Genomic DNA, 55752 nt, shown 5'->3' with positions numbered 1-55752 from the left:
GAGGCCGGCCAGGAAGTCAGCCCCGCACGCTTCTCATCGCTCCGTAGAACTCGTTGTAACGGGCCAGCTCGCGCTCGACGGGTTCGATCACCATGCCCTCGGCGACCGAGCCGATCCTGCGGCGCATCTCGCGCTCGAGACGGTCGCGCTCGTTCGCCGCCCCCAGGACCACCACGTTCCTGGAGGCCACGGCCGTGAGCACTCCCAGGCCGAGAACGGAGAGCATCATCAGCCCGACCCACGGCAGGGAGGCCGCGTCGCCGAACATCTCCAGGCTCTCCGGGAGGGTGCCGATCTCGAACACCCCGTAGGCCAGGGCCGTACCGACCCAGACGAGACCGGCGACGAACAGCAGGACCAGCAGGTACTGCCAGACCAGCAGCAGCCGCCACCACGCGGGGACCCGGTCCAGGGAGGGGGCCACCTCGGTCAGCTCCTCCGAGAGCACCTGGGGCAGCTGGGCCGAGCGGGAGCGCGCGGCGTCCCGGACGCCGTTCTGCCAGGCCTCGTGCATGCCGGTGGTGAGCCCGTCGGCCAGGGCCTGGATCGCGTTGTCCACCTCGGCGGGCTGCGCGCTGACCGAACCGCCGGTCAGGCCGCGGATCTCGTCCTTGAGGTCGCCCAGGCGCAGGCTGCTGAGCGGGTCACGGCGGAGCCTCTTGCCCCAGCGGGCGTACGGCCAGCCGACCCACTCCACGGACCGCACGCCGTACACGTTCTCCATCGCCTCGCCGACGGCGGGCACGCCGACGGCGTCGCACAGGGCGTCGGTCAGGCCGATCCTGCGGGCGTCGTCGATGGCGGCCGGCGGGGGCGGGGCGTCGTCGTCGGGCATGACCTTGCCCAGGCGCCGGGTCAGCCGGTCGAGGTCGGCCTCAAGACGCTGGATCGCCGCCCGGCGCCTGCTCACGGTGTCGGCCAGGACGGCCTTGAGGTTGTCCACTCCCTTGCCCGTGACCGCGGAGGTGGTCACGATGACGGGGTTCTCGACGCCCTCGCGGCGCAGCAGGTCGTCCAGGTCCGCGACGCACTCGGCCAGTTCCTCCGGGGCCAGCCGGTCGGCCTGGTTGAGCACGAAGACCGTCACCGCGTCGTGCCCGGCCAGTTCGGTCACGTAGCGCCGGTGGGTGGACGCGTCGGCGTACTTCTGCGGGTCGAGCACCCACACCACCAGGTCGGCGACCTGGATCAACCGGTCGGCCTCGGTGTCGGTGAGGGCCCGGATCGAGTCGTGGTCGGGCAGGTCGAGCAGGATCAGGCCGTGCAGCCGGCTCTCTCCCTTGTCCAGCGCGCTGGCCCTGGCGAACCGGTGCCGCCACTGGATCTGCAGCCAGTCGAGCAGCGGCCCGGCCCCCTCCAGGCCCCACACGCAGGCGTGGGTACGGGCGGTGGTCGGGCGGCGCACTCCGGTCGGCGACAGGTCGAGCCCGGAGATGGAGTTGAACAGCGACGACTTTCCGCTGCCCGTCCCCCCGGCGAGGGCGACGACCGTGTGGTCGGAGGAGAGCTTCAGGCGGTCACCGGCGCGCAGCAGCAGCTGGCCGGACTCGGTGAGGAGTTTGGGGTCGACTCTGCCCGGTCCGAGTTCCACGATCCGGGTCAGCGCCGCGAGCCTGCTTCCGAGGCCCTGGCGCGTCTGGGTGGGGGTGGTGCCTACGGTGGTCATCGGTCGCCTGCCACTCCTTGTTCCTCACACGCCGCCGTGCCGGGGGCACGTACGGCGCGCACCGCGCTCGCCGCGCCGGGCTCGCTCCTCATCGGGCCACCTCGAGGTTGTACGTCGCCTGGTAGAGACGGGTGGCGGCGGCCTCGTCGGGGATGCCCGCGCTGTCGAGGGCCTGGATGTAACGCGACGTCTCGTCGTCGAACAGCATGCCGATCCGGGCCCGCAGGTCGTTGCGCGCCTTGGCGGAGATGTTGCGCAGGGACTCGGCGCCGAGCAGCGCGTGCAGCAGCCGCTGGGGCAGCGCGCCCTTGCCCGCGACCTCGATCTCCGCGGTGCCGTACCCCAGCAGCCCGATCGCGAAGATCAGGGCCAGGGACTCGACGTCGAAGGAGACCAGGCGGGCCACCGTCCGCTTCGTGACGCCCTCGGTGCGGATGAGCTGGACGATGTGCTCCTGCCAGGCGGCGACCGTACGGCCGGCGCGGCGCACGAAGTCCTCCGACGGGCGGCCCAGGCCCGGCGTGGCGGCCAGTGTCTCGCCCGCCCCGGGGCGGTTGAGCCAGCGCGCCACCGCCTCCTCGGCGGCCCGCTGCGCGGCCGAGACGATGACCGACTCCAGGGCCGTACGGAGGGCGGTCTTCAGCGCGCTGAGCCGTTCGGGACCCTGGTGGCCGGCCTTGCCCGCGAACCGGCCGGGCCGGCGCAGGTGCAGGGTGCGCATGAGGTCGCCCGACCCGGTGAAGTCCTGCCACCTGGCGAGCACCTCCCCGCGCAGCAGCGAGCCGTCACCGGTGGCCTCGTCGATCTCGACCATCGCGGCGGCGTAGGCGGCGTCGACGTCGCGGCGCAACTCGGTCCTGAAGGCCACCTGGGCCTCCAGGTGCCTGGCCAGGGCCGGGACCCGCGTCCGGAAGCTGTCGAGCACACCGGTCAGCGTCGACCGCACGGCCTGCGCCCGGCGCTGGTCGTCCACCGACAGCTCGGCCAGCCAGAGCCGCAGCTCGGTGACCTCGTGGTCGGGCAGCATGCCGTCGGTGACCTTGCTCTCGTTGATGACGAACCGCTCGACGTCGCCGAGGCCGTACTCGGTGAGCATCCGGACGAAGTGCTTGGTGACCACCTCGCGCGACTTGGGCGGGACGCGCGACAGCACGATCGCCAGCCGGGCGCCGCGCTCCTTGGCCAGCCGCAGCAGCCTCCAGGCCGGGGCGTCGGCGTAACGGGCGGCGGTGGTGACGAAGATCCACAGATCGGCGGCGTCGAGCATGCGGTGCGCGATCTCGTGGTGGGTCTCGACGACCGAGTCGATGTCGGGGGTGTCGAGCAGCGCCACGCTCTGCGGCAGGCGCTCGGTGGAGACGAGGACGAGCCCGTCCGTCCCGGTCTTGTGGCTGGGCGCCTCCAGTCGCTCCAGGCCGCCGAGCAGGTCGCCCTTGGCGAACCACTCGTGGTCGTCGGGGTGGCAGGCGAGCACCGGGGTGGCGGTGGTCGGGCGGCGCACGCCGGTGGCGCTGACCCGCGCGTTGGCCAGCGTGTTGAGAAGCGTGGACTTGCCCGCCCCGGTGGAGCCCGCGACGACGATGAGCGCCGGCGCGGTGCTCATGTGGATCCGCGGGATCACGTAGTCGTCGAGCTGCGTCAGGATCTCGGCCTGGGCCCGCCTGGCCTCCTCCACGCCGGGGAGGTCCAGCCCGAAGCTCAGCCCGGTGACGCTCTCCCGCAGGGCCGTCAGGGCCCTGGTCAGCGCCTCGGAGACCTCCTCGGGCACCGGGGCCTCGCGGACACGCGCCCCGTCGGAGACCGCCGCGGTCGGCCAGAAGGCGTCCTCGTCCTCCTCCGCCGGATCGTCGTCCTCGGCGCTCTCGTCGGCGCCGGAGTCCTCGCCGGAACCGGCGGGGCGGATCGACAGCCCGGGGGTGGCGTCCCCGTCCTCAGAGGCGTCCTCGTCCTCGGAGCCGTCGCCGCCCTCGGCGCTCTCGTCGGCGCCGGAGTCCTCCTCGCCGGAACCGGCGGGCCGGATCGACAGCTCGGGGGCCGCGTCGTCCTCGGCCGGGGACTCCACCTCACCGTCATCGCGGCCGTCGTCATCCGCGGCGGGCCGGATCGACGGCTCAGGAGCCGCGTCGTCCTCACCCGAGGACTCCGCGTCACCGGCATCGGCGCCCTCGTCACCACCGCCGGGGGCGGCGGCGTCACCGTCCTCGCCGGGGCCGTCGGGGGACGCCTCGTCGTCCTGCACGGACTCGTCCTGTTCGTCCCGCACCGGCTCGTCGTCCTCGACCGAGACCACGTCGTCGTCGCGGATGGCGCGGAAGGCCACGGTCTGCTCGCCCAGGGACTCCGGGTGCTCTTCGGGCGCGCCGCCGGACGCCTGCGGGGCGGCGTCGTCGAGCCGGGGGTCGCCCTCGCCCGGGTGCGCGGGCCTGTTGGCAGCCGATTTCACGGAACCCGCTCCGCTCGAACCATCTCGACCTCCTGGCCGACCTTCACGACGTCGCCGACGATCACGATCGCCGGTGGCCGAATCCCAGCCGCGGTCACGCGCTCCGCCACATCGGTGAGCGTGGCGTAAAGAGCTCGCTGGGTGGGAAGAGTACCGTCCTGTACCACCATTACGGGAGTTTCCGGCGAACGTCCTTCGCGGATCAGCGTCTCGGCGATCACCGCGATCCGCTCGACCGCCATCATCAGGACCAGGGTTCCGGCGGAATGCGCCAGGTTGGGCCAGTTCACAGTGGATGCGGGGTCGCCCGGCGGGACGTGCACCGAGATCACATGGAACTCCTGGCTGACGCCCCGATGCGTCACCGGGACCCCCGCCGCGCCGGGCACCGCGACCGGGCTGGTGATCCCGGGCACCACGACGACCGGGATGCCCTCGCGGGCGCAGGCGAGCATCTCCTCGCCGCCCCGGCCGAAGACGAACGGGTCGCCGCCCTTGAGCCGGACCACGAACTTGCCCTGCTTGGCGTGCTCGACCAGCAGCTCGTTGATCCGCTCCTGGGCCAGGTAACGGCCATAGGGGATCTTCGCCGCGTCGATCAGCTCGACGTCCGGGGCCAGCTCGTCGAGCAGGGCCTGCGGGGCCAGGCGGTCGGCGATGACCACGTCGGCCTGGGCGAGCAGCTGCCGCCCGCGGACCGTGATCAGGCCGGGGTCGCCGGGGCCGCCGCCGACCAGGGCGACGCCGACCGGCTTGGTACGGCTGCGCCGGGCGTCGACCGTGCCGTCGCGCAGCGCCTCCACCACGGCGTCCCGGATCCCGGCGGCCCGCTGCGGGTCGCCGCCGGCGGTGATCGCCACCCCGATCTCGCCGACCCGCCCGCTGGCCGGGGTCCACGCGGCCGAGGCGTCCTTGTCGTCGGCGCGCACGCACCAGATCCGCTTGGCCTCCGCCTCGGCGGCGATCGCGGTGTTCACGGCTCTGTCGTCGGTGCAGGCCTGCACCAGCCAGGCGCCGTCCACGTCTCCCACCTGGTACGGCCGGGCCTCCCAGGTGACGCGTCCGCTCGCGATGAGGTCGTCGAGTGCGTGCGTGACGCTGGTGGAGACGATGGTGACCAGGGCTCCGGCGTCCAGCAGGGCCGGCACACGCCGCTGGGCGACGCGACCTCCGCCGACGACGAGCACCCGCCGCCCGGAGAGGCGCAGACCGAGCAGGTAGGGCGACATAGCGACAGATCTCCTGTTCGCGACGAACGGTGAAGCGGGGCGTGTTCGGAGGTAAACCTACCGGCTTGCAGGACGCCGTTTGATGTCACTGTGTTAACAAGCTTGACATCATCACCACCCTGAAGAGGCGAAATCGTGTCAAGCCGTATCCACCTGGTGAGATCGCGGGCCGGCCGCCTCCCGCGTACGGGATCCGGCCCGCGACTCCACCGGGTCAGACCTCCTTCTCGCTGACCCCCGCCGAGTCGAACGTCGCCACCTCGTGCATGACCCGGACCGCCGCGCACACCAGAGGGTGGGCGAGCAGTCCGCCGGTGCCCTCGCCGAGCCGGAGCTCCAGCTCGACCAGGGGGCGCAGGCCCAGGTGCGCGAGCGCGAGGGCGTGGCCCGGCTCGGCCGAGCGGTGCCCCGCCACGCAGTGGTCGACCACGTCGGGCGCCAGCGCCGCAGCGGCGAGCGCCGCCGAACCCGAGATCACGCCGTCGAGGATGACCGGCACCCGCAGCGCGGCCCCGCCCAGGATGAACCCGGCGATGGCCGCGTGCTCCAGCCCGCCGACCGCCGCCAGCGCCCGCAGCGCGGGCGCGGTCCCCGGCTCGCCCTCCGGCCCGTTCCCTCCCGCGGCGGGCACGGCCGGCCCGCCGTCCAGGCCGTTCACCCGCAGGGCCCGGCGGACGATCTCCACCTTGCGGGCCAGGGTGTCGTCGTCGACGCCGGTCCCCCGCCCGGTCGCCCCGGCGGCTTCCTGCCCGGTGAAGGCGCAGATCAGAGCGGCCGAGGCGGTGGTGTTGGCGATGCCCATGTCACCGGTGATCAGGCAGCGGGCGCCCCGCTCGACGAGCTCGCGGGCCACCTCGATCCCGGCCTCCAGCGCCGCCACGGCCTGCTCGACGGTCATCGCGGGTCCCTGGGACAGGTCCGCGGTGCCGTGGGCGACCTTCCTGATCGTCAGGCCCGGGGCGGGGGTGAGGTCGGCCGCGACGCCGACGTCCACGACGGTCACGGTGGCCCTGACCTGGGCCGCGAAGGCGTTGGCCACGGCGCCGCCGGCCAGGAAGTTGCCCACCATCTGCTGGGTGACCTCCTGCGGCCAGGGGCTCACGCCCTGGGCGTGCACGCCGTGGTCGGCGGCGAAGATCGCCAGTGCGGGCGGCGCGGGGACGGGCGCGGGGCTGACCCCCGCGGCCCCCGCCAGCCGTACCGCCACCTCCTCCAGGGCTCCCAGCGCGCCCCGGGGTTTGGTCAGCCGGTCCTGGTGGGCTCGGGCCTCCGCGACGGCTCCGGGGTCACGGGGCCGGATCGCGGCGATGGTCCGCTCAAGAGTGATCATGCCACCAGTGTCCACGAAGGGCCGGGCGGATCACCAGGCGGCGGCGCTGAGCGCCTCCTCGTAACGCTCGATGACCACGTCGGCCAGCGCCTCGCAGTCGCCGATGGCCTCGGCGCAGCGCACGTCGAGGTCCGGATGACCGGCGGCGTAGGACATCGCCTGGGCCCAGACCCTGTCCAGCAGGCCCCCGGCGAACAGCAGGTAGGGCACGACGATGACGCGCTTGGCGCCCAGGCGGCGGCAGCGCTCGATGCCGCCGGGCACGCCGGGCGGGGTGAGGGAGGCGAAAGCCGTCTCCACCGTCATGTAGTCGTGGGCGTGGGTCTCCCAGAACAGGCGGGAGACCCGGTGCACGTCGGCGTTGGAGGTCGGGCAGGTGGAGCCGTCGCCGACCAGCACCACGGCGGTCTCTCCGGGCTCGATCCCCTCGGGCTCCTCCTCCAGCGGGCCTCCGGACGCGGCGACCAGGCGGAGCCGGGGGACCTCGGTGGCGGCGTCGGCCAGCCGCTCGGCGAGCAGGGCCAGGACCCGGGGGTCGGATCCCAGCGGGCGGCCGTAGTCGCAGGTGAGCATGGGGTGGCGCTCCTGCTCGCGGGCCATCGCGGCGGGGATGTCGGCGCCGAGGCGGGTGTCGCCGGTGAGCATCAGCGGCAGCGCCACCATGCGGTGGTGGCCGCGCGCGACCAGCGAGGCGATCGAGTCACTGAGACGCGGCCTGGCCCGGACGATGTATCCGCCGGAGACGTCGGCGGCGGTCTGGTCCAGGCGGCATCGGAGCCTGTGGACGAACCTGCCGAACTCGGCCGATCCGTTGTCATCATGCGAGCCCTGCCCGATGAGCAGCAGCGGCGGCTTCATAGAAAAGGACTCCAATGACCTTGACCTGGTGTTACTCAGCGGCGCCCCGCGAGGATAGCCGATGACGGTGGCTTGGCGACAGGTTACGGATCCACAACATTCACCCGTTCACGGTTTGGACTCGTCAGGACGCGATCGGAAAGAGTGCACGACGAAGACCGGATCGGCGGCGGCCAGGCCGTGGGTCCCGTCGGGATACAGGGCCAGCCGGGACGACTGGATCTGCACGCCTTCGGCCTGGTAGCCGTGCCGGCGCAGGATCTCCAGCACGGTGACGACCTGCTCGACGGTCCGCAGCGCGCAGACCAGGACCCTGGGGTTGCGGGCCGCGCAGACCTCGACCACGTCGGCCCCTCCCCCGCCGACGAAGACCGCGTCCGGGTCGGCCAGCGGCTCCAGGGCCGGCGGTGCCTGCCCCCGGGTCAGGGCGACCTTCACGCCGTGTGCGATGACGTTGCGGCGCAGCCTGACGCAGGCCTCCTCCTCGCGCTCCACCGCCACCACGGCCGCGCCGAGCCTGGCGCACTCCACCGCGATCTCTCCCGAGCCCGCGCCGACGTCCCAGACGAGGTCGCCCAGCCGGGGGCCGATCTTGGCCAGCACGAAGGCCCGGACCTCGGGGCTCAGCCCGCCGCCGTCGAAGTCCAGCGCCCACTCCGGAGGTCCGGGCCGGGCCCCGGCGACCCAGCCGGGCGCGTACGGCCGGTGCAGCGGGTCCAGCACGAGCACCACGTCGGGGTCCTTCCACGGCCGCGTGGTGGCCTCGCCCATCCGGCTGTGCGTGATCCGCTCGTCGGGCCCGCCGAGGTCCTCGCAGACGATCAGTGCGCGGGGCGTGGTGGGGGCCAGTTCCCTGGCGATCTCGGCCGGGCCGACGCCGGGGCCGACGAGCACGGCGACCTTGTGGTGGGCCCGGCAGGCGTTCACCACCCGGTCGAGCCGTTCGCCGGTGACGACGAGGGCGTCCTCCCAGGCCAGCCCGGCCCTGGCGAAGGCGCGCGAGGCGAGCGGGAGCGCGGGCAGCACCTCGGGCATGACGCCGTGCCCGCGCAGGTCCCTGACCACGTCGAAGAGACCGGGATCCCCCTCCGTGAGCACGACCAGCCGGCCCTCGCCCTCCTCCAGATGGGCGTCGACGACCTCCAGCAGCGGCCCGTCCAGCCGCCGGGCCTTGACGGGCGCCGGGCCCAGCCGGCGGAAGGCCCGTTCCGGCCCGGTGACCGCGACGGCCTCGTCCAGTCTGGCCCGCGCGACTGCGGACAGTTCCGATCCGTCCACCCCGACCACTGTGATCATCCTGCTCACCGCCCTCGTCTCCAGAGTGACGGCTCGGCGCGGATCAGACCAGGTGCGGGCACTGCTTCCCTGCGGATTACGGCCGGTGCCGTAATCGGCCTCGCAATGCTCCGGTCAAGGCTGGCCGCATGGGGTCAAGCCCGTGCAACCACGATGTTTGTCCTCAATCGGCCGGGTATGGGGGCAATCACCTGTGTGAAAGGGGTGACGACCATGGAACGCGGAAGCGCCAAGCACGGTTCGCGTCTGGACGATCAGCAGAAGCACGAGACCGAGGGATTGACCCGAGGCGGGGGCACCACCCACGCGGAGGAGTGGAAAGAGCCCGAGCCCATGCCCGCGGTGGCGGAGGACGGTATGACGCGGTCCCCGTCCCGGCCGGCCGACCGCGAGCCGGGTGCGCCGGTCGGCATGTCCCCCTCTGATGTGGAGCGCCGCGGCAACCTCGCCAAGTGGATCAGTGGGACCAGCGTGTTCCCCGCCGACCGCGACGCCCTTCTGTCCCGTGCCGAGATGGAGGGCGCGCCCGATCCGGTCATCGAGGAGCTGCGGTCGCTGCCGAACGCCACCTACACGAATCTGGCGGAGGTGGCCGAGGCGCTCGGGTACGGCAAGGAGGAGAGGAGGCAGTAATGAAACTCGATGCCTTTCAGTACCTGTACGAACGCCAGGGCCCCTTCGCATCGGTCTACCTCGACAGCAACCGTGCCATCCCGCAGGGTGAGCAGGAGGTCGAGCTCCACTGGAAGGCCGCGGCCGAGCGTCTGAAGGGCGCCGACCAGGCCACGCTCCAGGCGCTGGAGACTCTGATCACCTCCGTCGACGCCGCGGCGCCCGGCCGCGCGGCCTTCGCCGCCGACGGCGAGGTCCTCTACACCGAGGCCCTGCCCGACAAGCCCCGCAGGGAGACCTCCCGCTGGTCCCCGCTGCCGCACCTCATGCCGCTGCTGGCCCAGCGGGGCGAGAACGTGCCCCACGTGCAGGTGCTCATCGACCGCACGGGCGCGGACGTGATCGCGATCGGCGCGGGGGCGCCCCGCCGTACGCAGGTGCAGCCGGCCGAGGACTGGCCGCTGCAGAAGACGGGCCAGGGCGGCTGGTCCCAGCGGCGCTATGAGAACAGCGTGGAGAAGGCCTGGGAGCACAACGCCAAGACGGTGGCCGAGGAGGTGGACCGGGAGGTCCGCCGCATGGGCGCCGAACTGGTGGTCGTGGCGGGGGACCCGAAGGCGGTGCCCCTGTTCAGGCAGCATCTGGGCCACGAGGCCGCCGAGCGCACCGTGGTGGTGGAGCACGGCAACCGGGCCGAGGGCAGTGATCCCACGATGTTCGGCAAGGAGGTCGAGGCGACCCTCGACGACTGGCTCGACCGCCGGCGGGCCCGGCTGCTGGAGCGCTTCGGGGAGGCCCTTCCCCGGGATCTGGCGGTCACCGGCCTGGACGCCGTCGCCAAGGCCTTCCGGGAGAGGAGGGTGGACACCCTGCTCATGGTCGACCACTCCACCGCCGACGGCATGATGTGGATCGGGCCCGGCGGGGACCAGCTGGGACCCGACCCGGAGGAACTGCGCACGTGGGGCGTGAGCGAGCCCGTGGAGGAGCGCGCGGACGCCGCACTGGCCCGGGCGGCCGTCATGACGGACGCCCAGCTGGTCTTCGTGCCCGAGCTCGACACCCGGGACGAGGTCGCCGCGCTGCTCCGCTTCTGAGCGGGGCCCGCGGCCGAGGGGTCCGCGATCGGGGGTCCGTGACCGGGGTCCGCGACCCAGAGGTCCGCGATCGGCTCCGTGCCGGTCAAGCCCGCTCCGGACCGGGTTCCGCTCCCGGCCGGAGCCGCTCCGTGCGGCCGGTTCCCGTACGGCTCAGCGGATGACGATCACCTCCAGCGTGCGCGGGCCGTGCACGCCCTCGACCCGGTCGAGCTCGATGTCGCTCGTCGCGGACGGGCCGCTGATCCAGGTCAGCGGCCTGGCCGGGTCGAGCGCGGCGACCGCCTGCGGCACGCCCGCCGCGATCTGCCCGGCCCTCACCAGGCAGAGGTGATAGTCGGGCATCAGGGTCAGGACCCTGCGGCCCTGGCCCGGCCCGGCGTCCAGCACGATCGTGCCGGTCTCGGCGATGCCGGCCGCGCATCCGGTGACGACTCCGTCGACGGCGTCCAGCTCCGCCGCCGACAGCGGCGGATCGTCCGTCACGACCTCGCACCCCGGGTGGTCCCGCACCGCCCGCTCCCACTCCCGCGGCAGCCCGCCGGGCACCACGACGCGGCGGGCCCCGCGCCGGGCCAGCGCCTCGGCGATCACGGCGCCCTCCTTGCCCGGCTCGGCCACGTGCACGACGGCTCGGTAGTCGGCCACCCGCTCGGCGAACAGCTCGACCTCCCGTCCGGTCGCGGCCGCGGGCGGGCGGGCGGGGACGAGCGCGACCTCCGGCGCCCCGGCGACGGCCGTGCGGATCCTCGCCAGGATGCGTTCGCGGGAGTTCACCGGGTGCCTCCTTCGGTGCGGTCCCACCAGTCGCGGAAGGACTCGGCGGGGATGTCGGGGACGTCGCGGGTGTCGGTCCAGGCGGCCCCGGGGCCGGGCAGGCGGCCCGGCACGAACCTGCGCAGCCGGCCGCCGAGGCGCTGGGTCCGCGCCAGCCGTACCGGGCGGTCGAAGACCCATCCGGCCGCGCGCATGGCCAGGCGCTCGGAGCGCGGGTGGGGGGCCTTGGCCCGTAGGTGGACCAGGACCTCGGGGATGTCGATGGCCACCGGGCAGGCCTCGAAGCAGGCGCCGCACAGCGACGAGGCGTACGGCAGGGAGGCGTCCAGCTCCGAGATCCCGCGCCCGTGCGAGGCGGGGGTCGCGCGGGTCATGCCGTGCAACTGCGGGGTGAGGATGGCCCCGATCGGGCCGGGATAGACCGAGCCGTAGGCGTGACCGCCCACGCGCTCGTAGACCGGGCAGACGTTCAGGCAGGCCGAGCAGCGGATGCAGCGCAGGGCCTGGCGCCCGACCTCGTCGGCCAGGACGTCGGTGCGGCCGTTGTCGAGCAGGACGAGGTGGAACTCCTGGCCCTCGGCCGCGCCGGTCCAGGTGGAGGTGTAGGGGTTCATCCGCTCGCCGGTGGAGGAGCGCGGCAGCAGCTGGAGGAAGACCTCCAGGTCCTGCCACCTCGGCAGGAGCTTCTCGATGCCGACCACGCTGATCAGCGTCTCCGGCAGGGTCAGGCACATCCGCCCGTTGCCCTCGGACTCCAGCACCACCAGGGTGCCGGTCTCCGCGATCATGAAGTTGGCGCCGGAGATCGCGACCTTGCTGGACAGGAAGCGCTCGCGCAGGTGGAGCCGGGCGGCCTCGGCCAGGGCGCGGGGGTCGTCGGTCAGGTCCCCGGGCGCGGCCCGTCCCCACTGCCCCATCTTCTCGCGGAAGATCTCGCGGATCTCCGAGCGGTTGCGGTGGATCGCCGGGACCAGGATGTGCGAGGGCAGGTCGTCACCGAGCTGCACGATCAGCTCGGCCAGGTCGGTCTCGTAGGCGGTGATCCCCCTCTCGGCGAGGGCCTCGTTGAGGCCGATCTCCTGGGTGGCCATCGACTTGACCTTGACCACCTCGGTCTCGCCGGTCGCCTCGACCAGCTCCGCGACGATCCGGTTGGCCTCGGCGGCGTCGGCCGCCCAGTGCACGCGACCGCCGGCCCGGGTCACCGCCTCCTCCAGCCGGAGGAGATGGCGGTCCAGGTTGCGCAGGGTGTGATCCTTGATCGCCTTGCCCGCGGCGCGCAGTTCCTCCCAGTCCGGCAGCTCGCCGACCACGGCGGCCCGCTTGCCGCGGATCGTGCGGGTGGCCTTGCGGAGGTTGAACCTGAGCTGCGAGTCGTGCACGGCCGCCGCGGCGTTGCCGGGGAAGGCGGGCATGCCCAGGAAGGTGCCGCTCATCGCGCGCCCCCCGCCCGGCCGCCGGTCGCCTCCCCGGCGGGGAACGGCGTGTCCTCCTCGGTGGCGGCGAGGATCTCGGCCAGGTGCACGACCCTGACCCCGGAGCGCTGGCGGCCCAGGGTGCCGCCGATGTGCATCAGGCAGGAGTTGTCGGCGGCGCAGAGCACCTCGGCGCCGGTGGCCATGACGTTGTGCACCTTGTCGGCGCACATGGCGGCCGAGACCGCCGGGTTCTTGACCGCGAAGGTGCCGCCGAAGCCGCAGCACTCCTCCGCGCCGGAAAGCGGCACCAGCTCCAGGCCCCTGACCTCGCGCAGCAGCCGGGCCGGGCGGTCGCCCAGGTGGAGGCCGCGCAGCGAGTGGCAGGTGGGGTGGTAGGTCACCCGGTGCGGGAAGTAGGCGCCGACGTCGGTCACCCCGAGGACGTCGACCAGGAACTCCGACAGGTCGTGGACCTTCGGCGCCACCTCGGCCACCTCCCGCTCGAAGGCCGTCTCCCATCCGGAGGCCCTCTCCCGCCCGGAGGCCCTCTCCCGCCCGGAGGCCGCTCCGCCCGGCGGGCCGGCGAGGGAGGCCGCCGAGGCGGCGCGGGCCAGGCGGGGGTACTGCTCGCGGACCATGGCGGCACAGGAGCCCGAGGGCGCGACCACCGCGTCGTATCCGGCGAAGACGTCCACGAAGCGGCGGGCCAGCCGGGTCCCCTCCCCGGGGTATCCGGTGTTGACGTGCATCTGGCCGCAGCAGGTCTGCGCACGGGGGAAGTCGACCTCGCACCCCAGGCGGCGCAGGAGCTTCACGACCGCCTGCCCGGTGCCGGGGAACAGCGTGTCGTTGACGCACGTGATGAACAGGGCGACGCGCACGGCGCTCCTTCCGCTCAATGGTCAGACCACAGTATGGTCAGACCATACGCCGCCACAAGCCACCGGAGGAGACCGCATGGGATGGGAGCCGGTCCGGCGCACCCGCGCGTTCGAGGACGTGATCGCCCAGATCGAGCGGCGCATCGCGGACGACGGGCTCACGGTCGGCGACCGGCTGCCGGGCGAGCGGCAGCTCGCCGAGCAGCTCCAGGTCAGCCGGGCGTCGGTGCGCGAGGCGATGCGGGTGCTGGAGACGCTGGGCGTGATCTCCTCGCAGGCCGGGCGGGGCCCGGACGCGGGAGCCGTGCTCACCTCCCGGCCGGCGGGGGCGCTGGCCGACCTGCTCCGGCTGCACGTGGGCCTGTCCAGCCTCTCCATGCGCGAGGTGGCGGAGACCCGGATGATGATCGAGCAGTGGGCGGTACGGCACGCGGCCGGACGCGCCTCCCCCGCGCACCTGGAACGGCTGCGGGAGGCGATCGGCCGCATGGAACGCGCCGCTACGCCGGAGGAGTTCGTCCTGCACGACGCGGAGTTCCACCTCACCGTCGCCGAACTGTCGGGCAACCGCCTGCTCGCGGCGACGATGCAGGCCCTGCGCGCGACGGTGCGGACCTACGCGGTCCGGGCGGTGCGCCGGCTCGGGACCACCGACCTGCTCATGGACGACCACCGGAAGATCTACGAGGCGATCGAGACCGGTGACCCGGAGGCCGCGGCCACGGCGATCGCCGGCCACCTGGCCCGCGCCTATCCCGGGGACGGACCGTCCTGACGGCCCCCGCCCGGCCGGGCCTCACTCCAGGCCGGGCCCCCAGCCGTGCGGCGGGACGGCGAGGAAGGGCGGCGGCACCGCGTCGGCCACCCGGCAGGAGGCGGCCGAGCAGGAGATCAGGGCGTCGAGCTGACGGTCGAACTCCCCGATCACCGACGGGGACACCCGCCCGGCGAGGTTGTGGAGCTGGTAGGGGTCCGTGCCGAGGTCGTAGAGCTGGTACTCGCCGGTCTCGTAGCGCACGAAGGTGTGCCGGGCGGTGCGCATCGCCCGGTAGGGCGGGACCGGGGTCTGGCGGGCCGAGTCCTCGTCCTGGGGGCGGTTGAACTCGATCAGCACGTTCTGCCGCCACCCGGCCGGGACCCAGCCGCGCAGCAGGGGCAGCAGCGAGCGCCCCTCCACGAAGTCCGGCAGCCCGGCCCCGGCCAGATGGGCGAAGGTCGGGGCCAGGTCCACGGTGGAGGCGACCTCGCCGATCACCCCGCCGGACTCGATCCCGGGCCCCCGTACGACCATCGGGACCCTGACGGCCTCGTCGAAGGGCGTGGTCTTGCCCTGGGCCAGCCGGTGCTCGCCCAGGTGGAAGCCGTTGTCGGAGCCGAAGAACAGGTAGGTGTCCTCCAGCTTGCCCGCCGTCCGCAGGGTCTCCACCAGGGAGCCGACCAGGTCGTCCACGCCGAGCATCGCCCGCAGCCGGTCGCGGTACATCTCGTCGATCTTCGCCGTCGTCCCCTCGCCGAACCTCTCCCGCGAGCGCAGCCACTCGGGCTCGGCGGAGAGGTCCTCCTGGTCGAAGGAGGGGCCGCGGGGCGCGGTGAGCCAGGAGAAGGCCCCGGCGTGGCGGGGGGCGTGGTTGGCCGGCAGGTGCGGGGCGACCGGCGCCAGATAGAGGAAGAACGGCTCGTTCCCCTGGGAGACGAAGGCGTTCGCCTTGGCGCTCAGCACGTCGGTCAGATAGTCGCCGGCCGCGGAGCCGTACTGCCTGAGCGTGCCGTTCTCGTTGAGCGTGTAGTCGTACTCCTCGTACAGGCGGCGCACCGGCACGTCCCACTCGTCCCAGCCCGGGGGCACGTAGGTGGCCGGGGCGGCCTCGCCCGGATAGTGGTTGAGGTATTTGCCCATCAGAGCCGTGCGGTAGCCGGCCTCCTTCATCCACACCCCGACAGTGGAACGTTCCAGATCAGATGTGTGGAAACTGGTGAAACCCCCCTCGGGGGCCGTGTTGGTCAGAACGCCGTGACTGTGGACGTACTGGGAGCGCAGGATGGAGGCCCGGGAGGGACAGCACCAGGAGTTGGGGACGAAGAACCGCTCGAACGTGGTGCCGGCGCTGATGAACTCGTTCCAGATATTCGGAAATTTCTCTAGATCTCCGGTTCCCAGATCATCGGCGAGGATCAGGATGATGTTCGGCCGCTCCCTCATCTGCGCCACCGCGGGAAGGGCTCCCGGAGCCCCCAGCAGGAGAAGGAGTGACAGGCACAGCACCTTGCGGACAGCGTTCAGCACACGTTGACGTTTCCCCAAAGGCCGATCCCCGACACACCATCCTCGACCAAATAGATAGAACGTGTTCTAATTGCAGGGCTGTACCCGTACGAAGGGGCCCATATGAGCACCGACCTGAGGCTTGGCCTGAACCTCGGCTACTGGCAGCGCGACGCCGTCGACGCCACCGAACTCGTCCAGGCGGCCGAGCGGCTGGGCTACGACTCCGTCTGGACCGCGGAGGCCTACGGCAGCGACGCCTTCACCCCCCTGGCGTGGTACGGCGCGCGGACCTCCCGCATCAAGCTGGGCACCTCGGTGGTGCAGCTGTCCGCCAGGACCCCGACGGCGACCGCGATGACCGCCATGACGCTGGACCACCTGACCGGCGGCCGGCTGATGCTCGGCGTCGGCGCCTCCGGGCCGCAGGTGGTCGAGGGCTGGTACGGCAGGCCCTTCGGCAGACCGCTGGCCCGCACCCGCGAGTACGTCGAGATCATGCGCAAGGTCTGGCGCCGCGAGGAGCCGGTGACCAGCGACGGCCAGCACTATCCGCTCCCCCTGCCGCCGGGGTCCGGCGACGGCGTCACCGGTCTCGGCAAGCCGCTGAAGCTCATCACCCACCCGCTGCGCCCGGAGATCCCGCTCTATCTGGGCGCGGAGGGGCCGAAGAACGTCGCGCTGGCCACCGAGATCGCCGACGGCTGGCTGCCGCTGTTCGTGTTCCCGGAGAAGATCGAGCGGATGTACGGGCCGTCGCTGGCGGGGGCCGGCCCGGACTTCGACATCGCGGCCATGGTGATGACCGTGATCACCGACGACGTCCGGGCCGCCCTGGACGGGGTGAAGATGATGCTCACCCTCTACATCGGCGGCATGGGGGCCAAGAGCCGCAACTTCCACGCCGACATCATCGGCAGGATGGGCTACGCCGAGGCCGCCGAGGAGATCCAGGCGCTCTATCTGTCCGGGCGCAGGGACGAGGCGTTCAAGGCCGTCCCCGACGAGCTGGCCGACGGCATCTCCCTGCTCGGCCCGCCCGGCCGCATCCGCGAGCGCCTGGAGCTGTGGCGCGCGAGCCCGGTGCGCACCCTGCTGGTCATGGGCCCCCACGACGAGCCCTCCCTGAAGGTCATCCGCGACCTCGTCCTGGGCTGAGGCCGGTCACCCCGTCCCGGGGCGGTCGCCGGGGGCGCCGACCCAGCCGGAGGACTCGTAGGCGACCTTGAACCCCTTGCGGAAGGGGATGCGCACACCGCGGTCCGCGCCGCGGGCCTCCTCGTCCGGGCCGTGGTACTCGAAGGCCAGCAGGCGCGCCCCCGACTCGTCGACGACCAGCCGGACGTCGCCGCTGCCCGTGGTGATCGCCGAGCCGGTACGGCCGAGCGGATCGGTGGCGTCCCGTTCCAGGACGAGTCCCGGCTGGGCGGCCAGGATCCGCAGCGTCGCCGCGCGCGTGGCCGGGGAGGCCGGGGACGACAGCAGGTAACGGGCGGCGCCGAACACGAAGTCCGGGAAGGGGCCGTCCCGGTGGACCGAGCGCAGCCACCGCTCCAGCCCCTCGGCGTCGCCGGGCAGCCGCCGGACCTCCTGCATGGTCAGCGACGCGGAGCCGATCCCCCACTTCAGGGAGATCCGGGAGAAGTCCTTCCTGCCGGGCCCTGGCCACAGGGCCGGAGAGCCCTTCTCCCGCCACGCGGCCTCGTCGGCCTCGTCGGCGAAGACGACCTCGACGTCCTGGTTGAACAGCCCGCGGCCGGCACGGCCGTCGTACCAGACCTCCTCGGAGTGGGCGACGACCGCGCCGGAGGCCGCCGGCTCGAAGGTCCGGGTCCGCTCGAACCAGTAGCGGCCCCGCGCCCCGGTCTCGGCGGCGACCCGCTCGGCCCCCGCCAGCAGGAGCGAGCGGGCGTCGAGCACCACGACAGGCTCCGCGGACGAACCGGGCGAGCCGGAAGAGCCGGGCGAGCCGGGAGAGGCGTGCGCGACCTGCCCCGCGGGCCCGGTGGACCGGCCCTCGCCGGGCCCGCCCGGCATCGCCGTGCCGGTCAGGGCCGCGGGGACGGCCACGGCGGCGACCAGCCCCGCGGCGGCCGTACCCGCCAGAGCCAGCCGCGCCCCCACCGGCAGGCGTGCTCCCTTCGGCAGGCGCCTCCCCACCGGCAGGTGCGCCCCCGGCACCAGGGCGCGGATCCGCAGCGCGGCACGGCCCGGCCGGGGCGTGGCGAAGGCGCGGGCGAGGTCGGCCTCGCGCCGGCGCCGGTAGCTCTCATCCAGGACGTGATCGGGGCGCAGGGCCGCGATCAGCTCGTCGTTCGTCATCTCTGCTCCTGCAGGGTCGTCCGGGCGAGGTTCAGCGCGTCGGCCAGGCGCCGCCGCGCGCGGTGCAGGCGCACCGTGAACGCGCGGGCCGAGCAGCCCGCGACCTCGGCGGCCTCGGCCGGGCCCAGGCCGTACCAGCTGGCCAGGATCACCGCCTCGGCCTCGTGTTCGGGGAGTGTGGCGAGCGCCTCCAGGGCCGCCCGCCGTTCGGAGACCTGGTCGGCCACGTCGCCCTCCTGGGCCAGCACGGCCAGCCGCTCGGCGGAGGTCGCCCACTGCCGCCGGCGGTCGTGGTGCTTGCGCAGCAGGTTGCGGGCCACGCCCAGCAGCCAGGGCAGCGGCCGCTCCGGCACCTGCTCCAGCCGCCGCCAGGCGACCAGGAAGGTCTCGCTGACCACGTCCTCGGCCGCCTGCCGCTCGGCCCGCAGCAGCGCGTAGCCGAGCACGCTCCGGTAATACCGGTCGTACAGCGCGGTGAACCGCGTTTCGGGATCGTCCACGCCCAGTAGTCCCTCAGCCGAGCCCTCGATCACCGGTCCGGACGAGAAAATTCTTCCGGACCGGATCCTCAGTCCGGGCGCGGGGCCGGGTCGGCGGTGACCGACCGCAGCAGCGGGGCGCTCGCGGCGCCCGCGCCGGCCACCCCGGCGAAGCCGAGCACCACGCAGGCCAGCAGGACGGTCAGCCCGCTGACGTTCATCGCGGAGAACGAGAACGGCAGCGCGCAGAACATCCCGACCACGATGGAGCCGCCGCCCATGACCGCCAGCGGGACGAGCGTCTCGGCGCGGCGGGCCCGGTTGAGGACCTCCAGCGGGGTGCCCGCCAGGCGGAGCAGGGCGTAGGTCTGCCTGCGGTCGAGGACCGAGGAGGCCGCGGTGATGCCGGCGCTGACGATCGCGACCAGGAACGAGACGGTGAGCACGACGACGGTGCCGGTGCCCACGTCCTGCAGCAGCAGGACGCCGAAGCGCTCCTCGTCGGCCTCGGAGGTGGCCCCGCGGCCGGGGACCATCCCGTCGAGCGCGGTCCTGGCCCGGTCGATCACCGCCTCGTCCACCCGTGCCGCCTCGGTGACGGTGACGGCGAGCGTCCTGTCCCCGCCCTCGCCCGTGACCTTCACCCTGGCCGGGACGCCCGCCGCCGACAGGCGCTCCCGGGCCTCCTCCGTCAGCTGCGACACCCGGGCCGCGGGGACGGTGAGGCGCAGGGTGGTGGCGTCGGCGTCGCCGAGCAGGCCGCTCCCCGGGCTCAGGAGCCCGATGAACCCGGCCACGAACCCGGTCATGGCCACGCCGCTCACGGTCCGCCAGGCCGCCCGGGGGTCGTCGACCAGGCGGCGGCCGGCCAGCAGGCGGGCGGGCCCGCGCGCCGTACGGGCGGTGATCCTGCCGATCACCCCGACCACCCAGGGGCCGGTCAGGTTGATGGCCAGGAAGGCCAGGCCGAGCACGACCGCGACCACTCCGGCCGCGGTGCCGGCGCCGAGCGCGGGCACCGTCGCCAGGACGGCCAGCAGCGCGAGGACCCGCACGACCCGCATGGCCGGCGGGGTCTCCCTCTTGGCCACGCCCAGCGGGCTGACCACCACCCGGCGCAGGCCGACCACGGCGGACAGGCCCACCAGCAGCGGCACGGCCGCCAGGACGGCCAGGGTGTACGGCACGCCCGGCCACAGGTCGGCGGCGAACCAGGAGCCGCCCGCTATCTCGATCCCGCCCAGCAGCGGGGTGAGCAGGCCGTACAGCGCCACGCCCGCGACCGCACCGGCCGCAGCGGTGATCACCGCCTCGGCGACGGTCATCAGGACCACCTGGCCGGGTGTGGCGCCGACCAGCCGGAGCGCGGCCAGCCGCTGGTCGCGGCGGGCCACGGTGAGCCGGGCCGCCGCGCCCCCGAACACCAGCAGCGGCACGGCCATGAGCACGGTCGCGATCAGCGCCAGCGCCTGGTAGGCCTGCGCGTCGTTCGTGGGCTCGCCGGTGAAACCGGCCACCCGGGTCGGCGCGGTCCCGGTCAGCGGGTCCTGCGGGGCCTTGACGGTCATGACCGGGGCGTCCGGCTCCTGGCCGCGGACCGCGACCAGCTCGCCGGGATGGACCAGCGCCTCGTCCCCGACGGTCCCGCCGACCTTCTCCGGGAACCGGCCGGCCAGCTCACCGGCCGGCAGCTCCCGGACGAGCTCCGCCAGCGCCGGGGAGAACCAGACCTCTCCCGGCGCCGGGAAGCGGTCCAGGCCGGGCGGCGGGGCCGCTCCGGGCCTCAGCGCGGCGACGTCCACGACGGTGATGCCCAGGTCGCGCACGTAGTCCCTGCGCACGGCCTGGACGGCCACGACGCCGGTGTCCGCCGCGACCGGGTTGCGCCACGCCTCCCGCTCGGCCCGGCCCTGGAAGGCCAGGTTGGCCGAGACGGCGAAGAGCAGCAGCGCGGTGGAGACGGCCACCGCCACCGCGGTCAGCCCCGCGCCCAGCAGGCCGCCGCGGCCCCCGCCGCGCAGCAGCCGCCAGCTCAGTCCCAGCAGGCCGGTCATCCGTTCACCCCGGGCAGGATCCGGGTGGCGGCCCCGGCGGCCCCGGCGGCCCCCATGGCCTCCGCGGTCCCGGTGACTCCGGACGCCCCGGCGGCCCCGTACCCGCCGGACGGCACGGGCGCGCCGTACCCGCCGGGTGAGAGCACCTGCCCGTCGCGGACCTCGACCGTGCGGTCGCACCAGCGGGCCACCTGCGGGTCGTGGGTCACCACCACCAGCGAGGCGTCGTTGCCCCGGGTCGCCTCCACCAGCAGCCGCATCGTGTCCTGGCCGGTGGCCTGGTCGAGCGCGCCGGTCGGCTCGTCGGCGAAGACCACCGCGGGCCGGGTGGCCAGCGCGCGGGCGATCGCCACCCGCTGGGCCTGGCCGCCGGACAGCTCCCCGGGCCGCCGTCCCTCCATCCCGCCCAGGCCGAGCGGGCCGAACCACTCGCGGGCCCGCCGTACGGCGTCCCCCCGCGACACCCCGCCGAGCATGAGCGGCAGCGCGACGTTCTCCTCGGCCGGGAGCTCGGGCAGGAGCTGGCCGAACTGGAACACGAACCCGAAGCGGGTACGGCGCAGCGCGCTGCGCTCCCGCTCACGCATCGTGTCGATGCGCTGGCCGAGCAGGTGGACCTCGCCCCCGTCGGGCTTCATGATCCCCGCCAGGCAGTGCAGCAGGGTCGACTTCCCCGACCCGCTCGGCCCCATGATGGCCACGGCCTCGCCGCGGCCGATCCGCAGCGCCACGCCTCCCAGTGCCACGGTCGCGCCGAACCGCTTCACCAGATCGAATCCTTCAAGGACAGCAGTCATGGTGACGACCATCCCCCGCGGGGACATACCGGCGGATCGGCCGCGTGTCCCATCCGCGGACGGAGGCATCGGCCGAACGGCCGATGGCCTGGTACGACCCGGTTGCTGGCAGAATCGATCACGTGACGATTCGGGTGCTCATCGCCGACGACCAGGAACTCGTGCGGACCGGGTTCAAAATGATCCTGGACGCCCAGCCGGACATGGAGGTCGTGGCGACGGCCGCCGACGGCGCCGAGGCGATCGAACAGGCACGGCGGCTCCGGCCCGACGTGTGCCTGCTCGACATCCGGATGCCCAGGCTCGACGGGCTGGAGGCCACCAGGATCCTGGCCGGGCCGGGGGCCGCCGACCCGCTGCGGGTGGTCATCGTCACGACCTTCGACCTGGACGAGTACGTCTACGGGGCGCTGCGCGCCGGGGCCACCGGCTTCCTGCTCAAGGACAGCGGGCCGACGCTGCTGATCGAGGCCATCCGCGCCGCGGCGGCCGGGGACGCGCTGGTCTCGCCGTCGGTGACCGTACGGCTGCTCGAACACCTGGCCCGCCCCGCCTCCGGGGTGGGCGCCCGCCCGCCCGCCGAGCCGCTGACGGAGCGGGAGCTCGACGTGGTCCGGCTGGTGGCCAGGGGGCGGACGAACCAGGAGGTCGCCGCGGAGCTGTTCGTCTCGCTCTCCACGGTCAAGACGCACCTGGGAAGCGTCCAGGCAAAGCTCGGGGCAAGGAACCGCGTGGAGATCGCCGCATGGGCCTGGGAGTCCGGCGTGGTGAGTTGATTGACGGAGGCCCCGGCGGGATAGAAGAAGGGCAGGTCCTTCAGCGCATGCCGGGGGGAGCTTCACATGCGCCGCGCGTCGTCCCCACGCCGACAGCCGGTCACGGCCGTCTACGCGACTCTCGCCGCCCAGGTGGCCGCGACCGCGGCCCTCGTCGTCTTCGAGTACGCCCGCGGATCACGGCTTGCGCGTGAGATGTCCGCTTTCAGCGGCGACACCCGCGCTCCCGGCGCGCAGGCCCTGATCGGCGCGGCCACCGTCTTCGCCATCCTGATCATCGCGGTGACCGTGACCACGGTCGCCGCGGTCGCCGTCTATCTGGTCTGGCTGGCCCGGGCCTGGCGGGCCGCCGGCTCCCCGGGCCTGCCCGTGGGGCGGGTCCTGGCGGGCTGGCTGGTGCCGCCGCTGAACCTCCTCGCCCCGCCGGTGCTGCTGGACCGTCTCTGGCGGGCCTCGCACCCGCCCGCCGGACGCCGCGGCCCGTGGCTGGCGCTGCTGACCGCCTGGTGGCTGAGCTGCCTGACGCTGCTGGTCATGGTCGCGCGCCGGGCGCTGCCCGGCTCGCCGGCGGAGGCGGGCCTGACCGGTCTCGGCCCGGCCGAGCTGGCCGCGGCGGCCATGGCGTGCCTGCTGTGCGCGACGACGGTCAGGCAGATCAGCGGAGCCCAGGCGGAGGCCCGCCACCGCCGCCGGGCACCGTCCCCCGCCACCCGCCCCACCACGCCCCAGGCCGCCACGAACTGATCAGCGCCCCGCCGGCCGGCGCCCCCGGATCGTTCAGCGCTCCCGGGCCCGCACCGCCGCACATCGCTCAGCGCTCCCAGGCCCGCACCAGCAGCCAGCCGGACCCCGCGGTGTCGAAGCGCAGCTCGTAGGTGCCGAGTTTGCGGCCGGGGCTGGCCTCCACGCGCCAGAAGCGGCGCTCGCCGGGGTCGTCGTCACTCGTCTTCCACCACTCGCGGGCCACCACCCAGTGATCGACCACCCGGCGCACGGCGTAGAGCCGGTCGTGCCAGACGAACTGGATCGGCACCCCGTCACGGGTCCAGACCTCGATCGGGTCGCCGTAGAGTCTGCTCAAGACGGTTCTTCCCCCCGCGGCTGTCGGATGGCACCCGGGGGAAGACGGGTCTGTGCAGAGTCGAACATACGTTCTTACGATGACGGGCGCAAGTCCCCCACCTGCCGGACGAGCGGGTTGGCGTCCACCGAGTTGCGGATGCTGAACGTCACGCTGCCCGCGCGGTAGCGGTCGTCGGACCACTCGACCGGGCGGCCCTCGGGGGTGGTGGTGACCCGGCGCTGGCGCAGCAGCGGGCTGCCCCGCCGTACCGACAGCAGCCGCGCGTCCTCGGTGCCCGCCGCGACCGCGTCGATGAGGTGCTCGCCGTAGGCGAAGACCAGGCCGACGCCCTCGTAGAGCGCCTGTGTGACGGACTCGCAGTCGGCGGGCAGACTCTCCACCGCCGGGGCGATCCACCCGGCGTAGACCGTGCGCTCCAGCAGCACCGGCTCGCCTTCGAGCGAGCGCAGCCGCAGCACCCGCAGCACGGCGTCCCCCGGCCGCAGCGCCAGCCGGGCCGCCTCGGCCGCGTCCGCCGCCCGGCGGCGCTGCTCCAGCACCCGGCCGGTGACCCGGTGGCCCATCGACCGCGCCCACTGGGCGAAGCTGTGCAGCTCGGCGAAGCTCTGGCTGCGCTCGCGCCCCAGCACGATGCGCCGGGCCCCCTGCCGGGAGCCGACCAGTCCCTCGGCGGCGAGTACGGCGACCGCCTGGCGGACGGTCCCGCGGGAGGCGGCGAAGCGGACGGCGAGCTCGGCCTCGGAGGGCAGCTGCGCGCCCACGTCGTAGTCTCCTCGCATGATCGCCTCGCGCAGCTCTCCGGCGATCCCCGCATACCGGGCAGTCATGGCTCCCTCGCTGTGCACACCGGCCGGCCGGTCCCGCCTCCACACTAGGCAATGATCGATCACCCACAAAGTGCGGGTTCTCGCATTCCACCGGCGTACTCCGAGCGTTCATCCGGCGGAAACCGCACAACGGCGCACTGGGCCTAGCTTGTTTGAACAAGTTCGCCTACTTTCGTGACATATGGCGCGACACCCCCGCTGGGAGACACCGTGATCGCATCCCGAATCCGTTCCGCAGGCCTGGCCGCGTTCCTCCTGGCAGGGGTCGCGGCGTGCGGGGCCGCACCGACCGCCACCTCCTCCCCCGCCGCCTCGGGCAGTGGCTCCGCGGCCGGCGTCGACGCCAGGACCGCCACCTCCGCCGCCGACTTCGGCGGGATGGAGCAGCTCGTCGCGGCGGCGAAGAAGGAGGGCAAGCTCCACGTCATCGCCCTGCCGCACGACTGGGCCAACTACGGCAAGATCATCGAAGCCTTCAAGACGAAGTACGGCATCGAGATCGAGGAGGAGACCCCCGACGCCTCCAGCGCCGACGAGATCAACGCGGTCAAGACCCGCAAGGGCCAGGACCGCGCCCCCGACGTCCTGGACATCGGCCAGTCCTTCGCCATCAGCGGCGCGGCCGAGGGCCTGTTCGCGCCCTACAAGGTGCAGACCTGGGACAAGATCCCCGACAACCAGAAGGAGCCGAGCGGCCTCTGGGCCAACGACTACGGCGGCTACGTCTCGATCGGCTGCGACGCCAAGAAGATCGACAACTGCCCGGAGACCTTCTCCGACCTGCTCAAGCCGGAGTACAAGGGCAAGGTCGCGATGAACGGCAACCCGACGCAGTCCGGCTCGGCCTTCGGCGGCGTCTACGCGGCGGCCCTGGCCAACGGCGGCTCCTTCGACGACATCCAGCCCGGCCTGGACTTCTTCAAGAAGCTGAAGGACACGGGCAACTTCAACCCGGTGGAGACCACCCCGGCCACCATCGAGAAGGGCGAGACCCAGATCAGCATCGACTGGGACTACAACAACGCCGCCTACGGCCCCGTGATGGCCGGCAAGGGCATCGACTGGAAGACCGTCGTCCCGAGCGACGGCAAGTACTTCCAGCTCTACGCCCAGGCGATCAACAAGGACGCCCCGCACCCGGCCGCCGCCCGCCTGTGGCAGGAGTTCCTCTACAGCCCCGAGGGCCAGAACCTCTATCTCGGCGGTTTCGCCCGCCCGGTGCTGCTGCCCGCGATGCAGGCCGACGGCTCGGTGGACAAGAGCGCCGCGGCCAACCTGCCCGCGGTCCAGGGTGAGCCGAGCTTCCCGACCGAGGAGCAGATCAACAAGGCCAAGGAGGTCCTGGCCACCGGCTGGGGCGCCGCGGTCGGCGGATGATGGTCTCGATCACCGGGGACGCCGGTGAGCCGGCCGCCGCGCCCCGCGGCGGCCGCGCCCGGACCGGCAGCTGGCCGGCGGCCGTGCCCCTGCTCGCCTTCACGGCCCTGGCCTTCGGGATCCCGGCGGTCGCGCTGGTGCTCGGCGCCTTCACCGTCCGGGACCCGCAGACCGGGGTCTCCGGCTTCGGCACCTCCAACCTGGTCGAGAGCCTGCGGGGCAACTACCTCTCCACCCTGGTCAGCAGCGTGCAGCTGTCGGCCGTGGTGGCCCTGCTCGGCGCGGTCCTGGGAGCCTTCCTCGCCCAGGCGGTGGTCACCTCCCGGTTCCGGACGCTGCGCGAGTCGGTGCTGACCGCCTCCGGCGTGCTGGCCAACTTCGGCGGCGTGCCGCTGGCGTTCACCTGGGTCGCCACGCTGGGCAACTCGGGCGTGCTGACCCAGGCGCTCGGGCTCGGCGAGTACGGCTGGAGCCTGTACACCTTCTGGGGCCTGGTCATCGTCTACATGTACTTCTCCATCCCGCTGATGGTGCTGGTCATGGTGCCCGCGATGGACGGGCTGAGGCCGCAGTGGCGGGAGGCGGCCGGCAACAGCGGCGCCACCGCCTGGCAGTACTGGCGGCACGTCGGCATCCCGGTGCTGGCGCCCGCGCTGCTGGGCGGCACGGTCCTGCTGTTCGGCAGCGCGTTCGCCGCCTACGCCACCGCCAGGGCGATGGTGGGCAGCACGGTCCCGCTGGTCACCCTGCAGATCGCCGACGCGCTCACCGGCGACGTGCTGATCGGCCACGAGAACATCGCGCTCGCGCTGAGCCTCGACATGATCGTGGTCGCGGGCCTGGTGATGGCGGTCTACCTGCCCCTGCAGAGGAGGAGCAGCCGATGGCTGCGGTGACCCCCATCCTGCCCACCGGGACGGCCGATCCCGCGGCCCCGGCTCCGGCCTCGTCCCCGGTTTCGCGCCCGCGCCGGATGCGCCTGTGGCGCGGCGTGGTGCTGGGCGCCGCGGCGGTCTACTTCCTGGTCCCGATGGCCGCCTCGTTCTGGTTCACCGTCCACAGCGAGCAGCAGGGCTTCTCCCTGTCCACCTACGCGGAGATCCTCACCGCCGAGGGCTTCGCGGCGAGCATGCTGCTGTCCCTGGCCCTGGCGGCGGCGACGATCGTGGTGGTGCTGGCGCTCACCCTGCCCGCGCTGCTGGCCGTACGGCTCGGCGCGCCGGGGCTGCGGCCGGTGCTGGAGGTGATCTGCACGATCCCGCTGGTCGTGCCGCCGATCACCTTCGTGACCGGGATCAGCACCGTGCTGCGCTGGGGGCCGGACTATCTGGCCGCCACGCCGTTCTGGGCGACGCTGATCGCGATCCAGGACGAGACGTTCCCCGTGGTGCTCGTGCTGGCCTACGTGGTGCTGGCCCTGCCGTTCGTCTACCGGTCGCTGGACGCGGGGCTGCGCGCGATCGACGTGCGCACGCTGGTGGAGGCGGCCCGCAACCTGGGCGCCTCGTGGCCGCACGTGATGTTCCGGGTGGTCATCCCCAACCTGCGCTCCGCCATCGCCAGCGCCTCGTTCCTCGCCCTCGCGCTGGTGCTCGGCGAGTACACCGTCGCCGCGCTCCTGGGCTACCAGACCTTCCCGGTCTGGATCGTCACGATCTCCGGCGCGAACGGCCGGCTGTCGGTGGCCGTCTCCATCCTCAGCCTGCTGACCACCTGGCTGCTGCTGCTGATCCTGTCCGGCGCGGGCGCCAAGCGAAAGGACTCACAATGAAGACCTCCGGCGTCGAGTTCCGGGGACTGCGCCGGGTGTTCGGCCGTACGGTCGCCCTGGACGGGCTGGACCTCGCCGTCGAGCCCGGCGAGCTGATGGCGCTGCTCGGCCCGTCGGGCTGCGGCAAGACCACGGCGCTGCGCTGCGTGGCGGGCTTCGAGCACCCCGACGCGGGGGCCGTGCTGATCGACGGCAAGGACATCACCCGGCTGCCGGCCAACCGCAGGGACGCCGGCATGGTCTTCCAGTCCTACTCGCTGTTCCCCAACCTGAACGCCCGCGACAACGTGGCCTTCGGCCTGCGGGTGCGCAAGGTGCCCGCCGCCCGGCGGCACGCCCGCGCGGCCGAGCTGCTGGAGCTGGTCGGCCTGCCCGAGCACGGCGGGCGCTACCCGCACGAGCTGTCCGGCGGCCAGCAGCAGCGCGTCGCCCTGGCCAGGGCGCTGGCGCTGGAGCCGCGCGTGCTGCTGCTCGACGAGCCGCTGTCGGCTCTGGACGCCAAGGTCCGCGTCGCGCTGCGGGAGGAGATCCGCCGGCTCCAGCTCGACCTCGGCATCACCACGATCTTCGTGACGCACGACCAGGAGGAGGCGCTGTCCATCGCCGACCGGGTCGCGGTGCTCCGCGACGGGCGGCTGGAACAGGTCGGGCCGCCCGCCGAGGTCTACGACCGTCCCGCGACGCCGTTCGTGGCCGAGTTCGTCGGCACGATGAACCGCGTCCCCGGCCGGCTGTCCACCGTCTCCGGCGCGTCCACCCTCTCCGGCGCGTCCGGCGGATCCGGCGCGTCCACCCTCTCCGGCGCGTCCGGCGGATCCGGCGCGTCCGGTGTCTCCGGCGCCGAGGTCACGGTCCTGGGCCGGCTCATGCCCGTGGACGGTCCGGTACCGAGCAGCCCCGAGGTGGACGTGCTGGTCCGCCCCGAGGCGGTGATCGTCACCCCCGAACCCGGCGGCCGGGCCCTCGTGGTGGCCTCCTCCTTCCGCGGCTCCTCCGCCCGCCTCCGCGTCAGCCTCGGCGACGCCCCCGGCGACCTGGAGATCCTCGCCGACGTCCCCGGCCACGACGCGGTACGGCTGGCCCCCGGCACCCAGGTGACCGTCACCCTCGTCCAACGCCCCGTCCTCGTCTCCCCCCGCCCCGCCCCCTCCACATCCCCGGCCACGGCCGCCACCCCGCCCGCTTCCTCCGCCTCCCCGGATCCAGCCGGTCCTTCGGCCATCCCGCCCACCCCCTCAGATCCGGCCGACCCCTCGGCCGCTTCCCGGGACCCGGCCGCCCCCTCCGACGGCGCCGGTACGGCCGGCACCACCGCGGAGGCGACCGGCGCCGCCGTACGGCGAGACGGGCGGTGAGCCTCCGGGCCGTCCTGTTCGACATGGATGGAACGCTCGTGGACACCGAGGGCCTGTGGTGGGAGGCGTGCGTGACGGTCGCCTCGGAACTCGGCCTGGAACTGGGCGACTCGGACAGCGGCGACGTGCTCGGCCGCCCGGTCGAGCACGTCGCCGCCCGTCTCGTCCGAAGCGCCCGGGACGGGACGGGCGAGCCGGAACGGGAGGCGGTCGCCGTACGGCTCGCAGAGGAGTTCGCCGAGCGCGTCGCGGGCGGGGTGACCCCCCTGCCGGGCGCGCTGCGGCTCCTGGACGACCTCGGCGCCGCCGGTGTGCCGATCGCCCTGGTCAGCGCCTCACCCCGGCGGGTCGTGGACATCGTGCTGCGCACCGTCGGAGCCGAACGCTTCCGTCTCGTGGTGGCCTCCGAGGACACCGCGCACGGCAAACCCCGGCCCGATCCCTACCTGAAGGCCGCCGCCGGGCTGGGCGCCGACCCGTCCCGCTGCGTGGCCGTGGAGGACAGCCCGACCGGCATCGCGGCGGCCAGGGCCGCCGGATGCCGCGTGATCGCGGTCCCCTCGGACGGGGCGGCGCCGTACGGCGTGCTGACCGTGGACAGCCTGGAACAGGTGGATCTGCCGATGCTGCGGATGCTGGCCGCCGGTCAGATCTCGGTAGGCTGAGCCACCACCCAGGCGACGGTAAATGCGGTTAGGTAATACGGTGAACAACCTCAGTCCAGGCGAACCCCTCCAGATCGGGCATTACCGTGTGCTCAGCCGGCTGGGCCGGGGCGGCATGGGCACCGTCTACCTCGGTCAGGCCCCCGACGGGCAGCGGGTCGCCATCAAGGTGATCAACCCCGAGTACACCCAGCACGAGCAGTTCCGGATGCGTTTTCGCCGGGAGGCCGACGCCGCGCGGCGGGTCCGGCGGTTCTGCACGGCGGCCGTGCTGGACGCCGCACTGGACGGCGAGCAGCTCTACGTGGTCACCGAGTTCGTGCCCGGCCCCAACCTGGAGGAGGCCGTACGCTCCGACGGGCCGCTGCGCGGCTCCAGCCTCGACGCGCTCGCGGTCGGCGTGGCCACCGCGCTGACCGCGATCCACGGCGCCGGGATCGTCCACCGCGACCTCAAGCCGTCCAACGTGCTGCTCTCCCCGGTCGGCCCGCGGGTGATCGACTTCGGCATCGCCCGCGCCCTCGACACGCTCAGCGGGGTGACCGGGACCGGCGAGGTCATCGGGACCCCGCGCTACATGGCGCCGGAGGTGCTGCGCGGCGAGCCGGTCTCCCCCGCCTGCGACGTGTTCTCCTGGGGCTGCCTGGTGGCCTTCGCCGCGAGCGGCCGGGCGCCGTTCGGCGGGGAGGCCCTGCACGCGGTGCTCTACCAGGTGCTCAACACCGAGCCCGTCCTGGAGGGCCTGGAGCCCGGCCTGCGCGAGCTGGTCGGCTACGCCATGGACAAGGACCCCGGCCGGCGTCCCACCGCCCAGCAGCTCCTCGACCACATGGTCGGCCGCTCGGCCGCCCCGGAGCAGGCCGCCCACTCGGTGCAGACGGTGTGGCAGCAGAGCCCGCCCACCCCGCACACGACCGCGCAGTGGACGGAGAGCGCGCCCGCCGGATCCCCCGGGTCCACCGTCCCCGCCGGACCCGCCGGACCCGCCGCGCATCCCGGCCACACCGTCCCCGGCGCGGCGCCCACCCGGCCCGGATACGCCCCACCGGCCGGACCGCCCGCCCACACCGTCCCCGCCGCCCACCTCGGCCAGACCGGTCAGACCGGCCCGCTCGGGCAGGCCGACCGGCACGGGCAGACGGGGCCCGCCTCCGCCCGGCCCCAGGGCGACACACGGGCCTCCGGTCCCGGGCCCCGCCACGGAGCCCCGGCCGCGTCCGTCCGGCGCAAGAAGCTGATCGCCGGAGCGGTCGTCGCCGCCGTGGTCGCGGTGGCCGGCGGCGTCGGCGGCTACGTCGCGCTCAGGTCCGGCGGGCCGCCGGACGACCTGTCCCTGCTCTACCAGGACGACTTCATCCAGAGCGGCACCGGCTGGAGCGGCGGCGGCTACGACCCGGCGACCGTCAAGTACGGTTACGCGCCCGAGGGCTACTACGCCGTCGACGTCACCGGCGACGATCCCGTCCACCGGGAGACCGCGCCGGTCCCCTTCGTGGTCGCCCCTCCCGCCACCCCGGACCCCTCGGCCACGCCGACCCCGGTCATCCCCGACCGGCTGCTGCTGGGCGTCTCCCTCGGGGTCCGCAACGGCAGCAGCGGCGTCGGCGAGTCCGGACTGTTCTGCCGCGGCGACGACGACTACAAGGCCACCCGTTACGAGTTCCTGGTCGACACCACCGGCAAGGCCCGCATCCGCAGGACCGTCAAGAGCGCCGGCGGCGACCTCGGCGAGCCCGTCCAGCTCGATCTGCCCAAGGGCGAGCCCGTCCGGCTGCAGGCCGAGTGCAGCGGCAGCGGCGAGGGCGTGCGGCTCACCATGTGGGTCAACGGGGAGCAGACGCACTCCCTGCTGGACTCCAGCCCGCTGCCCGCCGGCGAGGTCGGCATGATCGCCCGGGTCGGCGAGAAGAGCGGGGCCGTGCTGAAGGCCTCGTTCGACAATTTCACCATGCACGGCCCTGCCTCAGCCAAGAAGCCGTAGCAGGAACAAGGATGATCGGCTTCGGGTTGGGGAGGATCGAAGCACCCGTCTGAGCGAAGGAGTCAGCACGATGCACGCCATAGTCGTCTCCGCCACCGGTGGTCCCGAGGTCCTCACCTACCAGGAGTGCCCGGAGCCGGAGCTGAACCCGGGCGACGTGCTGGTCGACGTCGCCGCCAGCGGCGTGAACTTCATCGACGTCTACCACCGGATGGGCCGATACCCGCTCTCGCTCCCCTTCACCCCCGGCAACGAGGGGGCGGGGACGGTCGCCGCCGTCGGCGAGGACGTGCAGGGGCTGTCCGTCGGCGACAAGGTGGCCTGGGCGAACGTGACGGGCAGCTACGCGGAGAAGGTCGTCGTACCGGCCTCCCACCTGCTCGCCGTGCCCGACGGGGTCGCGCCCGAGGTCGCCGCGGCCGTCACCCTGCAGGGGCTCACCGCGCACTACCTGACCCACTCGGTGCACGAGGTGAAGGCCGGTGACGACGTGCTGGTGCACGCCGCCGCCGGCGGCATGGGCCTGCTGCTCACCCAGATCGCCAAGCTCAGGGGCGCCCGGGTGATCGGCACGGTCTCCACCGAGGAGAAGGAGGAGCTGGCCCGTCAGGCTGGCGCCGACGAGGTCCTGCGCTACAAGGGCTTCGCCGACGCGGTGCGCGACCTGACCGGCTCCGGCGTGCACGTCGTCTACGACGGCGTGGGCGCCAGCACCTTCGAGGAGAGCCTCGCCTCCCTGCGCCCGCGCGGCATGATGGCCCTGTACGGCCAGGCCAGCGGCCCCGTCCCGCCGGTCGACCCGCAGGTGCTGGCCAGGGGCGGCTCGCTGTTTTTGACCCGTCCCTCCCTGGGCGCCTACATCGCCACCCGCGAGGAGCTGGCCTGGCGCGCCTCCGACATCTACGGCTGGCTGGCCGACGGCAGGCTCAGGGTGCACATCTCCCGCCGCTATCCCCTGGCCGAGGCCTCCCGGGCCCACGAGGACCTCGAGGCCCGCCGTACCACCGGCAAGCTCCTGCTCGTCCCCTGACCCGCCGCCTCAGGCTCCGTACGGCCGCCGCCCCGCCCGGGGCGGCGGCCGTACGTCATCGCGAGGGGTCCGGGGCGCCGAGACCGACCGGGAAGGCGTCGAAGGCGACGATGACCCGTGCGGTGTCCGGCGTGCCCTCCTCCCGGTCCCTCACCCGGTTGCGGTGGGCCTCGATCACCCCGGAGACCTCCCGGACGAGGTCGGCGAGCTCATCCCGGGTCAGGCGCATGACGGTGTGCGAGTTGAGGGTGGCCCTGACCCATTCGCGCGGGGCGTGCCGCGACTCCTCCAGCCAGCGGCCGAGTTCGGCGTTGCGCTGCCGGAGCAGGTCGGCGAGCAGGAGCTCGGCCGCCTGCGCCGTGTCGGGGTCGCGGCGGAAGCGGTCCCCGTCGAATCCGAACGAGGAGGCGCGCCACCAGCGTTCCTTCCCCTTCCCCCGGCCGGGAGCGTCCTCGATGAGGCCGTGGTGGGCCAGCCGGCGCAGGTGGTAGCTGGTCGAGCCGGTGCTCTCCCCGCTCTTGGCGGCGAGCTGGGTCGCCGTCGCGGGGCCGTCGCGCTCCAGCAGTTCCAGCAGGCGGAGCCGGATCGGGTGGGCGAGCCCCTTGAGCGCGGAGGCGTCGAGCTCCCGGGTCGAGTTCAGGACGACCGGTGGGTCATCCGGGCCGGGGGTCTTGTCGTCCATGGTTTGCAGCCATATCTTTGCAAAGAGAGTTTTGCATACTTTCCTTTACACGCTACCGGAGGTGCCGGTGCCCGGGCGATCCTTCCGCTGGTTGTGGGCCTCCTCCGGCCTGTCCAACACCGCCGACGGCGTCGTGCTCATGGGGGTGCCCCTGATCGCGGTGACGCTGACCCGCTCGCCGTTCCTGGTCTCCCTGGTCACCGCGGCGGTGACACTCCCCTGGCTGTTGTTCTCCCTGCACGCGGGGGTCTTCGCCGACCGGTGCGACCGGCGCCGGATGATGGCCGCGGCCACCTGGGCCCGGGCGGGCGTGCTGGCCGCGCTGGCGCTGACGGCCTGGCTGGGGATGCTGAACCTGCCCGTGCTGCTGGCCGGGGTCCTGCTGCTCGGCGCGGGCGAGGTCTTCGCCGACAGCGCGGCGCAGGCGGTGGTGCCGATGGCCGTGCCGCGTGAGCGGCTCACCGACGCCAACGGCAAGCTCGTCGCCGCGCAGACGGTCGGCAACAACTTCCTCGGCGCCCCGCTCGCCGGGGTCCTGATCGGGCTCGGCGCCACGCTCGGGATCACCGCCACGCTCGGGGCGCCCGCCCTGCTGTACGCGGCGGCGGGACTCGCCCTGCTCGGCATGCGCGGGCGTTTCCGCCTCCGGACCCCCTCCTCCGGCCCGCTCCGCGCCGACATCGCCCGGGGGCTGCGCTTCCTGTGGGGACACCGCGTCCTGCGGAGCCTGGCCCTGTTCGCGGGAGTGTTCAACTTCGCGAACGACGCCTACTTCGCGGTCTTCGTCCTGTGGGTGGTCGGCGAGGAGTCGCGGGTGGGGCTCACCCCCGGCGGGTACGGCCTGCTGGCGGCGGCGCTCGCCCTCGGTGCGATCGCGGGCTCGCTGGTCGCCGAGCGGCTGGCCCGGCACGCGGGCCAGGCCCGGACGCTGGTCACGGTCAACCTGGTCAACGCCCTGCTGCTGCTCGTCCCGGTCCTCGTCCCCACCGTCCCCGCCATCGGCGTGACCGCCGTGCTCCTCGGCGCGACCAACGCCGTCTGCAACGTCCTGCTGGTCTCGCTGCGCCAGCGGCTCGTCCCCGAGCGGCTGATGGGCCGGGTCCACGCGACCGTCCGCCTGATCGGCATGGGCGCCAGGCCCCTGGGCGCGGCGGCCGGCGGGATCCTCGCCGCGGCGGCCGGGCTGCCCGCCGTGTTCTGCGCCGCCGCGGGCCTGTGCGTCCTCACCATCCTCCTGGTCTCCCGGACCGTCACGGCCCGCGCGGTGGCCGCGGCCGAGGCGGAGGCCGAGTCCGGGAGCGGGGCGACGTCAGGTCCGGGGGCGGGAGGCGAGGGGCTGGGCGGGCCAGTCGAGGAGACGCGCGCCCAGCACGGCGGTCTCCAGGGTGAAGCGCTGGGTGGGATCGTCGGGGGAGAAGCCGGTGAGCCGGCGGACGCGTTCCAGCCGATAGGTCACCGCCCGGGTGCTGACGCCTAACTTGCGCGCGGCCGCCGTCTGGTTCCCCTGCGCGGCGAAGACGGCCTCCAGCGTGGCGAGCAGCGGCTCAGGACCGCCCCGCGCCTCCAGCAGCGGGCTCAGCACGGTCGTGACCAGGTCGTCGATGGCTTCCCGGTCGCGCAGCAGCACCGGGAAGACCAGCAGGTCGGCGGCCTTGAGCACGGCCGCGCGCAGCCCCAGCCGATCGCCCAGCTCGATCGCGTTGCCGGCCTCGCGGTAGGAGGCGACCACCCCGCCGGGCCCCCGGTGCGGGCGTCCCACCCCGACCCGCCAGCCCGGCTCCATGGCCTGCCGCACGTGATGCGTGAACTCCCCGGTCGCCGCGCCGAGGCCGCCCGGCGCCACGCAGACCATCATCCCGTCCCGGACGGCGACCAGCACGTTGTGCGACCCGAACCGGGTGATCATCGCCTGCTCGATCCGCCGCACCATCGCGTCCCCGTCCCCGCGCAGGGCCGTACCGGCCGGGCGGGCGACCGCGACCACGTAGGACTCGGCGAGCCGGAGCCCGAAGTGCTCGGCGCGCTCGGCCAGCCGGTCCGAGCGGCCCTGGAGCAGGTCGTCCACGAACTCCCTGCGGGCCGACTCCTCCTGGCGGATGGCCAGCCGCTGGGCGTTCTCGTAGCCCTCCATGAGGGCGGAGACCACCCGCCGCAGTGCCGGCAGCAGCGCCGCACCGGCTGCCCGGCCCGGCCCGGCGGGCCCGTCGTGTCCGGCCGGCTCGGCCATCGCCAGGGCGGTGTCGACCAGGTCCCGCAGCGGCACGCCCAGCTCGGCGGCCCGCGCGCCCGCCGTCCGGTAGGCGTCGAGCGCCTCACGGCCGGGCAGCCGCCCGGTGGCGACCGCCTCGTCCAGCACGTGAAGGTGCCCGCCGAGCAGGTCGGCGGGCACCTTCATCACCGCTGTCCCTTCGCTCGATCGCATGCCGGCTCCTGCGATCTCGTCCATCAGACTCCCACGTCACGCCGATCGAAGGCGAGGATCGCGGTGATCAGCAGCACGGCGGTCGCACCGGCCAGCACGAGGTAGTCCCCCACGGGGAATCCCTGGTGGAGCGGCCTGCCGTCCAGGTAGTAGTGGAAGGGCGAGATCCAGCGCAGCCAGGAGATCCAGTCCACGTTCTTGCCCATGGTCTCCACGATGTAGCCGCCGACCGCGACCACGCCGACGACCGCCATCGCCGCCCCCTTGCGCCCGGTGGCCGCGCCCACCGTCAGCGCCAGCACGCCGAAGAACAGGCCGAGCAGGAAGACCCCGGTGTGCGCGGCGAGGATCCGGTCGGCGGGGACGCCCATGTCGGAGACGGCCGACAGCACCCAGACGAGCAGGAACGTGGCCGCCGCGACGGCGAGCAGGCCCAGGGCGAGGGCGACGAACCGCTCGAAGACCAGCCTCCTGCGGTCGATCGGAAGCGTGACGGTCAGCTCCAGCGTGCCCGCCTCCTCCGGCTGGGCGATCGCCCGGTTGCCCAGGAGCATCGCGCACACCACGAACAGCATCGGCCCGAACAGCTGGTAGACCACGCTGCTCAGATATCCGATCCCGGAGGTGAAGTCCTCCATGCCGCCCATCAGGTCGCGCAGCGCGCCCGGATACTTGGCCAGCGCCTGTGCGCCGTAGATCTCCTTGTTCTCGGAGATGTTCGGATAGATCGACAGGTAGAGCGTGAAGAACGCCCCGATGCCGATCGTCCAGCGGATCAGCGACCTGCGGTAGTCACGCAGGCTCTTGGACACCAGCGCGGGCATGACGTCCCTCCTCCTCGCTCTCGCTGTAGTAGGTCAGGAAGATCTCTTCCAGGTCGGGCTCGGCGCTGACCAGGTGCACCACGGTGAACCGGGCCGCCGCCTTGACCAGCGCGTCCGGGCGGCCGTCGATCGTGCAGCGCACGCCGGCCCCCTCCACCTTCAGGTCCCGCACGCCGGGCAGGTTCTCGAAGGCCTCTCGCGGCACGGGCGCGTCGAAGTGCAGCTCCACCCGGCGCACCGCCTTCTCCCGCAGGGCCGCGATGTCCTCGACCGCGACCAGCCGGCCGCTCCGGACGATGCCGACCCGGTCGGAGACGTGCTCCACCTCGGCCAGCACGTGGGAGGACATCAGCACGGTCCGCCCGCCGCTGCGCACCTCGCGGACCATCGCGAGGAACTCCTGCTGCACCAGCGGGTCCAGCCCGCTCGTCGGCTCGTCCAGGATCAGGAACTCCGGCTCGTGCATGAACGCCTGGATCAGCCCGACCTTCTGCTTGTTGCCCTTGGAGAGCTTCCCCATCGGCACCGACAGGTCGGCGTCCAGCCGCTCGGCGAGCGCCGCGATCCGCTCCCTGGGCACGCCGCCGCGGGCGCGACCCAGGAAGTCGAGGTACTCGCTCGCCTTCTCGCGGCCCTCCAGGGCCAGTTCCCCGGGCAGGTAACCGATCCGGCCGCGCACGGCCGGATCGCGGGGGTCCATGCCCAGCACGCTCATCCGGCCCCGGGTGGGGCGGATCACGTCGAGCAGGAGCCGGATGGTCGTCGTCTTGCCCGCGCCGTTCGGGCCCAGATACCCGAACACCTCTCCGGGCCTGATCTCCAGATCGAGGTCCTCAAGCCCCCGGCGCCTGCCGTAGAACTTGGTCAGTCCCTCGGTCTCCACTACCGCTGTCATGCTCCCGATCGTGCCCCCGCACCGATCTCCCGGACCATGACCCGATCACGACACTTCCCCGCCTCTTCGTTTCCCGCTTCCGGAAGCCGCCCGGGGCGTCCGGAGCGTCCGGGCGTCCGGGCTCAGCGGAGCTTCCGCCGCTCGATCCAGGCGGTGATCGCCGCGGCGATCTCTTCGGGCCGGTCCTCCGGCGCGTGGTGGCCGGCCGGGCCGCAGTGCTCGATCTCCAGGGCGGCGATGTTGGCCGCGCACCAGGCGGCCATCTCCTCCCCGATGAGCAGGGTCGGCGCGGAGTCGAAGGTGAGCAGCAGCTTGGGGACGTCGCCGCTGCCCGCCAGCCACGCGCCGTAGGCCTCGATCCGGCCGGCCACGTCGGCGGGCTCCCCGTCGAGCGGCAGCGAGCGCGCCCACTCCAGCAGGGGGCGGCGGCTGTCGCGGGTGGGGTACGGCGCCAGATAGGGGGCCATCTCCTCCGGGCTCAGCGCCGTCAGCACACCGCCGGTGAACGCGGTCTCCACCAGGAAGTTCCGGTCGAGCACCAGCGACTCCCCCTCAGGCCCGCGGATCTTCTCACCCCGGGCCCGCGGCCCCTCGCCGAGCTCGCTCCAGCTCATCGGCCGGACGAAGGTCTCCATGAAGGCCACACCGCGAACCCGCCCGGGACGGCGGGCCGCCCGGTCGAAGGCCAGCGCCCCGCCCCAGTCGTGGCCGACCAGGATCACCTCCTGCAGGCCGAGCGCGTCGAACCAGGCGTCGAGGTAGCGGGCGTGGTCGCCGAAGCGGTAGCCGAGGGCGGGCTTGCCGGAGCGGCCCATGCCGATCAGGTCGGGAGCCAGCACCCGGCCGGACCCGCCGAGACGGGGCAGCACGTTGCGCCACAGGTGCGAGGAGGCGGGGTTGCCGTGCAGGAAGACCAGCGGAGCCCCGCCCTCAGCGGCCCCTTCCGTCTCCTCGTAGTACATCGTCGAGTCGAGCACATCGATGGTCGGCATCGGGCCACCCGTCCAATCCGTTTGCCACACTAACGTTTATGACACTAACGAATCTAAACCGTTAGGGTGGCTAACGCAAGGGATAAGATCGGCGGCATGAGCGACAGTGCCGCCGACATGACGCACACCGGCGACGACCAGGCCACACCCGTCCGGCTGCGGACCCTGCCGAGCAGGTTGCTGGGGATGGCGGCGGCGCACGCCGAGCGGCTGGTGAGCAGGAAACTGGCCGAGGAGGACGCGCGCAGATGGCACTACGCCGTGCTGGTCACGCTCCGGGAGTCCGGCCCGGCCAGCCAGGCGACGCTGAGCCGCCGCACCGGCGTCTACCGCAGCGACCTGGTCGCCGTGATCAACGAACTCGCCGACCGCGGCCTGATCGAGCGGGCGCCCGACCCCGCCGACCGCCGCCGCAACGTCATCACCGTGACCCCCGAGGGCCGCAGCCTGACGGCCCGGCTCGACGCCCTCCTGGACTCCCTCCACGAGGACCTGCTCGCCCCGCTGACCGGACCCGAACGCGAGCAGCTGGTCGCACTCCTGACCCGCCTGGTAGACCACCACTCACGGCAGGCGCCGCATTCCGCCGACGACCGGCACGCCTGAGGCGCACCTCTCTCCGGGACGCGCTCGTTCTCACCAGTCCTGGGAGAGACCGGACATGCGGCGGAGGTATTCGTCCTCGTCGATCTCGCCGGCGGCGTAGCGGCGCCGGAGGATCTCGCGGGGGTCGTCGGGCGCGGGCAGAGCGGAGGAGCGCCTCTTGGCGGTGTGGACCATGAGGGCGACGCCGAGCACCACCGCGGCGATCACGGCGATGACGAAGAGGACCATAACCATCCGGGTGATCATCGTTCACCGTCCATATCACCATTGTGCGAGAAATTCGGCGCTCCGGGGAGGGAACCTCCCGGCGGCAGCGTCGGAAGGCCCCGCGGGGCTCCGCCGTCCAGGAGGCGGAGCAGGGCACCGGTGTCCACGTGCCGCTCGATCAGGTCGCCGAGGGCGTCCAGCCGTTCCTCGCGCAGCGCGGCGAAGCTCGTCCCGGGCGCGGGGGTGAAGTCCCGGCCGGAGGCGGCGGCCACCTCGGTCAGGAAGGCCCGCCGGAAGTCGTCGTTCTCCAGGGCCCCGTGCCAGGTCGTCCCCCAGACCGTGCCCGCCCGGCAGCCGTCCAGGAAGGGGGCGCCTCCCTCGACGGTCACCACCCCGTGGTGGATCTCGTAGGCGGCCACGCGGCAGCCGTACGCGCTGCCGACCGGGCGGCCCAGCGTCTTGTCCCTGGCGAACTCCACCGTGGCGGGCAGCAGCCCGAGCCCCTCGACCCGCCCGGCGCCCGACTCGACGTCGTCGTGGATGGTCCGGGCGAGCATCTGGTAGCCGCCGCAGATGCCGAGCACGACCCGGCCGGGCAGCGCGTCGGCCAGACCGGTGGCGCGCAGCCAGGCCAGGTCCGAGACCGTGGCGCGGGAACCGGGCAGGACCACCAGGTCGGCGTCGTCGAGCTCGGCCGGAGAGGTCACGAAGCGCACGACCACACCGGGCTCGGAGGCCAGGGCGTCGACGTCGGTGAAGTTGGAGATGCGCGGCAGCCTGACCACCGCGACCCTCAGGGTCTGCCTGCCGTACGGCGTGCGCGCGGCGGACGCGGGCCGGTTGTCCAGGGCCAGGGAGTCCTCGACGTCGAGCCAGATGCCGTCCAGCCAGGGCAGCACGCCGTACACCTCGCGGCCGGTCAGCTTCCTGATCATGTCGAGGCCGGGTTCGAGGAGCTCGCGCGCGCCCCGGAACTTGTTGATCACGAACCCGGCGATGAGCGCCTGGTCGGCGGGCTCCAGCAGGGCCACCGTCCCGTACAGCGAGGCGAAGACCCCGCCCCGGTCGATGTCGCCGACCACGACGACCGGCAGGTCCGCCGCCCGGGCCAGGCCCATGTTCGCGATGTCGCCCCGGCGCAGGTTGATCTCCGCGGGACTGCCCGCCCCCTCGCAGACCACCACGTCGTAGCGGGCCCGCAATCGCTCCAGCGCCTCGACGGCGATGTCCCGGAGGTGGTCCTTGACCTGCCAGTACTCCATCGCGTCGACGTCGGCCAGCGGCCTGCCCATGACCACCACCTGGCTGCGCCGGTCGCTGCCCGGCTTGAGCAGGATGGGGTTCATGTCGGCGCTGGGCTCCAGCCCGCACGCCGCGGCCTGCATCGCCTGGGCCCGGCCGATCTCGGCGCCGTCGGCGGTGACGAAGGAGTTCAGCGACATGTTCTGCGCCTTGTACGGCGCGACCTTCACGCCCTGGCGGGCCAGCCACCGGCAGATGCCTGCGGTGACGATGCTCTTGCCCGCGTCGGAGGTGGTCCCGGCGACCAGGAGCGCGCCGGTCACCCCCGCAGCACCGTCCGCCACACCGCCCGCAGCACCGTCCGCCGCGCCGCCCGCTGTGCCTGCCATGACCGCCTTTCCCGCCGATGCCGGGCCCATGCGCCGCGGGGGTTCCCGGGCACCGCGGCACCCACCGCCGTCGTCCGCGCCGTGCGAGGGCCGGCCTCACAGGGCGGAGATCGCCGCACGAAGCGGAGATCGCCCGCTGAGCGGAGGCCGCCGCGTGCAGCGGAGGTCGGCTTCGCGGAGCGGAGGGATCACCCGCGGAGCGCGGCGAAGACGGCGAGTCCCGCAGCGGCGAACCCTACCGCGCGCGCCAGCCGTACCGAACGCCGGATCTCCCTCGCCGACGGTTTCGGCCCGTCGCCCAGCTCCGGCCGGTGCTCCACACGGTTGCCGTAGACGTTCGTCCCGCCGAGGGTGACCTCCAGCGCCCCGGCGAAGGCCGCCTCGCACCGGCCCGAGTTGGGGCTGGGGTGACGGTGGCCGTCCCGGTGGAGTACGGCCGCCGCCCGCCGTACCGAACCTCCGGCGACCGGAGCGGCCAGCACCGCCAGCACCCCGGTGAGCCGGGCCGGAACGGCGTTGGCGACGTCGTCGAGCCGCGCCGCGGCCCAGCCGAAGCGCTCGTAGCGGGCGTTGCGGTGGCCGATCATGGCGTCCAGCGTGTTGACCGCCCGGTAGGCCAGCAGCCCCGGTACCCCGGCCACCGCGCCCCACAGCAGCGGTGCCACCACGGCGTCGGAGGTGTTCTCTGCGATCGACTCGACCGTCGCCCTGGCCAGTTCCGGCTCGTGCAGGTTCGAGGGGTCCCGGCCGCACAGGTGCGAGAGCCGCCCGCGCGCCCCGGCCAGGTCGCCGTCCTCCAGGAAGGCCGCCATGGCCGCGCCCTCACGCCCGAGCGTCGTCCCGCCCAGCACCGCCCAGGTCGCCACTGCGCTCACCGCGCCCCGGGCCAGCGGATTGCGCACCCGGCCGGCGGCGGCGCCGAGCAGCGCCACGGACCCGACGCAGATGGCGACGTGGACGACCCCGTTGGCCCGGGCGTCGCCGTACAGCCGCCTCTCCAGCGCCGCGGCGGCCCGGCCGAACAGCGCGACCGGATGCCCGCGTCGCGGGTCGGCGAGGAGCGCGTCGAGGACGACCCCGGCGAGCATCCCGAGGGCGTGGGCCCCGGCGGGGGTGCTCGTCACCCGTGACACGTCCAGAATGGCCCGTGCCCCCAGCGGCGGGGTACCGCCGCCGTCAGACGAGATGGTCATGGAGCTCGTCCTGATGGGCGTCGAGCCAGGCTCCCGCCCGGCGGATGCGGCTGCCGGCTCCCTCGGCCCACATGCGGGCCCAGCCGCCGCCTGAGGCCGCCCTGGCGCGCATGGCGATGTAGGAACGGCTGAAGCGCAGGCGGGCCAGGTCGAGCAGGCGACGGCGGTCACGGGGCGCCAGGCCGTACGCGTCACAGAACAGGCGCAGGCGCGGACCGGCCTCCAGCTCGCGCTGGAGCGGGTCGAGGTCCACCGGATCGGCGAGGGGCGCCCAGTGGCGCAGGGTGGTCACGATGTCGAACAGCCGCGTCGTCGGCCGGGCCAGGTCGAAGTCGATCAGGCCGTACGGCAGGCCGTCACGGAAGATCACGTTGTCGAGGTTGACGTCGCAGTGCCCCACCAGCTCGGGGGCCCGGTCGTCGTTGGAGCCGTTCTCCCAGATCGCCTGCCGGGGCGGCCGGAAGGAGACGGCGGCGTCGTGGAAGCGCCGCAGCAGCCCGGCGAGGGCGACCAGCGCCTCGTCGGTCACCGCGTACGGCGGAAGCGGCCTGGCTCCCGACTCGCCCTCGAGATAGGTCAGGATCTCGCGGCCCTGCCCGTCGAACCCCATCACCCGGGGAGCCCCGTCGAACCCCGCCGCCTCCAGATGGCGCAGCAGCGCGTGCACGGACGGCGTGGACGGCCGGGTGGGCCTGCGGACGGTGTTGCCGACCCGCACCACCCCATCCGTCACGTCACCCCCCGTCAAGGGGATCTCCTCGTGGACCGTGGTGACGAACATGCCAATTGAGCCTAGACGGATCGGCCTCGTGGTCGTGACCGTTTGCAGTAGACCGTTATGCCCTTTATGTGGACTCATGGCTTGCGCGGATCCATGGCTTGCTCGGCCGTACGGCTTACGCGGACGTACGGCTTACGCGGACGTACGGCGAGAGCGCCGGGGCGGGAACGACGGTGACCCCGTATCGTGGAACCGCCTTGTAGCGAGGCCGGGTTTCGCCTCCGCGTGAGACCGTCAGGTCCCCGGCGCGGTGTTGCCGCACCCGCCGGGGACCGCACGCACGTCAGGCGATCGGCGCCTCGGGATCGTCGTCGCCCGCAGAACCGGCACCCGCAGAACCGGCGGAGTTCGCCGCGCCGTGGTCGGCCGGATAACCGGCCACATAGCCGATCGCCTCGAGCCCGGGTGGTTCGAGACCGGCGGAGCACCGTTCGTGCCAGACCCGCCAGAAGTCCAGACCCTCGAACGTGCCCTCCCGAAGCTCGTCGATCAGCCCCTTCACCCAGTCGAGCTCGGCCCGGCGGAGCATCCTCGTGTACTCCCACTCGATGAGGAGCAACCGGGGCAACCCCTGCTTCACCGTGACTTCCCGGAGCGCCTCATCCATGTGCAGGTGCTGTTCCAGCCTGAGTACGCGTTCCTCCAGCAGACGCACCGCCTCCTCGGGCGGGAGCACCGGCAGCAGCGACAACCCCGCCTCGAAGGAGGTGTACTCCCTGGCCGGAGTGCTGACCAGTTCGCTGAGCCAGTCGAACAGCTCCAGCCTCCCCGGCTCGGTGAGCTCATAGACCGTCCGCTCGGGCCGCCTGCCCTCCCGCAGGACCCCCACCGCCTCGATCAGCCCGTGCTTCACCAACCCGTCCACGACCGAGTACAGCGAGCCGTAGTTGAGCTTGATGCTCTCCTCCTTGCGCCGGGCACGCATGGTCGAGGCCATCTCATACGGATGCATCGGCCGCTCGAACAGCAACGCCAGCACCGCCAACGCCAGCGGATTCCCACGCCTGCGCGCCACACGCCACCTCCAGCGATCACCCGTCCCCGAGTATTCGAGCCGCCTCGGTCCAAGGAAGCGAGGGCTCCGAAGCACTCGATCACGACAAACGGTCCGTATGTCTGCGCCGCAGAGACCGACTGGGTCAAGATAGCCCCCATGTCTACCATCCCCGAAGATCACGTCGAGGCCGCCGATCCCTCCGCGTTCAACGACTATGACCGTCTGGCCGAGGGGTACACGGCCGAGAACGAGACCAGCCTGCTGAACGCGTACTACGAACGGCCGGCGATGCTGAAGCTCGCCGGGGAGGTGGCCGGCCGGCGCATCCTCGACGCCGGCTGCGGCTCGGGTCCCCTGTTCGCCGCGCTGCGCGATCGAGGCGCCGTCCTGACCGGCATCGATGCCAGTGCCGGGATGCTGGAGCTGGCCCGGCTGCGCCTGGGCGCCGAGGCGGATCTGCGGGTGGCGGATCTGGCCGATCCGCTGCCCTTTCCCGATGACGCCTTCGACGACGTCATCGCGTCCCTGGTGCTGCACTACCTGCAAGACTGGGGACCGACGCTGACCGAGATGCGACGGGTGCTCAGGCCCGGCGGCCGGCTGCTGGTCTCGGTCGAGCATCCTTTCGCCATCACCCTCATGCATCACATGGCCGGGGAGAAGCCCAGCTATTTCGGGATCCGCAACCGGATCGAGGAATGGACCATGGGCGGGCAGAGCGCCCGGATGAGCTTCTGGGACCGGCCGCTGCACGCGATGACCGAGGCCTTCACCGCGGCCGGCTTTCGCATCGGCGTCATCAGCGAACCGCCGTTCGCACCGGAAGCCCGCGAGCTGTTCCCCGAGGAACTGCGCGAGATCGAGCCTGCCCGTACAAGATTCCTGAGCTTCCTGTTCTTCGTTCTCGACGCCGACTGACGGCGCCTGGTAACGATCAGCCGTCGTGGTGATTGAGCGTTCCAGCCGGCACGGCACGAGGCTGCCCAGCACCTGACGCGCCCAGAGCCCCAACCGCCCGGCGAAGTCCTGATCGGCGAAGACCACCCGGCAGGCACCGGACTGAACCGCTCCGGCTTCGGTGGAGCACATCACCCCTCTCGCCAAGGCGTTGTCGCCGGGTGAGGCGGCCCATCCGGGCCTACCATCCGCAGGGGATGGTTGAGACCGAGGCTCTGGAGCCGACGGCGTCGGTGACCGTGACCAGGGTGGTGAAGGTGAGGTCCGGCCCGCCGGGGTTGTTGCAGTCGAAGGCGGCCGTGGTCCTGCGGGCGATCGGATCGGTGGTCACGACAGGCTGACGGCGCGCTCGCGGGCTGGACCAGTCAGCGGTGACCGGGTCGACCCCACCTGTCCAGACCGCTTCGCACAGGATGTATCCCGTTCCCCGCGGCAGTGGTCCGCACGTGAAGCTGGTGATGCTGGCAGTTCTGTTCTGGCAGGTGGTCACCCGGGTGCCCGCACCCGTTTCGCCGTTGGAGAAGGTGAGCGTGTGGCCGATCAAGACTTGGCCGGATGAACACCCCACGGTGATCTGCGGGAAGTTCTTGAACTGTGCGACGTTGGCGCCGTTCACCGTCCAGTCGATGGATGTGACAGTCCTGTCGCCGATGTTCGTCGCGACCCGGCAGGTGACCTCGCCCGTGTTGAGCTGGCCCGCGGCGAACGTGCAGACGGGCGGGAAGTCCACGGCGGCGAAGGCGGGAGCGGGTCCCGTGAGGAGACCTCCGACTACTGCGGCGAGCAGCGCGAAGATGGCTAGAGTTCGTCGGCGCATCTGATCTCCTGATCGGATAGAGACTGGTCGATGGTGCGTTGTCCTCAAGGACGATGTAGGCAATACGCGCGCCGAGGAGTCACGGATCACCGGTTCGGGCGCCTGTCTTCGGGCCACCGTTCTTGCGCCACGCACCAAGGTCTTTTCGCAGGTCGGCTTTGGAATTGACCGGAATCAGCAGCCGTATGCAAGTCCGTAACGGTGACGCGCCGGCGCTCAGGAGCCTTCAGCGCTGCTGACAGCCGCTACTTCTCACCGGCATTTCTCGCCCGCTTCGGCCGCGAGCGCTGTCCGAACTCACCCGCAAACGCTGTGTGGCATGATCGCCCACCATGAGATGGCAGGTAATACCGGTGATCGTGCTCGGACTGACCGCGCTTCCCTCCCCCGCGCAGGCAACCGCGGCAGATGTGGTGGCTGCCGTGAAGCGGCTCCAGAGTCAGGGAGCCGCGGTGAAGATCTACCAAAGGACCGATGCGGGCTGGCCGTCGGATCCGCGCATGGAGGCGCTGCCGATGCGGGAGTGCGGAGCGCGGGCTGATGCGCCCGTGGTGACCGGTCTGGCCAAGCTGGGCCGGGGCGGCGTGGTGGCCGCCGACATGAAACGCCAGGTGGAAACCTCCGAATGCGCCCTGCGGTTCCTGAAGGAGGACGCCGCCGACGGCGACCAACGGGCGGCCGACCAGGTCAAGATCGCGTCAGCGGTGCACCGGATGCGCACGGTCGGCGGCCGCCTCTACGTCTCGGGGCCCGCCTACGGCGGCGGCGCCGGGTGGCGCACGCTCGGCAAGGCGCCCGGCGGCGCGGCGCTCTACGGCGACCAGATCATCGACCCCTTCGACGTGGACACCCTGAAGTTCCTCGTCAGAACGGCGACCATCAACCGACGCGGTGCCCCGAACAACGATGCCGACGGTCGTCGGGTCAGCAGGACCTGGGACTACCGGGGCACGACCACCTTCGCCGCTCTGTTCCGCGCTTCCAAGCCGTTCCGCGACATGCTCGGCGGCCGGCTCGATCCGCAGGTCGGCAAGATCTCCTTCATGTGGGGCGTCCACACCGACCACCGGGGCGTTCCGGTGACGGTCATCACCTACTGGAAGCCGGGCGGTGATTACCTGCTGCGAGGAGCCACCGCCGCCACCCGGTACAGCTGGGACGTGAAGGCCTCCATCTCGGCCCCCGCCACCATCGGAGCCGGACGGGATCCCTACAGCGACGACCTGGTGGACGCCTACCGCGTCCAACACCGGTGACGCTCCATGAGCCTGCGGGCCTTGACCGGTCGCTTCACCGGGCTTCCCGGGCGCTGACCCAGCGTGATCAGCGTCCGTTCAACCGGCCGGAACGTCCTCTGCGCCAACCCGGTGATCGCTTCCGGTCACGGCTAGATCCGGTCGCTGGGCGACAAACGGGCGTGCGCATCCCGTGCGCGGCGCTCGGCGGTGGCCGCGCTGTAGCGCCGGACCATCTCCAGGGAGTTCCAGCCGCCCACGCGCATCAGGTCCAGGGGGTCGCCTCCGGCGTCCAGGAAGGAGGCCGCCATCGTGTGGCGGAACCGATGGGTGTAGACGTCGGTGATGCCGGCCTCGCGCGCCCGGCGCTTGAGCATCTGCAGGATGCCGGTGGTGGTCAGGCGGCGCTCTCCGCCGGCTGCGGTGATCCCGCGTTCGGGCAGCCACAGCCAGGGGCTGTCGGCGTGCTTGTGCCGGGCGCGCGCCCGGATGTACCGGTCGACGGCCGCCGCGGTCTTGCGCCCGATCGGGGCCATGTGCGTCCGGCCGCCCTTCAGCCGGATCCGCAGGACGTGCTGGGCGAGCAGTACGTCGCTCAGCTCGGGGTCTTCGGGGTGGTAGCGCAGCCCGGCCAGGCCGCTGCCGCGCATCCCGTTGTCCAGCAGGATGCGGATGATCGCGGTGTCTCGGCGGTCGGCGAAGGCGGTGCCCGCGCACGTCTTGAGCATCAGCTTCAGCTCGTGCTCGCTCAGCGGCTCGACGGGCTGGACGACGACCTTGGGCGGGGACAGGCTGGCCATCGGCGAGGGGCCCTGCCGCTCGCCCTCGGCGACGAGCCAGTTGAACAGCACGCGCAGGTTGCGGAAGTGCTTGTGGGTGTCGCCGGCGGAGCGGGGGGTCAGCGCCCCGCAGGGGCAGGGCCGGGTGCGCTTCTCGTCGAGCCAGCAGCCGTTAAGCCGGGACGCAAAGAATGCCCGCAGATGCCCGGCTTCGATGCCGTCGATCTCTTGGGGCATGTCATGATGCGCGAGATACTCGATCAGCAGGCGGGCGGAGTGGAGGTAGCTCTCGATGGTTCCCGGGGACTTCTGCTCGCTGTCGAGCGCCAGCCGCCAGGAGGGGATGAGATGGCCAAGGAGAGGGGATCTACCCATCTGGTCTTCTCCAAATCCGATGCTCTTTCATCGGTGTGCGGCTATGCTACCTTAAGCTATGGTCAGCGTTCCTGCTGGTCATCCCCCAAATTTAAGCGCCCTTAGCTCAGCTGGATAGAGCACCGGACTTCTAATCCGACGGTCGCAGGTTCGAATCCTGCAGGGCGCGCTTCGCATGACCACGAAACCCCCCACTTGACCTGCACTGATACAGCAAGGCGGGGGTTTCTCACGTCCGGCCGTCTACGGCTGATCCTGATCGTTTACGGTCATCTCTCCCCAATGCCTCCCCATGGCGTCGAGACAAGCTGCCGCTACCCAGCATGCGTTAGATCAACTGAGCGCTTTTCATCCTGCGTGCTGCCACCTGCCCAGTAGGACCTGGACCGCCACCCGCTCACCTGGTTAACTGGCGCTGTGTCAACCCTCCAGAACTCGACTCGGTCCTCTGGACGAGCTTTGACGAAGTTGATCACGGTAACGCTGCTGATGGGTGTCGCGCTCGCCTTGGGCATGTGGTGGTTACTGGCAGAGGGATGGGATGCGCTGCTGGATGCTCTGCCGATATGGCTGCCTCATACCCGCCAGGAGCCGTAACCTGCGTCCGAAGCTTCTGGTTGCAGCGGGCGTCGATCCATTTACCAGGAGCTTCCCGACTTCCGAAGACCAACCCTCAACGCGCGATCGACACCTGCGTCGTGTTCCGCTTCCACCAAATCCGCCCCGGGGACGAGCGGATCGATGGAACCCTGAGAAAACCGGACGACCCAGACATGATTGTCGTTGTCGACCGCCATCCCCGAGCATGCTCGCCGCGTGGGTGCAGGAAAGTTCTCCAGCGAACCTCCGGATCAGAAGGCCGGGCCGTGCCGCTCGGGTGCCAGCACGGACGGACAATCAAGGAGAAGTACGGCAACTGACGGAGAGCAATTTCACGTATCAAAATTCGGTGGTTCTATGCTTGCCGGCTATGGCCGCTACGCAGGTGAAGTCGTTCGATCTCCACGTCAGTTACGGGCAGGCCTACCTTGCCGACGGAGGCGACGAGTTCCCGGCCCCAGAGTCCTTTCCGAAGGATCATCCTGAGCACCCTGTGGGGATTATCCGGGTGGAGGGCAGCAAAGCTCTCCTGGTCACGGGCCTGTCCAGCGGTCCGGTCGGCTTCTCGGCGGCTGTGTCCGACGAGGATCCGGGAGCGGACACCGACGGATACGAGGACATCGTGGAGATCAGCTACTGGGCCCCGTCGAATTTGCTCCGCGTAGCCGAATGGGGAGGTGAAGGCGATCATGTGTTACCCCGTCTGCCCTCGGCTCCGGGGTGGTATCGGCTGCGCTATCACGCCGTGAACATGGACGAGGGTTGCGATGTGAACGCGCTGGCTACGGGAGATGCCGTCGTTGATCGCTACCTGTTGCAGGTCTGGCCGCAGCCCGAGTCCGCGCCTCGTGTGATCAAAAGCACGAGCCACCAGCTCGCCTACTGGTGCGACGCGGACTGACGTCATGCTGTGGATGGGTCAGCGGCTCCCAAGAGCGTGGCGGACGTCGTGGAACCTCGGCCGAGGCGGTCAAGGGACGCACCGGTCGGAATCAGCATCCCCGAGTTCACTCCGCCAACAAATCAGAAAGTGCCGATCAGGGAGCCGGGTCATCGATGCGCTGGCGGCGGCGCGGATCCGGGGCGGGGAGGTGGCCGGGGTGGTTTTCCACTCGGACCACGGCGGGCCCAATACAGCTCGGCCGCTTTCGCCCGTGCCTGTGCGGCGTTCGGGGTGCGCCGGTCGATGGGAGCGGTCGGTTCCAGCGCCGACAACGCGCTGGCCGAGTCGTTCTTCGCCTCCCTCAAGCGGGAGGTCTTGCCGGCCGGTGACTGGGCGAGCATGGCCCAGGCGCGGCTGGAGGTCTTCCGTTGGCTGGTGTTCCACAACACGCGGCGCAGGCATTCGGCGCTGGGTTACCTCAGCCCGGTCGAGTTCGCGAAGAGATCATCTATGCTGGCAGCCGGTGTCCACGTTCGAGGTGGAAGTCCCGTTGCGGTGGTCATCGGCGAAGCCGAGGTCACGGGGCAGCAGCACTACGAGCCGGCCGAGGCCCGCGCTGAGCGGCTGCGTCGGGTCGAGGCACTGTACGGGCCTCGTGGTAAGCCAGCGTCGGTGGCCTGTACTCCACAGGCACGAGCAGCGCAACACGTCGGAACGCTACATCGATCGGATCAAGCAATGACGCGTCCTGGCTTTTCGCTTCGGCAAGCCCACAGACAGCTGCCTGGCCGGGTTTCACCTACGCGGCGCCATCTCGTGGAGTCGAAGCCTTCAGCTCAGTGAAGAGCTGAGAAACGGCGATCCACTTCTAATCTGTCAATCGTTGACGGCGTGCGGGAGGCAGTTCACCCACCGGCGCGACGGTGTGCGTCCCGCCGCCCGTACAGCGCCACACGGCGATCTCGTCTTCCAGCCCGACGTTCAGGCCTCGATCGTGCGACGGGCAGACGGGCCACGGCCTCCAGATAACCTCCATGACCACTTCCTGAGCGGCATCGGCCACACTCCAGAGCACCTCCTGGACATCACCCCCGGGCCCGAGGCCGTTGCCCTGGCAGATGCCTTCGAACTCCACCCACGCCAGGCCCGTGGTGTCCCAGTCGGGCAGAACCATCCGAAGCGTCCCGGCGATCCCGGTGGCGCGGATGTCACGCTCCACGATCTTCAGCGCCCCCTCCAGCGGCACCAGCAGGCCAGGTTCCAGGGCGAAGGTCGGCCTGAAGCCGATCTTGCGGAGGAAGGCCTCACCCAGCCGGGTCAAGTCGGCGGCCGTCAGCTCGGTGACGGGACGCTCAGAGCCGCTCAGCGCGGTGCCGGCGGTTCCCCGTACGGCATAGCGGTCAGGCGGCCCCTGCTCGGGCTTTGCGGGCGAGCAGTTGAATCTCCCGGAACTGCCGTCGGTCGGTGGGCTGGGGCTCGCGAACCATCCGGGCCACCTCGGGCAGTCCGGACTCGCGCAGCATCGCGGCGAGGTGATCAGGCCACCACCGATAGGCCGGCGCGACTGTGTGATCGAAGACCTGAGTCGGGTGGGACGGACCCTCGCTTGCCGAAAAACCGATCAGAAGGTGGCCGCCGGGTGCCAGCACGCGATGGAACTCCGCCAGGATGACGGGGAGTTCCTGCGGCGGGGTGTGGATGATGGACCAACGTGAGAGTACGCCGCCCAGCACGCCGTCGGCGATGTCCGGCGCGGCCATCGAGCCCACGTCGAACCGCAGGCCCGGATAGGCCTGTCGAGCCAACTCGATCATCACGGGAGAGGCGTCAACCCCGAACGCCGTCAGTCCCAGCTCGTCCAGATAAGCGGTGATATGGCCAGGCCCACACCCCAGGTCCGCGACCTGACCGCCCCCACTCGCGCTCACAGCCTCGGCGAAGACACCCAAGATCGCGCGGTCCAGGGGACTGTCACGCAGCGAGTCGCGGAACAGCTCCGCATAGGTGTGGGCGGCGGCGTCGTAAGCCTCGCGGGTGACGCTGAGGACATCGGGTTCGACCATGCTCGTGACAATAGTTCCCGGTCCCGGGGCGAGCCAGGGGAATCACGATCTTCCCTCCAGCCCGTCCGCCCGGACTGTCGCCGGTACAGAGGACTTACCGGGGTGCAGTCAGACGGCCTCGCCCAACTGTTCGGCCATCCGCTCCAGGCCGCCCCTGATGAGCCGCCCGTACTCGTCGTCGCCGAGTGCGCCGATCTCGGCCCGCGCCTGCTGGAAGTGCTCACGGGCGCGGCCGAGATCGCCCAGCTTGCGATAGCACTCGCTCACGTTGAGGTGCAACGACGGATACAGACCGGCCACCGAAAGCGGCACCCCGGCCCGTGCCACCTGCTCGTCGGTGACCAGATCGGCGGCGGCAAGCGCCCGCAGATCCCACATCAGCTCCTGGTGCACGTCGTCCTGCACGTCGGCCATCGAATGGGCAAGGACGCAAACGTGCAGCGGGTCGCCTTGCTCACCTCCGATGTCGTCCCAGATCTGCGCGAACAAGTCGCGCGCCGCTTCACGCTGACCTCGGTGGTGATGCAACTCCACCCCTTGGCCGATTCGGATCATCGTCGGGTCGACGGTCATCAGCGGCTCCTTCACCGTTGCGGGCGGCCGGGGTCAGCCTAATCGCCTTACCGGCTTGATGACCTTCAAGCTCGACGAACTCCGACGTCAGTGGAGCCGATGCTCTGTCCCGGGGGCACCTCGCGACGTCGTCGAGCCCTGACCGGGGAGGTCACGCGTCGGCCGGCAGCGGTTCGCCGGTCTCCAGCAGCGTCTTCAGGCTCGCCACCACGTTCGGCCAGCCGTGGGTGACCATCTCGGCCAGGCCCGATCCGGGCTCGAAGCCGTCGTGCACGACGGTGAGTTTCACGACCTGCGCGGCCTCCTCGATCGTGAAGGTGACCTTCGAGCGGGCCTCGCCGGACAACCGGGCGAGCAACTCCTCGTCCCAGCCGAAGCGCTTGGCGAGCTCCGGGGTGATGGCGTGCCAGGTGTAGGAGAGCCGGCTGTAGGGTTCGGCCTCCAGCACGACCTGCTCCGGATCGCTGATGAGCACCCCGTGGTTGTCCCAGGTCATCGGCGAGCCGGCGGACCAGTCCGTGGTGAACTCCGTGGCCCAGTAGCGGCGGGTGAAGGCGGGCTCGGTCAGCGCCTGCCATAGTTTCTGCGGAGTGGTGCGGATGTAGGTGGTGTAGACGAAGGTCGGCGCGTCCATCGGGGTCTCCTCCAGGGCGAGTTTCAGATCCGCCAGGGCTTGGACCCTGGCCCGGTCGTAGCGACTGATCCACCGGTGGGCGATCTCGTGCACGGGCGCGGCGTTGAGGTAGTGCAGCTTCTCCCGGCCCCGCCGCACCGTGGTGACGAGCCCGGCCTCCTCCAGCACCGCCAGATGCTTGCTGACGGACTGCCTGGCCATGTCGAGTCCGGCGCACAGCTCGCGCAGCGTCTGCCCGTTGCGGGCGTTGAGTGAGTCGAGCAGCGCGCGCCGGCTCGGATCGGCCAGAGCTTTGAACACCTCGTCCATGCCCGCCCCCGTACCCAGGTCGCCCTCTGTCGATATGCAGCCATCCGACTGCCTTTAACTTAGGCAGCCGGATGGCTGCATGTCAAGACACGCGGCCCCGATGGACGGCCGATCATCTCCGGTACGGCCTCGCGGGGCCGGCGCGCACGTCCCCGCATACGGCCCCGTCGCCTCGTTCAGACGGCCGCCCCCGGGCCGGCCGTTGACGGCCACGCAGCACGGCGCACGCCGTGGCGGGATCGTCGCCGGGGCAGCCGGTTCAATCGACGACCGCGATCGCGTCCACCTCGATCACGTAGCCCGGTGCGGCCAGCCTCTCCACACCGATCAGGGTGTCAGTGGGCCTGTGGTCGCCGAACAGCGCGACCCTGGCCTCTTCGATGATGGGCAGGTACTCCCGGCGGTGATCGACGACGTAGATCCCGATCTTGGTGACCTGGTCCGGGCGGGCTCCGGCGGCGGCAAGGGCGCGGCCGAGATTGGTGAACACCTGCCCGGCCTGGGCCGGCAGGTCGTCGGGAGCGACCAGGTTGCCGTCAAGGTCATCGGACATCTGCCCGGCGATGAACACCATTCGGGTGCCGGTCGCGACGATCACATGGCTGTAGGTCTTCGGCCTGTCCAGGTCCTCGGGTTGGATGATTTCGAGAGCCATCGGTGCAGTCCCTCCGGGGAGAGCGACGAACGGAAAGCGGCGAACATAGAGCGGTGAACGGAGAGCGGTGAACGGAGAGCGGGTGACCGGGGTGATGCCAGGCCGCCCACGGCCATACGGTGCCCGGCCCGGCAGTCCGGGCACTCCCAGAGGGTACTTGTACGCCGATCGCTTGATGATCATGGCCGATCGGAGGCGCCTGTGAGCTCGCCCCCGGTCGAATGCACGTCTGATGAGCGCAGACGTAGTCGATGGGGGAAACTCCCGCGCGGCCTCGAACCAACGGTCGTGTGGCGGCATCCAACGAGATCACAGCACCGGAAGGGACTCATGTGATCATCTGGTTGGACGGTGTCTTCGAGGCAGGCGACCATGTCACCGCAGACGGGCCTTTCGCCGGGCGATCGGGACCGCTCAGGACGCGGGCTGCTCTCGCAGCCGTGAGCGTGTCCCGGACATGGTGATCCGCAGACGCTCCCCACGCTCGGTGCAGCGCATCGACGTGGCCCGCCTTCCCGAAGACGTCGTGGCGCTCATCGACGCCCTCGGGCCCGGTGAGAACCTGGTCGTCACGCGTGACGGCGCGTCGATCGCGACGATCTCCAGCACCGTCGACGTGGTCCAGGGCGCCATCGTCGATCGCGACGCGTCAGACGGGGCCAACGATCAAGAGCCGATCGACTACGACGGCGTGACGGTCGTGGCCACCGCGATGAAGCTGTCGACCGCGGCCCGCGTCGCGCTGTCGGACCGGCTCGGGGCGGACTACGTAGTGCTCGATATGCATGCGGCTCCCGAGACGACCGACGTGCTGCTGGTACCTCCGGTCAGCCCGCAGCTGATCGTGATGCTTCGATCGAAGTTCCCGAAAGCCCGCGTCATCGTCACCGAGATCGAGGATCAGGAGCTCGGAGTCCAGTACTCCGGCCCGGTCCGCCGGCTGCTCGACGCCGGCGCCGAGGCGTATCTCCCTCCGGCGAGCCTCCCGCTCCTGGCCAGGCAGCTTGACCACACGCTGAATCACGGGCGCGAGATCGCCGGCGGGGGCGCCGCGCCATTGCAGATCGCACCGGCCGCGGAGTCGGCGGATCCGGACGACGGATGACTCCGCGTCTCTCCGCCGGACCGTCAGGAGGCGACCCACCATGGCCACATGTCCTCAGCTCAACAGGCGAGGTCGCTGGAGTCTTCCCGGGCCGATGGCTTCGATCCACCGGACGTGACAGCTCCGGGTGATACAAGACCTCCACGAACATGATCCGTTCCTCGACGACGTCCAGGATCAGATGCCCCTTCGGCAGCCCGTACGCGAGGAAGGGCCAGCCGTACGGCCTGCGGGGCGCCCACCCGTCAGAGACCGTCGTCACTCCCACCAGGAGGACGGCCGCGGTCGACCCCCAGCCCGCGACCTGGCCCAGCGGATGAGTCCGCCTGTGCGTCAGCAGGAGCATCAGGCCGAACTCCTGAGGAGAAGATTCACAGGACAGGCCTTGGAACCACGGCCGTGAGTGATGACTCGGATCATGAGGTGCCTTGCGGAGCGGTCACATCGACGTCGTGACCCTTCACCGGAGGATCCACGGGCGAATACGCAGCTCAAGGGCTTGCCCATAGCCGTACCTCGGGTCGGCGGGAGGTGATCACCGTCGATGACCGCTGCGCCCCGTACGGGCCGAGGCCGACCGGTGATCGGGGACTGTCGTCTCCGCCTGCTTCAATTCACCTTCGATCCACGCTGAGCGCATACCGATCGATTCGCATGAACCGACCTAAGGAGGCCGAGGTCGATGGCAGAGCTGATCACATACCTGCTGGAGCAGGTCCGTGACGATCCCGGGCGCTGGACGGTACGAGGACTGGATCGAGATCGGTCCCAACGTCATGGTCTGCGAGTCCCCTGAAGACATCACCGCTCATGTCCGGATCGAACTGTGGAGTGATCAACCGCCCGCGCCGGAGACGGCCTGGGATCACTCATGGACCGGCGAGATCTTCCTGCGGTCGGGGAATATCCGTTAGTCGCAGGTTCCGGAAGAGGGGCCGCCGCGGAAGCACTCCCGGTCCGAAGGCGACGGCACACTGCGTTGCCGCACGGCCGTACCCGACCGGCCCGCCGTACCGGGGCCATGCCGCCCCCGCGGTCAGCCGACCCCGTTGTCATCGATCCGCCACGGCTGACCCGCGTCGGCACGGACGAGCATGTATCCCCAGACCGTGTGACCGTTCGGCATCGAGCCTTCGGAGAATGCGTTCC

Annotated in this window: 52 protein-coding genes, 1 tRNA gene and 2 pseudogenes; 22 read left to right on the top strand and 33 right to left on the bottom strand. The window is 72.0% G+C overall.

All coding sequences use genetic code 11. The features are described 5' to 3' along the window. Positions 1–16 precede the first annotated feature (16 nt). The 6 genes from Pta02_RS28405 to Pta02_RS28380 form a co-directional block, all read right to left on the bottom strand. On the bottom strand, positions 17–1666 hold the full coding sequence (locus tag Pta02_RS28405) for a GTP-binding protein (RefSeq protein WP_203878020.1): 1650 nt from the start codon (positions 1664–1666) through the stop codon (positions 17–19). A gap of 88 nt (positions 1667–1754) precedes the next feature. Next, the gene (locus Pta02_RS28400; RefSeq protein WP_239131287.1) at positions 1755–4109 is read right to left on the bottom strand and encodes a GTPase; all 2355 of its coding nucleotides are present in this window, start codon (positions 4107–4109) and stop codon (positions 1755–1757) included. After that, a complete protein-coding gene (gene cobA, locus Pta02_RS28395; protein ID WP_203878019.1) occupies positions 4106–5338 on the bottom strand; it encodes a uroporphyrinogen-III C-methyltransferase in 1233 nt (410 codons plus the stop codon). The genes Pta02_RS28400 and cobA overlap by 4 nt, the downstream gene beginning before the upstream one ends. 214 nt (positions 5339–5552) lie before the next feature. Further along, the gene (locus tag Pta02_RS28390) at positions 5553–6668 is read right to left on the bottom strand and encodes a nicotinate-nucleotide--dimethylbenzimidazole phosphoribosyltransferase (RefSeq protein WP_203878018.1); all 1116 of its coding nucleotides are present in this window, start codon (positions 6666–6668) and stop codon (positions 5553–5555) included. Between the two features lie 30 nt (positions 6669–6698). Then, on the bottom strand, positions 6699–7526 hold the full coding sequence (locus Pta02_RS28385) for a sirohydrochlorin chelatase (RefSeq protein ID WP_203878017.1): 828 nt from the start codon (positions 7524–7526) through the stop codon (positions 6699–6701). A gap of 108 nt (positions 7527–7634) precedes the next feature. After that, positions 7635–8822, bottom strand: coding sequence for a bifunctional cobalt-precorrin-7 (C(5))-methyltransferase/cobalt-precorrin-6B (C(15))-methyltransferase (locus tag Pta02_RS28380; RefSeq protein WP_203878016.1), 1188 nt, complete (start codon positions 8820–8822; stop codon positions 7635–7637). A gap of 213 nt (positions 8823–9035) precedes the next feature. Here Pta02_RS28380 and Pta02_RS28375 point away from each other — a divergent pair, with 213 nt between their 5' ends. Both Pta02_RS28375 and Pta02_RS28370 read left to right on the top strand, forming a co-directional pair. Further along, positions 9036–9455 carry a DUF2795 domain-containing protein gene (locus tag Pta02_RS28375; protein ID WP_203878015.1) on the top strand — a complete coding sequence of 140 codons (420 nt, stop codon included), beginning with the start codon at positions 9036–9038 and terminating at the stop codon, positions 9453–9455. Further along, positions 9455–10531 (top strand): baeRF2 domain-containing protein, encoded by a 1077-nt coding sequence (locus Pta02_RS28370; protein ID WP_203878014.1) that lies wholly within the window; start codon positions 9455–9457, stop codon positions 10529–10531. Before Pta02_RS28375 ends, Pta02_RS28370 begins: the two co-directional genes overlap by 1 nt. A 153-nt stretch (positions 10532–10684) precedes the next feature. Here the strand turns inward: Pta02_RS28370 and Pta02_RS28365 are convergent, their stop codons facing one another. The 3 genes from Pta02_RS28365 to Pta02_RS28355 are packed head-to-tail and all read right to left on the bottom strand — an operon-like array spanning position 10685 to position 13607. After that, positions 10685–11308 carry a LutC/YkgG family protein gene (locus Pta02_RS28365; RefSeq protein ID WP_203878013.1) on the bottom strand — a complete coding sequence of 208 codons (624 nt, stop codon included), beginning with the start codon at positions 11306–11308 and terminating at the stop codon, positions 10685–10687. Continuing rightward, the gene (locus Pta02_RS28360; protein ID WP_203878012.1) at positions 11305–12744 is read right to left on the bottom strand and encodes a lactate utilization protein B; all 1440 of its coding nucleotides are present in this window, start codon (positions 12742–12744) and stop codon (positions 11305–11307) included. Before Pta02_RS28360 ends, Pta02_RS28365 begins: the two co-directional genes overlap by 4 nt. Next, positions 12741–13607, bottom strand: coding sequence for a (Fe-S)-binding protein (locus Pta02_RS28355; RefSeq protein ID WP_203878011.1), 867 nt, complete (start codon positions 13605–13607; stop codon positions 12741–12743). The genes Pta02_RS28360 and Pta02_RS28355 overlap by 4 nt, the downstream gene beginning before the upstream one ends. 76 nt (positions 13608–13683) lie before the next feature. Here Pta02_RS28355 and Pta02_RS28350 point away from each other — a divergent pair, with 76 nt between their 5' ends. Further along, positions 13684–14382, top strand: coding sequence for a FadR/GntR family transcriptional regulator (locus Pta02_RS28350; RefSeq protein ID WP_203878010.1), 699 nt, complete (start codon positions 13684–13686; stop codon positions 14380–14382). 21 nt (positions 14383–14403) lie between these two features. Here Pta02_RS28350 and Pta02_RS28345 read toward each other — a convergent pair whose 3' ends face one another. Next, positions 14404–15891 carry a sulfatase family protein gene (locus Pta02_RS28345; protein WP_203878009.1) on the bottom strand — a complete coding sequence of 496 codons (1488 nt, stop codon included), beginning with the start codon at positions 15889–15891 and terminating at the stop codon, positions 14404–14406. 102 nt (positions 15892–15993) lie between these two features. Here Pta02_RS28345 and Pta02_RS28340 point away from each other — a divergent pair, with 102 nt between their 5' ends. After that, positions 15994–17028, top strand: coding sequence for an LLM class F420-dependent oxidoreductase (locus Pta02_RS28340; protein ID WP_203878008.1), 1035 nt, complete (start codon positions 15994–15996; stop codon positions 17026–17028). 6 nt (positions 17029–17034) lie between these two features. Here the strand turns inward: Pta02_RS28340 and Pta02_RS28335 are convergent, their stop codons facing one another. The 4 genes from Pta02_RS28335 to Pta02_RS28320 all read right to left on the bottom strand — a co-directional run bounded on the left by Pta02_RS28335 (position 17035) and on the right by Pta02_RS28320 (position 21522). After that, positions 17035–18192, bottom strand: a complete 1158-nt coding sequence (locus Pta02_RS28335) for a hypothetical protein (RefSeq protein WP_203878007.1) — start codon at positions 18190–18192, stop codon at positions 17035–17037. Beyond that, the gene (locus tag Pta02_RS28330) at positions 18189–18692 is read right to left on the bottom strand and encodes an RNA polymerase sigma factor (RefSeq protein WP_203878006.1); all 504 of its coding nucleotides are present in this window, start codon (positions 18690–18692) and stop codon (positions 18189–18191) included. Before Pta02_RS28330 ends, Pta02_RS28335 begins: the two co-directional genes overlap by 4 nt. 68 nt (positions 18693–18760) lie before the next feature. Then, positions 18761–20725 (bottom strand): ABC transporter permease family protein, encoded by a 1965-nt coding sequence (locus Pta02_RS28325; RefSeq protein WP_239131286.1) that lies wholly within the window; start codon positions 20723–20725, stop codon positions 18761–18763. Next, the gene (locus tag Pta02_RS28320) at positions 20722–21522 is read right to left on the bottom strand and encodes an ABC transporter ATP-binding protein (RefSeq protein ID WP_203878005.1); all 801 of its coding nucleotides are present in this window, start codon (positions 21520–21522) and stop codon (positions 20722–20724) included. Before Pta02_RS28320 ends, Pta02_RS28325 begins: the two co-directional genes overlap by 4 nt. Positions 21523–21644: 122 nt before the next feature. On the opposite strand from Pta02_RS28320, the gene Pta02_RS28315 reads away from it, so the two are divergent. Next, positions 21645–22298, top strand: coding sequence for a response regulator transcription factor (locus Pta02_RS28315; RefSeq protein ID WP_203878004.1), 654 nt, complete (start codon positions 21645–21647; stop codon positions 22296–22298). Between the two features lie 66 nt (positions 22299–22364). Further along, positions 22365–23042, top strand: a complete 678-nt coding sequence (locus Pta02_RS28310) for a DUF4328 domain-containing protein (protein WP_203878003.1) — start codon at positions 22365–22367, stop codon at positions 23040–23042. A gap of 67 nt (positions 23043–23109) precedes the next feature. Here Pta02_RS28310 and Pta02_RS28305 read toward each other — a convergent pair whose 3' ends face one another. Both Pta02_RS28305 and Pta02_RS28300 read right to left on the bottom strand, forming a co-directional pair. Further along, positions 23110–23379 carry a DUF6504 family protein gene (locus tag Pta02_RS28305; protein WP_203878002.1) on the bottom strand — a complete coding sequence of 90 codons (270 nt, stop codon included), beginning with the start codon at positions 23377–23379 and terminating at the stop codon, positions 23110–23112. A 74-nt stretch (positions 23380–23453) separates the two neighbouring features. Next, positions 23454–24209, bottom strand: coding sequence for a GntR family transcriptional regulator (locus Pta02_RS28300; RefSeq protein ID WP_203878001.1), 756 nt, complete (start codon positions 24207–24209; stop codon positions 23454–23456). Between the two features lie 210 nt (positions 24210–24419). Here Pta02_RS28300 and Pta02_RS28295 point away from each other — a divergent pair, with 210 nt between their 5' ends. The 7 genes from Pta02_RS28295 (at position 24420) to Pta02_RS28265 (ending at position 32388) form a co-directional block, all read left to right on the top strand. After that, complete coding sequence (locus Pta02_RS28295) at positions 24420–25586, top strand: ABC transporter substrate-binding protein (protein ID WP_203878000.1); 1167 nt, start codon at positions 24420–24422, stop codon at positions 25584–25586. Continuing rightward, complete coding sequence (locus Pta02_RS28290) at positions 25583–26482, top strand: ABC transporter permease (protein ID WP_239131285.1); 900 nt, start codon at positions 25583–25585, stop codon at positions 26480–26482. Before Pta02_RS28295 ends, Pta02_RS28290 begins: the two co-directional genes overlap by 4 nt. Then, a complete protein-coding gene (locus Pta02_RS28285) occupies positions 26470–27357 on the top strand; it encodes an ABC transporter permease (RefSeq protein WP_203877999.1) in 888 nt (295 codons plus the stop codon). Before Pta02_RS28290 ends, Pta02_RS28285 begins: the two co-directional genes overlap by 13 nt. Further along, a complete protein-coding gene (locus Pta02_RS28280) occupies positions 27354–28712 on the top strand; it encodes an ABC transporter ATP-binding protein (RefSeq protein WP_239131284.1) in 1359 nt (452 codons plus the stop codon). The genes Pta02_RS28285 and Pta02_RS28280 overlap by 4 nt, the downstream gene beginning before the upstream one ends. After that, entirely contained in the window at positions 28709–29377 is a 669-nt protein-coding gene (locus tag Pta02_RS28275) for an HAD family hydrolase (RefSeq protein ID WP_275423621.1), read from the top strand. The genes Pta02_RS28280 and Pta02_RS28275 overlap by 4 nt, the downstream gene beginning before the upstream one ends. Before the next feature lie 40 nt (positions 29378–29417). Next, on the top strand, positions 29418–31358 hold the full coding sequence (locus Pta02_RS42045) for a serine/threonine-protein kinase (RefSeq protein ID WP_275423620.1): 1941 nt from the start codon (positions 29418–29420) through the stop codon (positions 31356–31358). 70 nt (positions 31359–31428) lie between these two features. Continuing rightward, entirely contained in the window at positions 31429–32388 is a 960-nt protein-coding gene (locus Pta02_RS28265; RefSeq protein WP_203877997.1) for a quinone oxidoreductase family protein, read from the top strand. A 55-nt stretch (positions 32389–32443) separates the two neighbouring features. Here the strand turns inward: Pta02_RS28265 and Pta02_RS28260 are convergent, their stop codons facing one another. Then, complete coding sequence (locus Pta02_RS28260; protein ID WP_203877996.1) at positions 32444–33070, bottom strand: winged helix-turn-helix domain-containing protein; 627 nt, start codon at positions 33068–33070, stop codon at positions 32444–32446. Here Pta02_RS28260 and Pta02_RS28255 point away from each other — a divergent pair. After that, positions 33069–34268: pseudogene (locus tag Pta02_RS28255) on the top strand (MFS transporter); the annotation flags it as partial. The gene Pta02_RS28260 and the pseudogene Pta02_RS28255 overlap by 2 nt on opposite strands. A 111-nt stretch (positions 34269–34379) precedes the next feature. Here the strand turns inward: Pta02_RS28255 and Pta02_RS28250 are convergent. The 4 genes from Pta02_RS28250 to Pta02_RS28235 all read right to left on the bottom strand — a co-directional run bounded on the left by Pta02_RS28250 (position 34380) and on the right by Pta02_RS28235 (position 38203). Continuing rightward, entirely contained in the window at positions 34380–35492 is a 1113-nt protein-coding gene (locus Pta02_RS28250; RefSeq protein ID WP_239131283.1) for a PucR family transcriptional regulator, read from the bottom strand. A gap of 23 nt (positions 35493–35515) precedes the next feature. Further along, positions 35516–36316, bottom strand: coding sequence for a DUF2705 family protein (locus tag Pta02_RS28245; protein ID WP_203877995.1), 801 nt, complete (start codon positions 36314–36316; stop codon positions 35516–35518). Next, positions 36285–37211 carry an ABC transporter ATP-binding protein gene (locus tag Pta02_RS28240; protein ID WP_203877994.1) on the bottom strand — a complete coding sequence of 309 codons (927 nt, stop codon included), beginning with the start codon at positions 37209–37211 and terminating at the stop codon, positions 36285–36287. The genes Pta02_RS28245 and Pta02_RS28240 overlap by 32 nt, the downstream gene beginning before the upstream one ends. A gap of 122 nt (positions 37212–37333) precedes the next feature. Further along, positions 37334–38203, bottom strand: coding sequence for a haloalkane dehalogenase (locus Pta02_RS28235; protein ID WP_203877993.1), 870 nt, complete (start codon positions 38201–38203; stop codon positions 37334–37336). Positions 38204–38299: 96 nt separating this feature from the next. Here Pta02_RS28235 and Pta02_RS28230 point away from each other — a divergent pair, with 96 nt between their 5' ends. Then, complete coding sequence (locus Pta02_RS28230) at positions 38300–38809, top strand: MarR family winged helix-turn-helix transcriptional regulator (protein ID WP_239131282.1); 510 nt, start codon at positions 38300–38302, stop codon at positions 38807–38809. A 30-nt stretch (positions 38810–38839) separates the two neighbouring features. On the opposite strand, the gene Pta02_RS28225 is transcribed toward Pta02_RS28230, so the two are convergent. From Pta02_RS28225 to Pta02_RS28205, 5 genes are all read right to left on the bottom strand, one after another. Beyond that, a complete protein-coding gene (locus Pta02_RS28225; RefSeq protein ID WP_203877992.1) occupies positions 38840–39043 on the bottom strand; it encodes an SHOCT domain-containing protein in 204 nt (67 codons plus the stop codon). An 8-nt stretch (positions 39044–39051) separates the two neighbouring features. Next, positions 39052–40647 (bottom strand): cobyric acid synthase, encoded by a 1596-nt coding sequence (locus Pta02_RS28220; protein WP_373872420.1) that lies wholly within the window; start codon positions 40645–40647, stop codon positions 39052–39054. Positions 40648–40835: 188 nt separating this feature from the next. Further along, positions 40836–41840 carry a cobalamin biosynthesis protein gene (locus Pta02_RS28215; RefSeq protein ID WP_203877991.1) on the bottom strand — a complete coding sequence of 335 codons (1005 nt, stop codon included), beginning with the start codon at positions 41838–41840 and terminating at the stop codon, positions 40836–40838. Continuing rightward, on the bottom strand, positions 41824–42621 hold the full coding sequence (locus tag Pta02_RS28210; RefSeq protein WP_203877990.1) for a phosphotransferase enzyme family protein: 798 nt from the start codon (positions 42619–42621) through the stop codon (positions 41824–41826). The genes Pta02_RS28215 and Pta02_RS28210 overlap by 17 nt, the downstream gene beginning before the upstream one ends. 283 nt (positions 42622–42904) lie before the next feature. Then, entirely contained in the window at positions 42905–43636 is a 732-nt protein-coding gene (locus Pta02_RS28205) for a PadR family transcriptional regulator (RefSeq protein ID WP_203877989.1), read from the bottom strand. A gap of 138 nt (positions 43637–43774) precedes the next feature. On the opposite strand from Pta02_RS28205, the gene Pta02_RS28200 reads away from it, so the two are divergent. Beyond that, positions 43775–44536 (top strand): class I SAM-dependent methyltransferase, encoded by a 762-nt coding sequence (locus Pta02_RS28200; protein WP_203877988.1) that lies wholly within the window; start codon positions 43775–43777, stop codon positions 44534–44536. A gap of 220 nt (positions 44537–44756) precedes the next feature. On the opposite strand, the gene Pta02_RS28195 is transcribed toward Pta02_RS28200, so the two are convergent. Then, positions 44757–45392 (bottom strand): hypothetical protein, encoded by a 636-nt coding sequence (locus Pta02_RS28195; protein WP_203877987.1) that lies wholly within the window; start codon positions 45390–45392, stop codon positions 44757–44759. A 452-nt stretch (positions 45393–45844) separates the two neighbouring features. Here Pta02_RS28195 and Pta02_RS28190 point away from each other — a divergent pair, with 452 nt between their 5' ends. Further along, positions 45845–46648: a hypothetical protein gene (locus Pta02_RS28190; RefSeq protein ID WP_203877986.1), complete on the top strand. Its 804-nt coding sequence runs from the start codon at positions 45845–45847 to the stop codon at positions 46646–46648. A 131-nt stretch (positions 46649–46779) separates the two neighbouring features. Here Pta02_RS28190 and Pta02_RS28185 read toward each other — a convergent pair whose 3' ends face one another. Further along, positions 46780–47781 carry a tyrosine-type recombinase/integrase gene (locus Pta02_RS28185; RefSeq protein WP_203877985.1) on the bottom strand — a complete coding sequence of 334 codons (1002 nt, stop codon included), beginning with the start codon at positions 47779–47781 and terminating at the stop codon, positions 46780–46782. Positions 47782–47876: 95 nt separating this feature from the next. Between Pta02_RS28185 and Pta02_RS28180 the strand changes: the two genes are divergently transcribed. The 3 genes and pseudogenes from Pta02_RS28180 to Pta02_RS41485 form a co-directional block, all read left to right on the top strand. Further along, a tRNA-Arg gene (locus Pta02_RS28180) sits at positions 47877–47950 on the top strand. A gap of 801 nt (positions 47951–48751) precedes the next feature. After that, the gene (locus Pta02_RS28175) at positions 48752–49282 is read left to right on the top strand and encodes a hypothetical protein (protein ID WP_203877984.1); all 531 of its coding nucleotides are present in this window, start codon (positions 48752–48754) and stop codon (positions 49280–49282) included. A 148-nt stretch (positions 49283–49430) separates the two neighbouring features. Beyond that, positions 49431–49768: pseudogene (locus tag Pta02_RS41485) on the top strand (transposase); the annotation flags it as partial. Positions 49769–50132: 364 nt separating this feature from the next. Here Pta02_RS41485 and Pta02_RS28165 read toward each other — a convergent pair. From Pta02_RS28165 to Pta02_RS28145, 5 genes are all read right to left on the bottom strand, one after another. Then, positions 50133–50585 (bottom strand): hypothetical protein, encoded by a 453-nt coding sequence (locus Pta02_RS28165; RefSeq protein ID WP_203877982.1) that lies wholly within the window; start codon positions 50583–50585, stop codon positions 50133–50135. A gap of 79 nt (positions 50586–50664) precedes the next feature. Beyond that, positions 50665–51327, bottom strand: a complete 663-nt coding sequence (locus tag Pta02_RS28160) for a class I SAM-dependent methyltransferase (protein ID WP_203877981.1) — start codon at positions 51325–51327, stop codon at positions 50665–50667. Positions 51328–51435: 108 nt separating this feature from the next. Further along, entirely contained in the window at positions 51436–51900 is a 465-nt protein-coding gene (locus tag Pta02_RS28155; RefSeq protein ID WP_203877980.1) for a hypothetical protein, read from the bottom strand. A gap of 151 nt (positions 51901–52051) precedes the next feature. Beyond that, a complete protein-coding gene (locus tag Pta02_RS28150; RefSeq protein ID WP_203877979.1) occupies positions 52052–52843 on the bottom strand; it encodes an ArsR/SmtB family transcription factor in 792 nt (263 codons plus the stop codon). Positions 52844–53102: 259 nt separating this feature from the next. After that, a complete protein-coding gene (locus Pta02_RS28145; protein ID WP_203877978.1) occupies positions 53103–53498 on the bottom strand; it encodes a RidA family protein in 396 nt (131 codons plus the stop codon). Between the two features lie 487 nt (positions 53499–53985). Between Pta02_RS28145 and Pta02_RS28140 the strand changes: the two genes are divergently transcribed. Together Pta02_RS28140 and Pta02_RS28135 are read left to right on the top strand one after the other, a co-directional pair. Further along, positions 53986–54603: a hypothetical protein gene (locus tag Pta02_RS28140; RefSeq protein ID WP_239131281.1), complete on the top strand. Its 618-nt coding sequence runs from the start codon at positions 53986–53988 to the stop codon at positions 54601–54603. A gap of 719 nt (positions 54604–55322) precedes the next feature. Beyond that, positions 55323–55517 carry a hypothetical protein gene (locus tag Pta02_RS28135; RefSeq protein WP_203877977.1) on the top strand — a complete coding sequence of 65 codons (195 nt, stop codon included), beginning with the start codon at positions 55323–55325 and terminating at the stop codon, positions 55515–55517. Positions 55518–55752: the final 235 nt, after the last annotated feature.

Source organism: Paraplanobispora takensis (genome assembly GCF_016863195.1).
GTDB classification, from domain to species: Bacteria; Actinomycetota; Actinomycetes; order Streptosporangiales; family Streptosporangiaceae; genus Planobispora; species Planobispora takensis.
Note: the sequence above shows the minus strand (reverse complement) of the source record. Positions and strands in the feature narration are given on the sequence as shown.

Bases quoted from the DNA above. Each gene is read 5' to 3' on its own strand.
- Pta02_RS28215 (WP_203877991.1), bottom strand. From the start codon at position 41,840: ATGACCATCTCGTCTGACGGCGGCGGTACCCCGCCGCTGGGGGCACGG.
- Pta02_RS28310 (WP_203878003.1), top strand. From the start codon at position 22,365: ATGCGCCGCGCGTCGTCCCCACGCCGACAGCCGGTCACGGCCGTCTAC.
- Pta02_RS28195 (WP_203877987.1), bottom strand. From the start codon at position 45,392: ATGCGCCGACGAACTCTAGCCATCTTCGCGCTGCTCGCCGCAGTAGTC.
- Pta02_RS28245 (WP_203877995.1), bottom strand. From the start codon at position 36,316: ATGCCCGCGCTGGTGTCCAAGAGCCTGCGTGACTACCGCAGGTCGCTG.
- Pta02_RS28210 (WP_203877990.1), bottom strand. From the start codon at position 42,621: ATGTTCGTCACCACGGTCCACGAGGAGATCCCCTTGACGGGGGGTGAC.
- Pta02_RS28160 (WP_203877981.1), bottom strand. From the start codon at position 51,327: ATGGTCGAACCCGATGTCCTCAGCGTCACCCGCGAGGCTTACGACGCC.
- Pta02_RS28335 (WP_203878007.1), bottom strand. From the start codon at position 18,192: ATGACGAACGACGAGCTGATCGCGGCCCTGCGCCCCGATCACGTCCTG.
- Pta02_RS28235 (WP_203877993.1), bottom strand. From the start codon at position 38,203: ATGCCGACCATCGATGTGCTCGACTCGACGATGTACTACGAGGAGACG.
- Pta02_RS28370 (WP_203878014.1), top strand. From the start codon at position 9,455: ATGAAACTCGATGCCTTTCAGTACCTGTACGAACGCCAGGGCCCCTTC.
- Pta02_RS28405 (WP_203878020.1), bottom strand. From the start codon at position 1,666: ATGACCACCGTAGGCACCACCCCCACCCAGACGCGCCAGGGCCTCGGA.
- Pta02_RS28350 (WP_203878010.1), top strand. From the start codon at position 13,684: ATGGGATGGGAGCCGGTCCGGCGCACCCGCGCGTTCGAGGACGTGATC.
- Pta02_RS28340 (WP_203878008.1), top strand. From the start codon at position 15,994: ATGAGCACCGACCTGAGGCTTGGCCTGAACCTCGGCTACTGGCAGCGC.
- cobA (WP_203878019.1), bottom strand. From the start codon at position 5,338: ATGTCGCCCTACCTGCTCGGTCTGCGCCTCTCCGGGCGGCGGGTGCTC.
- Pta02_RS28220 (WP_373872420.1), bottom strand. From the start codon at position 40,647: ATGGCAGGCACAGCGGGCGGCGCGGCGGACGGTGCTGCGGGCGGTGTG.
- Pta02_RS28260 (WP_203877996.1), bottom strand. From the start codon at position 33,070: ATGGACGACAAGACCCCCGGCCCGGATGACCCACCGGTCGTCCTGAAC.
- Pta02_RS28390 (WP_203878018.1), bottom strand. From the start codon at position 6,668: ATGATCACTCTTGAGCGGACCATCGCCGCGATCCGGCCCCGTGACCCC.
- Pta02_RS28320 (WP_203878005.1), bottom strand. From the start codon at position 21,522: ATGACTGCTGTCCTTGAAGGATTCGATCTGGTGAAGCGGTTCGGCGCG.
- Pta02_RS28230 (WP_239131282.1), top strand. From the start codon at position 38,300: ATGAGCGACAGTGCCGCCGACATGACGCACACCGGCGACGACCAGGCC.
- Pta02_RS28290 (WP_239131285.1), top strand. From the start codon at position 25,583: ATGATGGTCTCGATCACCGGGGACGCCGGTGAGCCGGCCGCCGCGCCC.
- Pta02_RS28265 (WP_203877997.1), top strand. From the start codon at position 31,429: ATGCACGCCATAGTCGTCTCCGCCACCGGTGGTCCCGAGGTCCTCACC.
- Pta02_RS28225 (WP_203877992.1), bottom strand. From the start codon at position 39,043: ATGGTTATGGTCCTCTTCGTCATCGCCGTGATCGCCGCGGTGGTGCTC.
- Pta02_RS28325 (WP_239131286.1), bottom strand. From the start codon at position 20,725: ATGACCGGCCTGCTGGGACTGAGCTGGCGGCTGCTGCGCGGCGGGGGC.
- Pta02_RS28200 (WP_203877988.1), top strand. From the start codon at position 43,775: ATGTCTACCATCCCCGAAGATCACGTCGAGGCCGCCGATCCCTCCGCG.
- Pta02_RS28240 (WP_203877994.1), bottom strand. From the start codon at position 37,211: ATGACAGCGGTAGTGGAGACCGAGGGACTGACCAAGTTCTACGGCAGG.
- Pta02_RS28300 (WP_203878001.1), bottom strand. From the start codon at position 24,209: ATGACTGCCCGGTATGCGGGGATCGCCGGAGAGCTGCGCGAGGCGATC.
- Pta02_RS28155 (WP_203877980.1), bottom strand. From the start codon at position 51,900: ATGACCGTCGACCCGACGATGATCCGAATCGGCCAAGGGGTGGAGTTG.
- Pta02_RS28385 (WP_203878017.1), bottom strand. From the start codon at position 7,526: ATGAAGCCGCCGCTGCTGCTCATCGGGCAGGGCTCGCATGATGACAAC.
- Pta02_RS28360 (WP_203878012.1), bottom strand. From the start codon at position 12,744: ATGAGCGGCACCTTCCTGGGCATGCCCGCCTTCCCCGGCAACGCCGCG.
- Pta02_RS28280 (WP_239131284.1), top strand. From the start codon at position 27,354: ATGAAGACCTCCGGCGTCGAGTTCCGGGGACTGCGCCGGGTGTTCGGC.
- Pta02_RS28185 (WP_203877985.1), bottom strand. From the start codon at position 47,781: ATGGGTAGATCCCCTCTCCTTGGCCATCTCATCCCCTCCTGGCGGCTG.
- Pta02_RS28150 (WP_203877979.1), bottom strand. From the start codon at position 52,843: ATGGACGAGGTGTTCAAAGCTCTGGCCGATCCGAGCCGGCGCGCGCTG.
- Pta02_RS28145 (WP_203877978.1), bottom strand. From the start codon at position 53,498: ATGGCTCTCGAAATCATCCAACCCGAGGACCTGGACAGGCCGAAGACC.
- Pta02_RS28375 (WP_203878015.1), top strand. From the start codon at position 9,036: ATGGAACGCGGAAGCGCCAAGCACGGTTCGCGTCTGGACGATCAGCAG.
- Pta02_RS28380 (WP_203878016.1), bottom strand. From the start codon at position 8,822: ATGATCACAGTGGTCGGGGTGGACGGATCGGAACTGTCCGCAGTCGCG.
- Pta02_RS28175 (WP_203877984.1), top strand. From the start codon at position 48,752: ATGGCCGCTACGCAGGTGAAGTCGTTCGATCTCCACGTCAGTTACGGG.
- Pta02_RS28250 (WP_239131283.1), bottom strand. From the start codon at position 35,492: ATGCGATCGAGCGAAGGGACAGCGGTGATGAAGGTGCCCGCCGACCTG.
- Pta02_RS28285 (WP_203877999.1), top strand. From the start codon at position 26,470: ATGGCTGCGGTGACCCCCATCCTGCCCACCGGGACGGCCGATCCCGCG.